48 protein-coding genes (2 of these 48 cut by a window edge) are annotated in these 57,671 nt (G+C 64.3%); 23 read left to right on the top strand and 25 right to left on the bottom strand.

Annotation, left to right across the window (positions count from 1 at the left end; translation table 11 throughout):
- The 3 genes from Q8R61_RS03125 to phoU all read left to right on the top strand — a co-directional run.
- Nucleotides 1-953 carry the 3' portion of a Nudix family hydrolase gene (locus Q8R61_RS03125; RefSeq protein ID WP_305534104.1) on the top strand. The gene continues 64 nt to the left of window position 1, outside the view, so 953 of the gene's 1,017 nt are visible here — the last part of the coding sequence; the start codon falls outside the window, past its left edge; the stop codon is at nt 951-953.
- A complete protein-coding gene (locus tag Q8R61_RS03120) occupies nt 950-1,363 on the top strand; it encodes a hypothetical protein (protein ID WP_305534102.1) in 414 nt (137 codons plus the stop codon). Before Q8R61_RS03125 ends, Q8R61_RS03120 begins: the two co-directional genes overlap by 4 nt.
- Nucleotides 1,364-1,433: 70 nt before the next feature.
- Nucleotides 1,434-2,135: a phosphate signaling complex protein PhoU gene (phoU, locus tag Q8R61_RS03115; RefSeq protein WP_305534100.1), complete on the top strand. Its 702-nt coding sequence runs from the start codon at nt 1,434-1,436 to the stop codon at nt 2,133-2,135.
- A 178-nt stretch (nt 2,136-2,313) separates the two neighbouring features.
- On the opposite strand, the gene Q8R61_RS03110 is transcribed toward phoU, so the two are convergent.
- The 11 genes from Q8R61_RS03110 to def form a co-directional block, all read right to left on the bottom strand.
- Entirely contained in the window at nt 2,314-2,589 is a 276-nt protein-coding gene (locus Q8R61_RS03110; protein WP_305534098.1) for an oxidative damage protection protein, read from the bottom strand.
- Nucleotides 2,590-2,607: 18 nt separating this feature from the next.
- Nucleotides 2,608-2,943, bottom strand: a complete 336-nt coding sequence (locus Q8R61_RS03105) for a tetratricopeptide repeat protein (protein WP_305534096.1) — start codon at nt 2,941-2,943, stop codon at nt 2,608-2,610.
- Between the two features lie 12 nt (nt 2,944-2,955).
- Nucleotides 2,956-4,413, bottom strand: a complete 1,458-nt coding sequence (locus Q8R61_RS03100) for a TrkH family potassium uptake protein (protein ID WP_305534094.1) — start codon at nt 4,411-4,413, stop codon at nt 2,956-2,958.
- Nucleotides 4,414-4,501: 88 nt separating this feature from the next.
- A complete protein-coding gene (locus tag Q8R61_RS03095) occupies nt 4,502-5,923 on the bottom strand; it encodes a TrkH family potassium uptake protein (RefSeq protein ID WP_305534093.1) in 1,422 nt (473 codons plus the stop codon).
- A 147-nt stretch (nt 5,924-6,070) separates the two neighbouring features.
- Entirely contained in the window at nt 6,071-7,444 is a 1,374-nt protein-coding gene (trkA, locus tag Q8R61_RS03090) for a Trk system potassium transporter TrkA (RefSeq protein ID WP_305534092.1), read from the bottom strand.
- Between the two features lie 75 nt (nt 7,445-7,519).
- Entirely contained in the window at nt 7,520-8,794 is a 1,275-nt protein-coding gene (locus tag Q8R61_RS03085; protein ID WP_305534090.1) for a sigma-54 dependent transcriptional regulator, read from the bottom strand.
- Nucleotides 8,791-10,923 carry an ATP-binding protein gene (locus Q8R61_RS03080; RefSeq protein WP_305534088.1) on the bottom strand — a complete coding sequence of 711 codons (2,133 nt, stop codon included), beginning with the start codon at nt 10,921-10,923 and terminating at the stop codon, nt 8,791-8,793. Before Q8R61_RS03080 ends, Q8R61_RS03085 begins: the two co-directional genes overlap by 4 nt.
- Nucleotides 10,923-11,543 carry a DUF4390 domain-containing protein gene (locus tag Q8R61_RS03075; protein WP_305534086.1) on the bottom strand — a complete coding sequence of 207 codons (621 nt, stop codon included), beginning with the start codon at nt 11,541-11,543 and terminating at the stop codon, nt 10,923-10,925. Before Q8R61_RS03075 ends, Q8R61_RS03080 begins: the two co-directional genes overlap by 1 nt.
- The gene (rsmB, locus tag Q8R61_RS03070; protein WP_305534084.1) at nt 11,506-12,762 is read right to left on the bottom strand and encodes a 16S rRNA (cytosine(967)-C(5))-methyltransferase RsmB; all 1,257 of its coding nucleotides are present in this window, start codon (nt 12,760-12,762) and stop codon (nt 11,506-11,508) included. Before rsmB ends, Q8R61_RS03075 begins: the two co-directional genes overlap by 38 nt.
- A gap of 96 nt (nt 12,763-12,858) precedes the next feature.
- Entirely contained in the window at nt 12,859-13,779 is a 921-nt protein-coding gene (gene fmt / locus Q8R61_RS03065) for a methionyl-tRNA formyltransferase (RefSeq protein WP_305534082.1), read from the bottom strand.
- A gap of 8 nt (nt 13,780-13,787) precedes the next feature.
- Complete coding sequence (gene def / locus Q8R61_RS03060; protein ID WP_305534080.1) at nt 13,788-14,321, bottom strand: peptide deformylase; 534 nt, start codon at nt 14,319-14,321, stop codon at nt 13,788-13,790.
- A 161-nt stretch (nt 14,322-14,482) separates the two neighbouring features.
- Between def and Q8R61_RS03055 the strand changes: the two genes are divergently transcribed.
- From Q8R61_RS03055 to Q8R61_RS03025, 7 genes are all read left to right on the top strand, one after another.
- Complete coding sequence (locus tag Q8R61_RS03055) at nt 14,483-15,676, top strand: LysM peptidoglycan-binding domain-containing protein (protein WP_305534078.1); 1,194 nt, start codon at nt 14,483-14,485, stop codon at nt 15,674-15,676.
- A 28-nt stretch (nt 15,677-15,704) separates the two neighbouring features.
- On the top strand, nt 15,705-16,763 hold the full coding sequence (dprA, locus tag Q8R61_RS03050) for a DNA-processing protein DprA (protein ID WP_305534077.1): 1,059 nt from the start codon (nt 15,705-15,707) through the stop codon (nt 16,761-16,763).
- Between the two features lie 4 nt (nt 16,764-16,767).
- A complete protein-coding gene (locus Q8R61_RS03045; RefSeq protein ID WP_305534075.1) occupies nt 16,768-17,214 on the top strand; it encodes a DUF494 family protein in 447 nt (148 codons plus the stop codon).
- Between the two features lie 5 nt (nt 17,215-17,219).
- Nucleotides 17,220-19,808: a type I DNA topoisomerase gene (topA, locus tag Q8R61_RS03040; RefSeq protein ID WP_305534073.1), complete on the top strand. Its 2,589-nt coding sequence runs from the start codon at nt 17,220-17,222 to the stop codon at nt 19,806-19,808.
- Complete coding sequence (locus tag Q8R61_RS03035) at nt 19,805-20,182, top strand: hypothetical protein (RefSeq protein WP_305534071.1); 378 nt, start codon at nt 19,805-19,807, stop codon at nt 20,180-20,182. Before topA ends, Q8R61_RS03035 begins: the two co-directional genes overlap by 4 nt.
- 82 nt (nt 20,183-20,264) lie before the next feature.
- On the top strand, nt 20,265-21,410 hold the full coding sequence (locus Q8R61_RS03030; RefSeq protein WP_305534069.1) for a rhodanese-like domain-containing protein: 1,146 nt from the start codon (nt 20,265-20,267) through the stop codon (nt 21,408-21,410).
- Nucleotides 21,411-21,526: 116 nt separating this feature from the next.
- Nucleotides 21,527-22,114, top strand: coding sequence for an NAD(P)H-dependent oxidoreductase (locus tag Q8R61_RS03025; protein WP_305534067.1), 588 nt, complete (start codon nt 21,527-21,529; stop codon nt 22,112-22,114).
- A gap of 7 nt (nt 22,115-22,121) precedes the next feature.
- Here the strand turns inward: Q8R61_RS03025 and Q8R61_RS03020 are convergent, their stop codons facing one another.
- From Q8R61_RS03020 to Q8R61_RS02995, 6 genes are all read right to left on the bottom strand, one after another.
- On the bottom strand, nt 22,122-22,913 hold the full coding sequence (locus tag Q8R61_RS03020; RefSeq protein WP_305534065.1) for a response regulator transcription factor: 792 nt from the start codon (nt 22,911-22,913) through the stop codon (nt 22,122-22,124).
- Between the two features lie 41 nt (nt 22,914-22,954).
- On the bottom strand, nt 22,955-23,782 hold the full coding sequence (gene pstB, locus Q8R61_RS03015; RefSeq protein ID WP_305534063.1) for a phosphate ABC transporter ATP-binding protein PstB: 828 nt from the start codon (nt 23,780-23,782) through the stop codon (nt 22,955-22,957).
- Nucleotides 23,783-23,824: 42 nt separating this feature from the next.
- Nucleotides 23,825-25,480: a phosphate ABC transporter permease PstA gene (pstA, locus tag Q8R61_RS03010; RefSeq protein ID WP_305534061.1), complete on the bottom strand. Its 1,656-nt coding sequence runs from the start codon at nt 25,478-25,480 to the stop codon at nt 23,825-23,827.
- Nucleotides 25,481-25,492: 12 nt separating this feature from the next.
- Nucleotides 25,493-27,769 carry an ABC transporter permease subunit gene (locus tag Q8R61_RS03005; protein ID WP_305534060.1) on the bottom strand — a complete coding sequence of 759 codons (2,277 nt, stop codon included), beginning with the start codon at nt 27,767-27,769 and terminating at the stop codon, nt 25,493-25,495.
- A gap of 106 nt (nt 27,770-27,875) precedes the next feature.
- A complete protein-coding gene (locus Q8R61_RS03000) occupies nt 27,876-28,523 on the bottom strand; it encodes a hypothetical protein (protein WP_305534058.1) in 648 nt (215 codons plus the stop codon).
- A gap of 82 nt (nt 28,524-28,605) precedes the next feature.
- A complete protein-coding gene (locus Q8R61_RS02995) occupies nt 28,606-29,589 on the bottom strand; it encodes a PstS family phosphate ABC transporter substrate-binding protein (RefSeq protein WP_305534056.1) in 984 nt (327 codons plus the stop codon).
- A 390-nt stretch (nt 29,590-29,979) separates the two neighbouring features.
- Between Q8R61_RS02995 and Q8R61_RS02990 the strand changes: the two genes are divergently transcribed.
- The gene (locus Q8R61_RS02990; protein ID WP_305534054.1) at nt 29,980-31,329 is read left to right on the top strand and encodes a GIY-YIG nuclease family protein; all 1,350 of its coding nucleotides are present in this window, start codon (nt 29,980-29,982) and stop codon (nt 31,327-31,329) included.
- A 154-nt stretch (nt 31,330-31,483) separates the two neighbouring features.
- Here the strand turns inward: Q8R61_RS02990 and gyrB are convergent, their stop codons facing one another.
- The 3 genes from gyrB to dnaA all read right to left on the bottom strand — a co-directional run bounded on the left by gyrB (nt 31,484) and on the right by dnaA (nt 36,660).
- A complete protein-coding gene (gyrB, locus tag Q8R61_RS02985; protein WP_305534052.1) occupies nt 31,484-33,955 on the bottom strand; it encodes a DNA topoisomerase (ATP-hydrolyzing) subunit B in 2,472 nt (823 codons plus the stop codon).
- Between the two features lie 84 nt (nt 33,956-34,039).
- Nucleotides 34,040-35,143 (bottom strand): DNA polymerase III subunit beta, encoded by a 1,104-nt coding sequence (gene dnaN, locus Q8R61_RS02980; RefSeq protein ID WP_305534050.1) that lies wholly within the window; start codon nt 35,141-35,143, stop codon nt 34,040-34,042.
- Nucleotides 35,144-35,322: 179 nt separating this feature from the next.
- A complete protein-coding gene (gene dnaA / locus Q8R61_RS02975) occupies nt 35,323-36,660 on the bottom strand; it encodes a chromosomal replication initiator protein DnaA (protein WP_305534048.1) in 1,338 nt (445 codons plus the stop codon).
- A gap of 231 nt (nt 36,661-36,891) precedes the next feature.
- Between dnaA and rpmH the strand changes: the two genes are divergently transcribed.
- From rpmH to yidC, 3 genes are read left to right on the top strand one after another with little or no spacing between them, the layout of a single operon-like run.
- The gene (rpmH, locus tag Q8R61_RS02970; RefSeq protein ID WP_305534046.1) at nt 36,892-37,026 is read left to right on the top strand and encodes a 50S ribosomal protein L34; all 135 of its coding nucleotides are present in this window, start codon (nt 36,892-36,894) and stop codon (nt 37,024-37,026) included.
- A 30-nt stretch (nt 37,027-37,056) separates the two neighbouring features.
- Nucleotides 37,057-37,443 carry a ribonuclease P protein component gene (gene rnpA, locus Q8R61_RS02965; protein ID WP_305534044.1) on the top strand — a complete coding sequence of 129 codons (387 nt, stop codon included), beginning with the start codon at nt 37,057-37,059 and terminating at the stop codon, nt 37,441-37,443.
- 16 nt (nt 37,444-37,459) lie between these two features.
- Nucleotides 37,460-39,100 (top strand): membrane protein insertase YidC, encoded by a 1,641-nt coding sequence (yidC, locus tag Q8R61_RS02960; protein WP_305534042.1) that lies wholly within the window; start codon nt 37,460-37,462, stop codon nt 39,098-39,100.
- On the opposite strand, the gene Q8R61_RS02955 is transcribed toward yidC, so the two are convergent.
- Nucleotides 39,097-42,309, bottom strand: a complete 3,213-nt coding sequence (locus tag Q8R61_RS02955; RefSeq protein WP_305534040.1) for an EAL domain-containing protein — start codon at nt 42,307-42,309, stop codon at nt 39,097-39,099. The two genes, yidC and Q8R61_RS02955, sit on opposite strands and share 4 nt — an antisense overlap.
- A 202-nt stretch (nt 42,310-42,511) precedes the next feature.
- Between Q8R61_RS02955 and mnmE the strand changes: the two genes are divergently transcribed.
- From mnmE to Q8R61_RS02940, 3 genes are all read left to right on the top strand, one after another.
- Nucleotides 42,512-43,852: a tRNA uridine-5-carboxymethylaminomethyl(34) synthesis GTPase MnmE gene (gene mnmE / locus Q8R61_RS02950; RefSeq protein ID WP_305534038.1), complete on the top strand. Its 1,341-nt coding sequence runs from the start codon at nt 42,512-42,514 to the stop codon at nt 43,850-43,852.
- 5 nt (nt 43,853-43,857) lie between these two features.
- Nucleotides 43,858-45,624, top strand: coding sequence for an ABC transporter ATP-binding protein (locus Q8R61_RS02945; protein ID WP_305534183.1), 1,767 nt, complete (start codon nt 43,858-43,860; stop codon nt 45,622-45,624).
- A 320-nt stretch (nt 45,625-45,944) separates the two neighbouring features.
- Nucleotides 45,945-47,594 carry a DEAD/DEAH box helicase gene (locus Q8R61_RS02940; RefSeq protein WP_305534036.1) on the top strand — a complete coding sequence of 550 codons (1,650 nt, stop codon included), beginning with the start codon at nt 45,945-45,947 and terminating at the stop codon, nt 47,592-47,594.
- Between the two features lie 64 nt (nt 47,595-47,658).
- Here Q8R61_RS02940 and Q8R61_RS02935 read toward each other — a convergent pair whose 3' ends face one another.
- The 4 genes from Q8R61_RS02935 to Q8R61_RS02920 are packed head-to-tail and all read right to left on the bottom strand — an operon-like array spanning nt 47,659 to nt 51,102.
- A complete protein-coding gene (locus Q8R61_RS02935; protein WP_305534034.1) occupies nt 47,659-48,255 on the bottom strand; it encodes a hypothetical protein in 597 nt (198 codons plus the stop codon).
- Nucleotides 48,252-49,271 carry a sensor domain-containing diguanylate cyclase gene (locus Q8R61_RS02930; protein ID WP_305534032.1) on the bottom strand — a complete coding sequence of 340 codons (1,020 nt, stop codon included), beginning with the start codon at nt 49,269-49,271 and terminating at the stop codon, nt 48,252-48,254. Before Q8R61_RS02930 ends, Q8R61_RS02935 begins: the two co-directional genes overlap by 4 nt.
- A gap of 5 nt (nt 49,272-49,276) precedes the next feature.
- The gene (locus Q8R61_RS02925; RefSeq protein ID WP_305534030.1) at nt 49,277-50,437 is read right to left on the bottom strand and encodes a M48 family metalloprotease; all 1,161 of its coding nucleotides are present in this window, start codon (nt 50,435-50,437) and stop codon (nt 49,277-49,279) included.
- Nucleotides 50,434-51,102 carry a hypothetical protein gene (locus Q8R61_RS02920; protein WP_305534028.1) on the bottom strand — a complete coding sequence of 223 codons (669 nt, stop codon included), beginning with the start codon at nt 51,100-51,102 and terminating at the stop codon, nt 50,434-50,436. Before Q8R61_RS02920 ends, Q8R61_RS02925 begins: the two co-directional genes overlap by 4 nt.
- Before the next feature lie 88 nt (nt 51,103-51,190).
- On the opposite strand from Q8R61_RS02920, the gene pxpB reads away from it, so the two are divergent.
- The 6 genes from pxpB to rsmG form a co-directional block, all read left to right on the top strand.
- Entirely contained in the window at nt 51,191-51,823 is a 633-nt protein-coding gene (gene pxpB, locus Q8R61_RS02915; RefSeq protein ID WP_305534026.1) for a 5-oxoprolinase subunit PxpB, read from the top strand.
- Complete coding sequence (locus Q8R61_RS02910; protein WP_305534024.1) at nt 51,820-52,731, top strand: biotin-dependent carboxyltransferase family protein; 912 nt, start codon at nt 51,820-51,822, stop codon at nt 52,729-52,731. The genes pxpB and Q8R61_RS02910 overlap by 4 nt, the downstream gene beginning before the upstream one ends.
- The gene (gene pxpA, locus Q8R61_RS02905) at nt 52,731-53,438 is read left to right on the top strand and encodes a 5-oxoprolinase subunit PxpA (RefSeq protein WP_305534022.1); all 708 of its coding nucleotides are present in this window, start codon (nt 52,731-52,733) and stop codon (nt 53,436-53,438) included. The genes Q8R61_RS02910 and pxpA overlap by 1 nt, the downstream gene beginning before the upstream one ends.
- Before the next feature lie 31 nt (nt 53,439-53,469).
- Entirely contained in the window at nt 53,470-55,371 is a 1,902-nt protein-coding gene (locus tag Q8R61_RS02900) for an ATP-binding cassette domain-containing protein (protein WP_305534020.1), read from the top strand.
- Nucleotides 55,372-55,470: 99 nt separating this feature from the next.
- Nucleotides 55,471-57,369, top strand: coding sequence for a tRNA uridine-5-carboxymethylaminomethyl(34) synthesis enzyme MnmG (mnmG, locus tag Q8R61_RS02895; protein ID WP_305534181.1), 1,899 nt, complete (start codon nt 55,471-55,473; stop codon nt 57,367-57,369).
- Nucleotides 57,366-57,671 carry the 5' portion of a 16S rRNA (guanine(527)-N(7))-methyltransferase RsmG gene (gene rsmG, locus Q8R61_RS02890; protein WP_305534018.1) on the top strand. 333 nt of this gene lie beyond the right edge of the window, so 306 of the gene's 639 nt are visible here — the first part of the coding sequence; the start codon lies at nt 57,366-57,368; its stop codon lies beyond the right edge, outside the window. Before mnmG ends, rsmG begins: the two co-directional genes overlap by 4 nt.

Genomic DNA, 57,671 nt, shown 5'->3' with positions numbered 1-57,671 from the left:
ATGCCCAGAACGAATTAATCGTTGTCGCCGCGGTGCTGACCCAGCCCGACGGCCGCGTGCTGCTGGCGCAGCGGCCGCCGGGCAAGGTGTATGCGGGCCACTGGGAATTCCCCGGCGGCAAGGTGGAGGCGGGAGAATCGCTGGACGCGGCGCTGGCGCGGGAGCTGCACGAGGAACTCGGCATCGTCGTCACCCGCACCTGCCGCTGGATCACCCGCGTTTTCGTCTACCCGCACGCGACCGTACGGCTGAATTTTTTCCGCGTCTTCCAGTGGGAAGGCGTGCCGCATCCGCATGAAGGGCAGCTTTTTTCCTGGCAGCTGCCCGACGCGGTCGAGGTAACGCCGCTGCTGCCGGCGAATTTCCCGATCCTGAAGGCGCTGGCGCTGCCGCCGGTGCTGGGCATTTCGCACGCCGAGTCGCTCGGCGTCGACAGCTTTCTGGCACGGCTGGATGTCGCGCTCGCCCAAGGCCTGCGGCTGATCCAGCTGCGCGACAAGACGCTGCCCGAGGACGTGCGGCTGACGCTGGCGCGCGAGACGGTGCGCCGCGCCCATCTGCACGGCGCGCGCGTACTGGTCAACGGCAACCCGGAGCTGGCGCACGCCGCGGGCGCCGACGGCGTGCATCTCGATTCGTCCGCCGCAGGCCAGCTGGCCGCGCGGCCGGACTACGCCGAGGCGGACGATTTTCTGATCGGGGTGTCTTGCCACGACAGCGCCGAGCTCGCCCATGCCGCTGAAATCGGCGCCGATTTCGCGCTGCTGTCGCCGGTGCTGCCCACACTCACACATCCGGGCGCGGCCACCTTGGGCTGGGAGACGTTTTCCGAGCTTGCCGCTGCCAGCCCGATTCCGGTCTACGGCCTGGGCGGGCTGGAACGCGACGACGTGGCGCTGGCGCAATCGCACGGCGCGCACGGCGTGGCGCTGCTGCGCGGAGCGTGGACATGAAACGGGTGGCCGTGCCGCTGCTGCTGGCGGCGGCGCTGATCGCGATCGCGGTGACCGGCTGGTGGCTGAAACGCCCGGCCGACGCCGTGGCGGTAAGTTGCGCCGATCCGCTGGCCGGCTGCGCGTTCAGCCACCGCGGCGCAGCCGTGGACGTGCGTTTTCTGTCGCAGCCGACGCCGCTGGAAGCGTTCGGCCTGCGCGTTTCGGCGCCCAACGCCCGTCGCATCAGCGCCGAATTCCAGATGGTGGGGATGGACATGGGTTTCAACCGGTATGACCTGCGGCCCGCGGGCGACGGGGCGTTTGCCTCGAACGTGACGCTGCCGGTCTGCATCAGCGGGCGGCACGACTGGACGCTGTTTCTCGATGTCGACGGGACCCGCTACGCGCTGCCCTTCAAGTCGCGCTGAAACCTGCCGTACACCAAATCGTCACAGTCGGCGCATATAATCAGACGATATTTCTTGAGAGATCACCGCCATGCCAACAGAACATACCTATAAACAATTCGACGCCGAACTGGAAGCCGTACGCGCCAGCGTGCTGAAAATGGGTGGTCTGGTCGAGGAGCAGATCACCAATGCGATCGAGGCCCTGATCTCGGGCAACATGGACCTGGCCGAGCGCGTGGACGCCAACGACCACCACGTCAACGCGCTGGAAGTGGCGATCGACGAGGACTGCACCCACATCATCGCGCGCCGGCAGCCGACCGCATCCGACCTGCGCATGGTGATGATGGTGGTGAAGACCATCACCGACCTCGAGCGCATCGGCGACGAGGCCGCCAAGATCGCGCGCATGGCCAAGCTGATTCACCAGGCCGAGCGCATCAGCCTGCCGCGCTTTTCCGAAGTGAAATACATGTCCGACCTCGTGCTCGACATGCTGAGAAAGGCGCTCGACGGCTTCGCCCGCCTGGACGCCACCAAGGCGGTCGAAATCGCGCGCCAGGACCAGGCGGTGGACGAGGAATTCCGCCTCAACCTGCGCCACCTGATCACCTTCATGATGGAAGACCCGCGCACGATCTCGGTCTTCATCGACATCCTGTTCGTCACCAAGGCGATCGAGCGCATGGGCGACCACGCCAAGAACATGTCGGAATACGTGGTCTACATGGTGAAGGGCAAGGACGTGCGCCACACCTCGCTGGAAGAAATCGAAAAAGAAGTGATGTGATTTTTTTGCGCCGCGAAGGCAAACGCGGTTCCTGCGGGAGCCCGTTTTGTTAGGGTGCCTGTCCCGGATTTACCCGCGAGGGGTCGGCCGTGGTTTTAAAGCCGCTGCAGCCCTAAAGGACTCCGATCCACTATGGGCTAAAGCCCATGTGGAAATCGTATGCGTCAACAAGCACGCACTACTTGGCGGGCGGAACGTAGCCCGCTGCGGCGTCGACATTGCCGCCGCCGAAGAAGTAGCGCTCCATCTGTTCCATCAGATAGCTGCGCGCCTGCGGGTCGGCCAGGTTGAGGCGGTTTTCGTTGATCAGCATGGTCTGGTGGCGCTGCCAGCCGCCCCAGGCTTCCTTCGACACATTCTCGAAAATCTTCTTGCCCAGTTCCCCGGGCACCGGCTGGAAGGCCAGGCCTTCGGCTTCGCGCCCGAGCTTCACACAATTCACCATCCGCGTCATTTGCTGCTCCCTCAAAAATCAATCGCCCGATTCTAACCCAAGCTGTTTCATGATGCGGCGGGCAAATACCCCCATTTCCTTGGCGGCCTGCTTGTCGCCGCGCGCCTCGGCCACGGCAATGCCCTGCCGGTAGGCGGCCAGCGCATCCTCCCAGGATTCGGTGTCGGTCAAGGCCTTGCCGAGCAGCTTCCAGGCGGCCGAATACTTGGGGTCGTGCTCGACCGCGCGGCGCAGATGCTCGGCGGCTTTTCCCGCATTGCCCGCCTTCAGATATTCGTTGCCGAGCGAAAAGCGCAGCAGCGCGTTGTCGCGGCCGGCGGCGAGCATGGATTCGAAATCGGCGATCGACGGCATCAAGTTTCCCCTTTATTTTCTCCAGAACACCGGAGTGAGCACCACCAGCAGGGTAAAGAATTCCAGCCGCCCGAGCAGCATGGCAAAGCTGCAGACCCAGGTCTGGAAGTCATTCAGGATGGCGTAGGTACTGGCGGGGCCGACCTGGCCGAGGCCGGGGCCGGTGTTGTTGACCATCGCGACCACGGCGGTGAAAGAGGTGAAGATGTCCAGCCCCGACGCCGACAGCACGAAGGACAGCAGCACGATCGAAGCGACATAGATGAACAGGAAGGCCAGCACCGCATAGGTAATCTTGTTGGGCACCGGCTGGTTGCCGAGCTTGGTATGCACCGTTGCGCTGGGGTGCACCAGCTTGATCATCTCGCGATAGACCTGCTTGTAGAGCAGGATCGCGCGCAGCATCTTGATGCCACCGCCGGTGGAGCCGGAGCCGGCGATGAAGCTCGACAGGAACAGCATCCACAGCGGCGCGAAATAGGGCCAGACGTTGTAGTCCGTGGTGGAGAACCCAAGCGTGGTGGCGACGGAGACCGTGTTGAAGGCCGCATAGCGCAGCGCCTCGGGAAAATCCAGATAAAAGCCCTTGTACAGCAGGTAGAAGGTCAGCCCGAGAATGCTGGCGCCGAGCACGAAAAAGACCCAGCGGATTTCCGTGTCGAAACGGTAGGCCGACAGGTTCTTCATGCGCAGCGCCATGAAGTGCGTAGAAAAGCTGATCGCCGCGATCAGCGCAAACACCATGACGATGATCTCGAGCACCACGGAATCGAAGTAGCCCATGCTGGCGTCGTGCGAGGAAAAGCCGCCGAGGCTCATGACGCTGAAGGCATGCACCAGTGCGTCCACCCAGCTCATGCCGCCCAGCCACAGCGCCAGAATGCAGAACACGGTGAAGATGGCGTACACCAGCCACAACCCCTTGGCGGTTTCCGCCATGCGCGGGGTGAGCTTGCTGTCCTTCATCGGCGTCGGCGTCTCGGCCTTAAACAGCTGGCGGCCGCCGACCCCCAGCATCGGCAGCACCGCGACCACCAGCACGATCACGCCCATGCCCCCGATCCAGTGCATTTCGGTGCGCCACACATTGATCGACGGCGGCAGGGCATCCAGCCCCGACAGCACCGTCGCGCCGGTGGCCGTCAGGCCCGATACCGCCTCGAAATAGGCGTCGGTGAAGCTGAGCTCGGGCATGTAGGACAGCAGCGGGATGGCGGAGTAGAGCGGCAGGATCGTCCAGATCATCACCACCAGCAGAAAACCGTCGCGCGTATGCAGTTCGCGCTTGCCCCGGCGGGAAAAAACCCACAGCACCAGCCCGGACAGGAAGGTGACGGCGATCGCCCAGTCGTACGCTTTGTGCGCGCCATCCTCCAGAACGAGCGAGACCGCCAGCGGCAGCAGGAAAGCTGCCGAAAACAGCATCAGCACTTTCGACAGGATGTGAACGACGGGCAGGATTTGCGACATATGTCGTTTGGGGTGGCGTTTACCCTTCCGCCGCACATGGCAGGGATGGGGCGGGCTTCGATTAACGCGATGTTACCAGCGCCGGCGCCTAGCCGCGCCAGAAGGCGCGGGTGAACAACACGAATACGGTGAACAGTTCGAGCCGCCCGAGCAGCATGGTGAACGCGAGTACCCAGGTCTGAAAGTCGTTGAGGCTGGCGTAGTTCGTTCCAGGGCCGACCTCATTGAGTCCGGGCCCGGCATTGTTGATGCAGGCAATGACGGCGGAAAACGCGCTCACGAAATCGAGCCCGCTGGCCAGCAACACCAGCGTCATGGTCACGATGGTGGCGATATACATCATGACGAAGGCCTGGATCGCGAACACGATCTGGTTCGGCACCGCGTGGCCGCCGATCTTGACCGGCAGGCGCGCTGCGGGATGCAGCTGGTGTTCGAGCTCGCGCACGCCCTGGCGGAACATCAACACCGCGCGGATCATCTTCAGGCCGCCGCCGGTCGAGCCGGCGCTCGCGGTGATGCAGGACAGAAGCAGCATCCACATCGGCGCAAACATCGGCCAAGTGTTGAAGTCGGTGCTGACAAACCCGCAGTCGGTGGCGAGCGACACCAGATTGAAGCTGACGTGGCGCAGCGCGGTGAGAAATTCCGGATACACCCCGGCCTGCCAGACATAGAGGCTGATGCCGAGACAGCTCGCGATCACCAGTCCGAGCACGCCGGCGACTTCAGGGTCGTGTCGGTAGGGCTGCAGGCTCCTCTGGCGGAAGGCAAGGAAATGGGTGACGAAGTTGAGCGCCGCCAGCAACATGAAGACGATCAATACGCCCTCGATCAGCGGCGAGTCGAAATAGCCGACACTGGCGTCGTGAGTCGAGAAGCCGCCCAGGCTCAGCGCGGCGAAGGCGTGGCAGACGGCGTCGAACCAGCTCATGCCGGCCCACTTGAGCGCCACCGCGCACGCCACGGTCAGCGCTGCATACGTCGCCCACAGCAGCTTGGCCGTATCGGCGATGCGCGGCGTGAGCTTGGTGTCCTTGATCGGCCCCGGCAGCTCGGCTTTCAGCAGCTGGCGTCCGCCGACGCCCAACAGCGGCAGGATCGCCACCGCCAGCACGATGATGCCCATGCCGCCCAGCCAGTTGAGCAGGTGTCGCCACAGGTTGAGCGAAGGCGGCAGGGTGTCGAGCCCGCTCATCACGGTGGCGCCAGTCGTCGTGAGTCCCGAGATGGCCTCGAAATAGGCATCGGTGAAACTCATCTCCGGCGAATGGATCAGGAAGGGCAGGGTGGCGAAGGCCGGCAGGCCGGTCCACACCAGCATCACCAGCAGGAAGCCGTCACGCACCTTGAGTTCGCGGCGCCAGCGCCGCGCCCCCAGCCACAGCGCAAAGCCGGCGATGAGCGTCACGGCAAAGGATTCGTCGAACGCGAACTGTGCGGCATCGTGTCCGACCAGGGCCGTCAGCAGCGGCACCAGCATGGTGAAGGAAAAAATCAGAATCACCATCCCGAACACATGCAGGACCGGCGCAAAACGGGAGATCGGGCGACGCATCCGGCTTGAGCTCACGCGGGGGCGAGGCGGCGGGTTACTGGCTTGCGCGTCGTGGGGCACGATCCGGCAACAAGGTGTCCGTGGGTCTTCGGGCGGGTATCAGAAAAAGCCGAAACCGACCTGGAACAGCTTTTCGACCTTGGGAATGATGCGCTTGTTGAGCGCAAACACGATCAGGTGGTCTTCGGCCTGGATCAGGGTGTCGTGGTGGGCGATCAGCACCTCCTCGCCGCGGATGATGGCGGCGATCGAGGCGCCATCCGGCAGCGCGACGTCGCCAATGCGCTTGCCCACCACCTTGGAGGTCTTCGTGTCGCCGTGGACGACGATTTCCAGCACTTCGGCGGCGCCCCGGCGCAGGCTGTGCACCGCCGCCATGTCGCCGCGGCGGATCTTGGACAGCAGCGGGCCCACCGTGGCCTGCGCCGGCGAAATCGCGATGTCGATCTCGCCGCCCTGCACCAGGTTAACGTAGGCCGAGCGGTTGATCAGCGCGATCACCCGCTGCGCCCCCATGCGTTTGGCCAGCAGCGCGGACATGATGTTGTCCTCGTCGTCGTTGGTCAGTGCGCAGAAGACGTCGATGGCCTCGATGTTTTCCTGCTCGAACAGCTCCTCGTCGGTGGCGTCGCCCTGCAGCACCAGGGTGCGGTGCAGTTGCTCGGCCAGCTGAGCGCAGGTGGCCTTGTTGTGGTCGATCAGCTTGACCTCGTAGTTGCGCTCGAGCGCTGCCGCCAGCCGGCGCCCGATGTTGCCGCCGCCGGCGATCATCACCCGCTTGACCGGGCGCTCCATGCGGCGCAGCTCGCGCATGACGACCGGAATGTCCTGCTTGCGGGCGAGAAAGAAGACCTCATCACCCGGCTCGATGACCGTGATGCCCTTCGGCACGATGCCGCGGTCGCGCCGGTAGATGGCCGCCACCCGCGCGTCGATGTCCGGCATGTGGCGACGCAGGTCCTGCAGCTCGTGGCCGATCAGCGGGCCGCCATGGTAGGCGCGCACCGCGACCAGCCGCACCTTGCCGCCGGCAAAGTCCAGCACCTGCAGGGCTTCGGGGTGCTCGATCAGCCGGCGCAGGGTGTCGGTAACTTCCTGCTCGGGGCTGATGATGTGGTCGACGCCGAAATGCTCGGACAGGAATTCGCCCTCGGATTCCAGAAAGTCGTTCGAGCGGATGCGCGCGATGCGGGTGGGAATGTTGAACAGCGTCGCGGCCAGCCGGCAGGCCACCAGATTGGTTTCGTCGCTCTGCGTCACCGCCACCAGCATGTCGGCGTCGCCGGCGCCGGCCGCCTTCAGCGTCGACGGGTGGGCGGCGTGGCCGCGCACGGTGCGCAGGTCGAAGCGGTCCTGCAGCTCGGACAGGCGCGCGGCGTCGAGGTCGACCACGGTGATGTCGTTGTTTTCGGCGACCAGGCTGGCGGCCAGATTGGAGCCGACCTGGCCGGCGCCGAGGATGATGATTTTCATGATGCGGTGCTGGGCAAAGGGGGAAGGGTGAATGCCAGGCGCAGCGCACCCCTCACACCTGACGCTTCACCCAGGTCAGAGGTCTTCGTCAAGTCGGCGGCCATGCTTGATGTTGAGCTGCTTGAGCTTGCGATAGAGGTGGGTGCGCTCCAGTCCGGACTTGTCGGCGACCCGCGTCATGCTGCCGCCTTCCTTCTGGATCAGGTGTTCGAAATACATGCGTTCGAAGGCGTCGCGCGCCTCGCGCAGCGGAATGTCGAGCGGGATGCCGTGGGCCACCGCGGGCGAGGCCTGCTTCATCGGTGCCAGCACGCGGTTGACGTCGATGGCGTCGATTTCGCCGGCCAGTGCGGTGACCGCCAGCGTGCGCACCACATTGTTGAGCTGCGGCAGGTTGCCCGGCCAGTCGAAATTGCGCAGCTGGTTGAGCGCCGGCGTGGTGAGCCGCCGCACCGGGCACACGCCCGCCTCGATCAGCTGCGCCAGCATGAAGTTGGCGACCTCGGGAATGTCCTCGCGGTGCTCGCGCAGGGGCGGCACCTGGATCGCCAGGCTGGACAGACGGTAGAACAGCCGACTGTCGAATTCGCCCGCCGCCACCATGGGGTCGAGGCTGCGGCTGGAGGCGCACACCAGACGTGCGCCGGTGCCTTCGATGCGGTCGAGCAGCAGACCCAGCCCTTTTTGCTCCAGCCGCGCGAGTTCGCACGCATCCGACAGGAACAGGGTGCCGTTGCCGAGCGATTCGACAAAACTCAGCGGATCGGACACCAGGCGCGCGCGGTCCTTGATCTCGACCCAGGGCGTGCCGGTTTGATGCAGGAAATGGGCGCACACCTCGAAGCCGCTGCCGGGTTCGCCCTGCAGCATCACCGGTGCGGTGTTGCCGGCAATCTGGCTGAGGCGCTTTTTCAGGTCGAGGATCAGCGGGCTGCGGCCGAGGGCCGACAGGTCCATGCTGGGGGCGCGCCGCGGCAGGGCGACGCCGCGCTTGATCGCCTTGCTGACGGTGTCGATCAGCTTGGCCAGCGCCACCGGCTTTTCCAGAAAGTCGGCCGCGCCGAGCTTGGTGGCCTCAACCGCGGTATCGATGGTGCCGTGGCCGGACATCATCACCACCGGCATCGTGAGCTGGCCGCCGCCCGCCCATTCCTTCAGCAGGGTGACACCGTCGGTGTCGGGCATCCAGATGTCGAGCAGGACCAGATCGGGCCGGCGCAGTGCGCGGAAGGCGCGCGCCGCCTCGGCGTTTTCCGCTAGGTGCACGTCGTAGCCTTCGTCGGTCAGAATCTCCGACAGCAATTCACGAATGCCCACTTCGTCGTCGACGACGAGAATATGCCCGCTCACGTGTGTTCTCCGGCTGCCGTAAAAACAGGCAGCGCGATGCGTATCGCCGCGCCGCCCGACTTGAGATTCTCGATCTGGATTTTGCCCTGGTGTTCTTCCACGATTTTTTTGACGATGGCCAGCCCCAGACCGGTCCCTTTGGCCTTGGTCGTTGCATAGGGCTCGAACAGCCGCGTCATCAGGTGCTCCGGAAAGCCGGCTCCATTGTCGGTTACGGTCAGGCAAACAGCCTGGTTGTTGAGATGCGTGCTGATCTCAACTTTTGGCGAGGCATGACCCGCCAGCGCATCCTGCGCATTTTGCAACAGATTATGTATCACCTGACGCAATAATGTGGAGTCTCCCGCAACACGCGGCAGACCGGCGTCGAGTTGCAGCTGCAGTCCGAGCGCCCGCGCGTCGTACAGCGCGAGCACTTCGTGCACCAGCGCATTGAGGTCGAGCGCCTCGAGCTTGGCGCGCGGCATCCGCGCATAACCGGCAAACGCGTCGACCATGCTTTTCATCGCGGCGACCTGATTGACGATGGTCTGCGTGGCGCGCGACAGGAACTCGGCATCCGCCACTTCGAGTCGACCGTCGAGTTTCCTCGCGATGCGCTCGGCCGAGAGCTGGATCGGGGTGAGCGGATTCTTGATCTCGTGCGCCAGCCGTCGCGCCACTTCGCTCCATGCGGCGTTGCGCTCGGCGTCGATCAGCTTGGTGACGTCGTCGAACACCAGCACATAGCCGCGCTCGACACCCGGCGGCAACCGGGTGCCGCGCACCAGCAATGTCTGGCTGCCGCCGGGGCCGGCATAATCGATCTGCTCCTGCCACTCGCCTGCATGCTCGCCAAAGCGCGCGACCATCCGCATGCCAAATTCGTTCAGCACCTCGCCCGGCAAGCCCAGCCCGGCAAGCGGCCGCGCATCGAGCACGGAGGCGTCGACACCCAGAATCTGCGCCGCCGCGCTGTTGATCGTGCGCACCTGCAGCGCCTCGTCGAGCACCACCACGCCGGACGACAGGTTGGCCAGCACGCGCTCAAGAAACGCCTTTGCCTGCTCGGTCTGCTGGTGGGTCTGCGCCACCTGCTCGCGCGCCTCGGACAGCTGGCGCGTCATGCGGTTGAACGACTGGATCAGCACGCCGAGTTCGTCGCGGCTCTTCACCATCGGCATCTGCGAAAAATCGCCCTTGGCCACCGCGCGGGTGCCGCGCGCCAGCGAACGCAGCGGAGCACCGAGCCGTTCCGACAGCAGATAGGCGATGACCAGCGTCATCAGCAGTGCGAGCATCAGGGTGAGCGTCAGCGCCACGCCATAGAGGCGCTTCAGTCCCAGCCGCGACACCGCGATCTGCTGGTATTCCTGGTAGGCCAGCTGCACCGCCTGCGCATCACGCGCGAGGCTGGCCGGCACCGGTTGCACCAGCTGCAGCACGCGGGTATCGCTGGTCAGCGCGCTGGTATACACCGGCACGATGACGTGCATGATGAGCCCGCGCTCGGGCACTTCCTCGATGCGGCTGTAGGGCTGCTGCTGTCGTGCCTGCCACAGCACGCTGCGCTCGGGCAGCACCGGCAGCAGGGTGCCGCTTTCGCCGCTGACGTGCGCGATCACGCCGCCGCGTTCGTCGAACAGCGTCAACTCCTGCACCGCGCTCTGTTCGCGCAGGGTGGACAGGCTGGTGATGATCGAACCCATGCCCTCGTCGGACAGAGTCAGTGCCATGCGCTGGGCTTTTTTGTCGAGCTCGCGCAGCAGATCATCGAGCGCGGCATGGCCGAGGTTGACGCCGGAGGCCAGTGCATTGTCGACGCGTACGTCGAACCAGGTTTCAATCGACCGGTTGAGAAAGAACACCGAGGCGCCATACACCACCAGTCCGGGCAGCAGGGCGACGACGCCGAACATGGCCAGCAATTTGAGCGTGAGCTTGGCGCCGAAGACGCCGCGGCGGATGCGTTTTTGCAGCCACCACAAACGCCAGCCCAGCAGCAGCAGCATCGCCACGCCGAGCACACCGCCGACGACGAACAGGGTGGGCAGTGAGTCGGAGAACACGGCGCTGTCGCCGCTGGCGTAGAACAGCAGTCCCAGCAAGGCGATGCCCATGACGAGGGCGGCGGCGATCAGACGGCGCATCAGGGCATGGGCGATTTGACGAGGGGCGCTTCGAACGACCAGTCGTACCAGGGCGTCACCAGCTCCCATTTGTCGCTGGTCACCGCGCCGATGGACAGGGGCTTGGGTAGCTGCGCGGTGTCGAGACGCAACCGCAGGCGGGCATCGTAACGCTGGCCGGGCCTGAGCACGCCGCGGTCCAGCACATGCCAGCTCTCCACCTGCCCCAGCAGGGTGAGCGCCTCGTCGAGGGTGGCAGCCGTGCGGGTGGTATAGCCAGTTTCGACAACGTAACGGCGCAGCAGCAGGTGGTAGTAAATCCGCAGCTTGCGCACCGGCTCGGCGATGCCTTCGTCGAACCACCAGCTGCGCGGGCGGCTCATTTCCAGCTGCAGCTGGAAATGCAGGTGGATGCCCTTGGCGAGCGCATCTTCCAGCGTGGGATTGAGCGCAATGTCGATCAGCGCATCCAGCACATAGCCTTGCGGCGTCGCCTGGATGGCGGCCTGTCGCACCGCGCTTTTATCGCTGGCCAGCGCGCTTCCGGCCAGCGCCAGCCAGCCCGCCAGCACCAGCGCGAACAGCCTGCGCAGCAGGGCAGTGTCAGGTCTTGCGCAGCAGGGCGTAATAAAAACCGTCATGTTCGGCAGCGGGCAGCAGGACTCCGTCGGACAAAGGTTCTGGAAGCGGACAGCGTTCGGCATCCCCGGCATGGCGCGCCAGAAATGCCTGCACTTGCCCGGCGTTTTCTTCATGGAATATCGAACAGGTGGCGTAAAGCAATGTACCACCCGGAGCCAGCAGTCGCCACAGCGTCTCCAGCATAACGGCTTGCTGGGCGGCAAATTGAGCAATGTCTTCGGGGCGGCGCAACCATTTGATGTCGGGGTTGCGGCGCACCACGCCGGAAGCGCTGCACGGCACGTCGGCCAGAATGCGATCGAACGGCCGGCCGTCCCACCAAGCGTCGGGCTGCGCGGCGTCGCCAGCAACGAGCGTGGCCTTCAGCTGCAGTCGATCGAGGTTTTCCTGCACCCGTGCCAGCCGCGCCGCGTCGACGTCGAGCGCGACGAGCTCCACTTCACTGCGCTCGAGGAGATGGCCGGTCTTGCCGCCGGGCGCCGCACACGCGTCCAGTACGCGCTCGCCCGCTTGCGCATCGAGCAGGCGCGCCGCCCACTGCGCACCGGCATCCTGCACCGACACATGGCCTTCGTCGAAGCCGGGCAGGCTGTGCACCGGCACCGCGCGGTCGAGCGTGACCGCATCGGGGCCGGTTTGATGGGCCGGCAGGCCGGCGTCGTTCAGGCGCCGCAAATACGCCGCGACATCGCCATGGCGGCAATTGATGCGCAGCGTGAACGGCGGGTGCAGCAGGCTGGCCTCAAGGATCGCCTGCCAGTGCGCCGGGTGCTCGCTTTGCAGTTTGGCAATCCACCAGTCGGGATGCGACCAGCGCGCGGTCGGTTGTTCATCGGCGAGTTTGTCCAGCTCGGCGCGGCGACGCTGAAAGTTGCGCAGCACCGCGTTGGCGAGACCGCGGCGCCAGCCTTCGCCCGCCGCGCTGACGGCGTTGTGCACCACCGCATGCGCGGGCGCGCGCGTGTAGGCCAGCTGGTAGAGCGCCACGCGCAACAGCCAGCCGAGTTCGGGATCGGTCAGCGGGCGCTCCAGCAGCGCGTCCAGCCAGGCGTCGAGACGCCCCAGCTGGCGCAGGCTGCCGTACACGATGTCCTGCAGCGCGCCGCGTTCGCCCGGTGTTTGCAGCTGCTGCAAACGCCGCGGCAACACCTGGTGCAGCGCCGCGCCGGCGAGCACTTCGTCGAGCGCGCCGGCGGCCAGTTTTTGCAGATTACGCATCGGGGGACACGCTCGGGTTCATTGCTTGATTCATGGGATTCCGGCCGCTGCGACAAGCGCCGGATGATAGCAGGACGCGGGTCGCGTGATCCGGGCTCAGCGGCCGAAAACCGTGCCAGACGCGAGCGGCCGGCCAGCGAGAAAGGCCGCCGCCGGCATCCGCTTGCTGCCCGCGGGCTGCACCTCATGCAGGGCCAATGCGGCACTGCCGCAGGCGACGACCAGCTGCTCGGCGTCGGCGCGCAGCAGCGTGCCGGGCTGGCCGGTGCCGGCAACGGCCCCGGCCGCCCAGATTTTCAGCGGCGCGCCGTCGAGCAGCGTCCACGCGCCGGGCGCCGGATTGTAGGCACGCACCGCGCGCGCCAGCACCTCGGCCGGCTGGCTCCAGTCGAGTTGCGCTTCCTCCTTGCTGAGCTTGGCGGCATAGGTGGCCTGGCGGTCGTCCTGTGCCTCGGGTTCCAGCGTTGAAAGCTTTTCCAGCGCCGCCACGATCGCGCGCGCGCCGGCCGCGGCCAGCGTGTCGTGCAGACTGGCCGCGGTATCGGTGTCGTGGATCGGCACCGGGGTTTTCGTCAGCATCGCCCCGGTGTCGAGGCCGGCGTCCATCTGCATGATGGTGATGCCGGTCTCGGTGTCACCTGCCAGGATCGCACGCTGGATTGGCGCCGCGCCGCGCCAGCGCGGCAACAGCGAGGCATGGATGTTGAGGCAGCCGAAACGCGGCAGGTCGAGCACCGCCTGCGGCAGGATCAGGCCATAGGCGGCGACCACCATGACGTCGGCATTCAGGGCCGCGAGTTCGGCCTGGGCTTCGGGGGTTTTCAGACTGGCGGGCTGCGACAGCGACAACCCGCGCGCCAGCGCCGCCTGCTTGACCGCACTGGGGGTGAGCTTCATGCCGCGCCCGGCCGGGCGGTCGGGCTGGGTCAGCACACGGACGATGTCGTGGCCGGCGTCGGCCAGGGCCTCGAGGGCGGCCGCGGCAAACGGCGGCGTGCCCGCAAACAGAATCCGCACCGGCCGGCTCAGAGCGAGGCGCGCACCGGCGCGGCGTCGGGCCGGTGTTCGCGCGCCTGCTTCAGCAGCCTGGATTTGATGCGGTTGCGCTTGAGGTTGGACAGGTAGTCGACGAAAACCTTGCCCATCAAATGATCCATCTCATGCTGGACGCACACCGCCAGCAGGCCGTCGGCCTCGAGTTCGAACGGCTTGCCGTCACGGTCCAGCGCCTTTACGGTGACGCGTTCGGCGCGGGTCACCTTGTCGAATACGCCGGGCACCGACAGGCAGCCTTCCTCGCTTTCCTCGGTACCCGACTGGGCGACGAGCTCGGGATTGATGAACACCTGCAGCGCATCGTGGGTCTCGGAAATGTCGATCACGATGACGCGCTCATGCACATTGACCTGGGTCGCGGCCAGTCCGATGCCGGGAGCGGCATACATGGTCTCGGCCATGTCGTCGACCAGTTGGCGGATGCGTTCGTCGACCGCTTTCACCGGCTTGGCGACGGTGTGCAGGCGCGCATCAGGGTAATGCAAAATGTCGAGTCTGGCCATAACGAAGCTTTACGAAAGAATGGGATGGGCGCACACTTTGATGCAAAATCTGCATGATTCTGGCGCGCCGCACTAAATATAAGGTGACGGATAGCCGTAAGCTAAGCGCACAGTATATTTTCAACGGAAAATTAGACAAGGTCTAAATGGAGGGTTCCCCCGTGCGTCTACTCGTTGTTTCTCTTGCCCTGCTGTTGGCTGCACCTGCGCTGGCTGACACCCTTAAACTGCAGGACAACGCCCCGGACACCCATGTGGTCGTCAAGGGCGACACCCTGTGGGACATCTCCGGCAAATTCCTCAAGGATCCGTGGCGCTGGCCGCAGATCTGGAATCTGAACCGCGACGAGATCCGCAACCCGCACCTGATTTATCCGGGCGACCTGATCGTGCTCGACCGCAGCGGCAAGGCGCCGCGGCTGTCGCTGGTGCGGGGCGACAAGGGCGGCATGCAGACCGTCCGGCTGTCGCCCGGCGCGCGCGCAAGCGAAATCGGCAGCGACGCGATTCCGGCCATTCCGATCCGCGTGATCCACCCCTTCCTGTCGCAGCCGCGCGTGGTGCCGAAAGGCGCGCTCGACGACGCGCCCTTCATTCTGGGCAGCAATGCCGAGCGGGTGGTGCTGGCCGCGGGTGACGACGCCTTCGCCACCGGCGGCAAGCCCGGCGTCACGCGCTGGAACGTGCTGCGCCCCGGCAAGCAGCTCAAGGACCCGGAAACCGGCGAAGTGCTGGGCTACGAAGTCGAATACCTGGGCGATGCGCGCACCCTGGTCGAGGGCGCGCCGCAGAAAATCCACATCACCCAGTCGGCCCAGGAAATCCTGCCCAAGGACAAGCTGGTGGAAGCCGACGAAAGCACCACCTTCGAATACATCCCGCACGCGCCCGAAACCGCGGTCAGCGGCCGCATCATTTCGGCTTACGGCGGCCTGTCCGACAGCGGCCGCTACCAGACCGTGGTGATCAACCGCGGCAGCCGCGACGGCCTCGAACCCGGTCATGTGCTGTCGGTGTTTCGCGAAGGCCAGGCCGTGATGCTGACGCGCGACGAAAAAGACCGCATGACCTGGGTCAATGAAAAGGCCACCGGCGTCCCCGATGGCGGCGCCTGGCTTTACAGCGACGTGCGCTGCCTGAAGGAAGGCAGCAAGGTCACCTACGACCAGGCGGCCGATGTGCGCAACAGCTTCCGCAGCACCTGCCTCGGCAATCGCAGCGACCGGGCAGTCAAGCTGCCCGACGCCTACAGCGGCCAGGTGATGCTGTACCGCGTGTACGACCGCGTGTCGTATGCGCTGATCATGCAGTCCGACGGGCCGGTCTACCTGCTCGATACGGTCAGGAACCCCTGATCGTGCGCACGCAGAAGATGCCGCGCGCGTGACCGACCCCTGGCTGCGCCTCGTCCTGGCTGACGGGGTGGGCAACACCAGCCTGCTTCGCCTGCTGACGGCCTTCGGTTCTCCGGAGGCCGTTTTGGCATCCGGCCGCAGCGCGTTGATGCTGCATCTGTCGGCCGCCCAGTGCGACGCGCTGCTGGGTGAACCCGATGCCGCCGCGGTGGACGCCGCCCAAGCCTGGCTCGCACAACCCGGCAACAGTCTGATGACGCTGGCGGATGACGACTATCCGAAAACCCTGCTCGAGATCGCCGACCCGCCCGCGGTGCTGTACTGCAAGGGACGGCGCGACCTGCTGAAACAGCCCGGCTTCGGCATCGTCGGCAGCCGCAACGCCACCCCGCAGGGCGTACGCGACGCCGAGGCGTTTGCCCACGCGCTGTCCGACGCCGGGCTCACCATCATCAGCGGACTCGCGCTCGGCATCGACGCGGCGGCACACCGGGGCGGGCTGGCGGGGGCGGGATCGAGCGTGGCCATCGTCGGCACCGGGCTCGACCGCGTCTATCCCGCGCGCAACAAGGCGCTGGCACACCAGCTGGTGGAAAACGGGCTGATCGTGTCGGAGTTCGCGCTCGGCACGCCGCCGCTGCCGGGCCACTTTCCGCGCCGCAACCGGCTCATCAGCGGCTTGAGCCTGGGCGTGCTGGTGGTGGAGGCCGCGCCCGACAGCGGTTCGCTGATCACCGCGCGGGTCGCCACCGAACAGGGGCGCGACGTGTTTGCCATTCCCGGCTCGATCCACTCGCCGCTGGCGCGCGGCTGCCATGCGCTGATCAAGCAGGGCGCCAAGCTGGTCGAGTCGGCCGCCGACATCCTCGACGAACTGGCGTGGCCGCAGCGCCTGACGCCACCGTCTCTGCCGGAGCACTCGACCGACCCCGTTCTGGACGCGCTCGACGGCGCGCCCGTCACGGTGGACACCCTGGCTCAAAGAACCGGGTTGACGCTGGAAGCGCTTTCGGCGAAGCTGTTGGCGCTTGAACTGGACGGGCGAATTGCATCCTTGCCCGGCGGGCGCTACCAAAAAATCCACTGACCCTATGCTCGATATTCTGGTTTATCTCTACGAAAGCTTCCGCATGGCCGAACTCGCGCCAGACCGCAATGCGCTTGAAAAACGCCTGTTTGCCGCCGGTTTCGAAGAGGCCGACATCCACGCCGCGCTCGACTGGTACGCCAACCTGTCCGGCAGCGCAACGCATGACCGGCTGACGCAGGCCTTCGACCGCCATTACGCGCCGGAAGAACTTGAGCGCCTGAACGACGCCTGCCGCGCCGAGCTGTCCTTCCTGGTCGGCGCCGAAATCCTCGATCCCGAATCGCGCGAGTGGGTGATTTCCGGGCTGATGGCACTGGGCGGCGAGGACATCGAACCGGACCACGTGCGCTGGATGACGCTGATCGTGTTGTGGAGCCGCGGGCTGATCGAGCATTTCACCCATCTGGAAGACATGTTGCTGAACCACGAGCCAGGACGTCTGCACTAAACCCTATGTCCAAACTCGTCATCGTCGAGTCGCCGTCAAAATCCAAATCGCTGAAAAAATACCTCGGCGACGACTACGACATCCTGGCCAGCTACGGCCATGTGCGCGACCTGGAGCCGAAAACCGGCGCGGTCGATACCGAAACCTTCGCCATGAAGTACCAGGTGATCGAGCGCAACGCCAAGCACGTCGAGGCCATCGTCAAGGCGGCCAAAAAAGCCGATCTGGTGCTGCTGGCAACCGACCCGGACCGCGAAGGCGAGGCGATTTCCTGGCACATCAGCGAAATCCTCAAGGAACGCAAGGTCAAGACGCCGATGAAGCGCGTGGCCTTCTACGAGATCACCGAATCGGCCATCCAGGACGCGGTGCGCAACCCGCGCGAAATCGCCTCCGACCTGGTCGACGCGCAGCAGGCGCGACGCGCACTGGATTATCTGGTCGGCTTCAACCTGTCGCCGCTCTTGTGGAAGAAGATCAGCCCGGGCCTGTCCGCCGGCCGCGTGCAATCGCCCGCACTCAGGATGATCGTCGAGCGCGAGCTGGAGATCGAGGCGTTCGATCCGCGCGAATACTGGACGCTGCACCTCGACAGCCATAAAGGCAGCCAGGCTTTCACCGCAAAACTCACCCATTTCCGCGGCGAGAAGCTCGAGCAGTTCACGGTCGAACACGAGGCGCGCAGCAAGGAATGGCTGGCGACGCTCGAAGCAAAAGACGCGCGGGTCATGCGCATCGAGAAGAAGCGCCGCTCGCGCAACCCCGCCGCGCCCTTTACCACCTCGACGCTGCAGCAGGCCGGCGTGCGCCAGCTCGGCATGACCACCGACCGCGTGATGCGGACCGCGCAGCAGCTGTACGAAGGCGTCGACCTCGGCGAAGGTCCGGTCGGCCTCATCACCTATATGCGGACCGACTCGGTCAACCTGGCGCAGGAAGCCATCACCGACATCCGCAAGTATGTGAGCACCAACTTCGACAAGGATTTCCTGCCGCCCGCCGCAATCGCCTACAAGGCCAAGACCAAGAACGCGCAGGAAGCGCACGAGGCGGTGCGCCCGACCGCGGTGATGCGCACGCCCGAAGCAGTAAAACCCTTTCTGACGCACGACCAGATCCGCCTCTACGAGCTGATCTGGAAGCGCACCGTCGCCTGCCAGATGACGCCGGCGCAGTTCGACACCGTCGCCGCCGACATCACGGTGGGCGAGGGCACCTTCCGCGCCACCGGGCAGACACTGGCCTTCGCCGGTTTTCTCGCGGTGTATCAGGACGACGAGGAAGAAGAGGGCGAATCCAAATTGCCGGCGCTGGTCGAGGGCGAAACCCTGCCGGTCGACAAGCTCTACGGCGAACAGCACTTCACCCAGCCGCCGCCGCGCTACACCGAGGCCTCCTTGGTCAAGGCGCTGGAAGAACACGGCATCGGCCGCCCGTCCACTTACGCCAGCATCATTTCCACGCTGCAGGACCGCGAGTACGTGGTGCTGGAGAAAAAGCGCTTCCAGCCGACCGACATCGGCCGCCTGGTCAACTGCTTCCTCACCCGTCATTTCAGCCATTACGTCGACTACGACTTCACCGCCAAGCTCGAAGACAAGCTCGACGATGTGTCGAACGGCACTCGCGTGTGGTCGCAGTTGCTGGGCGAGTTCTGGAAAGGGTTTGATGGCGAGCTGAAAGCCAAGCAGGATGTCGAGCGCGGCTGCCCGATCATGGAGCCCTGCCCCAAGTGCAGCAAGCCCTTGTTCATGCAGGCCAGCAAACGTGGCCTCTTCATCGGCTGCTCCGGCTATCCCGAGTGCGATTACACGCGCCCGCTGCACGCCGCCACCGCCGAGGGCGACAACATCCTCGGCAAGGATCCCGCCACCGGGCTCGACGTCAAACTGCTGTCGGGCCGCTTCGGGCCGTATGTGCAGATCGGCGAAATGCCAGAAGACAAGAAGGCGCCGAAGCCGCGCCGCGCCTCGTGGCCGAAGGACATTCCGCTGGACAGCGCGACGCTGGAACTGGCGCTGAAATTCCTCTCGCTGCCGCGCGAAGTCGGGCATCACCCCACCACCGGGCTGCCGATCGTCGCCAACAACGGCCGCTTCGGCCCTTATCTGCTGCACGACGGCAAGTTCAAGTCGATCCCCAAGGCCGACAGCGTCTACGAAATCAATCTGGCGCGCGCGCTCGAAGTGCTGGCGATGGAACGCGAGCCGCGTGGCGATTCGGCCGCCTCGGTACTGAAGAACATGGGCCCGCACCCGGAGGACGGCAAGGACATCACGGTGCGTAGCGGCCGCTACGGCCCGTACGTCAAGCACGGCAGCACCAACGCCACGCTGCCGAAGGACATCACGCCGGAAGAAATCACGCTGGATGAAGCGCTTGGGCTGATCGCCGCGCGCGTGGCCAAGGGCCCGGCCAAGAAGCCGGCGCGCAAGACCGCAGCCAAGCCGGCGGCGGCGAAGAAAGCCAAAACGTCCGACGCCGACGCCAAGGACGCGAAAAAGCCCGCCGCGAAGAAAAAGCCCGCCACCAAAAAAGCCCCGGCCAAGGCTGCAACTGCCAAAAAACCCGCCGGCAAAAAACCGGCCGCATGAGCGCGCCGCGCCTGCTGATGGTCAATGCCTTCATCGGCACAGCCGGTTACAAGACGCTGTTTCAGGAACTGGGCTACGCCGTGGTCACCGAATGGTCGGAGCGCAAGGCCATCAGCGCGCTGCGCAAAGCGTCGCCTGCGGTCATCGTGGCGGACTTTTATCACCAGACCGACTTTCGCGACCGCCTGTCCAACCTGGAATCCCTGCTGGCGGCCGCGCAGGCCACGCCGCAGACCCGCATCCTGGTTTTCTACGAAACCGCCCATCAGGCGGTGCTCGACACCGTTCGCGCCCGCTTGCGCATCGATGCCGCGCTGCCGCTGCCGGTCGACGAAACCGCCCTGCGCACCACCCTGACGAGCTGGCTGGCCTGATTGTTGCTGGACCATCCGTACTGACCGATCCCGGGCTCATCCCGGCCGGCAATTGAACACACCAACACAACAGGAGACTGCCATGTTGCGTTATGCCCTGATTCCCCTGATGCTGCTTGCTGGCACGGCGCAAGCAGCCCCGCTCACCCTTGGCATCGTGCTGGACCAGCATGAATCCCTGGCGGACATGGCCACGACCCAGCGCTATCGCGCATTCGTCAAGGATGTCGAAAAGTCGATTGGCGAGCCGGTCCGCCTGCAGTACTACACCCGGGGCTTTGCCGCCCTCAAGCAGGCGCGCGACGGCAACCTTGACATGGTGTTCGGCCCCGCCCAGGTCATCGCCAACCTGGGCCGCTTCAAGTTCGAGCCCCTGCTCAAGTCCGACGAAACCACCGCCGCCGCGTTCGTCGCCAGCCCCAATTTCAAAGGCACACTGGCCGCGAAATCCGGCGCCCGGCTCGGCGTACCTGACTATGAATCGCTGATGGGCGGCATTGCACGCAGCGAAATCAACAGTCGCGGCCTGAGCAAGGCCGACTTTGCCGAGATGAAGTTTCACCGCATGGCGGAGGCACCGCTGTTTGGCCTGAAAATCGGCCGCTACGACCTCGCGGTCGCGACCGAAGAAGAAGCCAAGACCTGGACCGCCGCCAACGGCGGACGCATCGTGTTCACCAGCACGGCGGTCCCGCTGCGCGCGCTGAGCGTGCTGCCGGAGACCGTGTCGGCCAGCACCCAGAAGAAGCTGTCCACCTCGCTGCAAAACGGTAACAGCCTCAATCTTGCACTCAGCACCGCCACAAAGAACGACTTCAAGATCGTCGGCTCGATGCTGAACACCACCCCGACCGTGCTGCCCGGCGCCAAGGTCATCACCGCCGCCGAAGCCCAGGCCCTGATCGCCAAGGGCATGGCGGTGTACGACGTGCGCGTGGAAGAGGAGTTCGAGAAGGCCCATATCCCGGGCGCGCGTTCGCTCACCTACAAGGAAGGCAGCGCCAAGGAAGTCGGCTTCGATCCGGGCGACGACCAGTGGACACTCAGCCGCCTGCCCAAGGACAAGACCACGCCCTTCATCGTCTACTGCGACGGCACCATCTGCTGGCGCGGCTACAAGTCCGCGGTGATGGCGATCAAGGCCGGTTACAAGAACGTCCACTGGTTCCGCGGCGGTTTCCCGGAATGGCGTGAGGCCGGCCTGCCGACCGCTACCAAGAACAACTAAAGCACCTCTCCTCCTGAATCGGCCCGGCCCTGCCGGGCTTTTTTTCGCGCCGCGTTTCCCCTCCCGGCCCCGCAAAATCCGCTACATTGAAAGCCGGTCTTTGCTTGGAGCGCACTGTGAGCAAACACATCCTGCTGATTCAGGGCCACCCGGACACCCTCCGGCCGCATCTCTGCCACGCGCTGGCGGACGCCTACGCCGACGGTGCCACCACCGCCGGCCACGAAGTCCGGCGCATCGACGTGGCCACGCTCGATTTTCCGCTGCTACGCAGCCCCGCCAACTGGGAGGAGGGCAGCGTGCCGTCCGGTCTCGCCGCCGCGCAGGACGACATTCTCTGGGCCGGGCACCTGGTGCTGTTCTTTCCGCTCTGGCTCGGCGACATGCCGGCGTTGCTGAAGGGTTTTCTGGAGCAGGTCCTGCGTCCCGGCTTCGCCATCGAGCGCAGCGACAGCCAAGCCATGTTCAAGAAGCGCCTGGCCGGCCGCTCCGCCCGCGTCGTCGTCACCATGGGCATGCCGGCAGCACTCTATCGCTGGGTGTTTCGCGCCCACAGCGTGCGTGCGCTGGAACGCAATATCCTCGGCTTCGTGGGCTTCGCCCCGGTGCACGAGACGCTGATCGGCGGGACGGGAAACCTGGATGCGAAGCAGGCTGAAAAGTGGCTGGACGCGTTGAGAAAAGCCGGGGCGAAGGGCGACTGACCCGGCCTTACCCCGCGGCTGCGTCCGCCGGCGAGTCGGTTTTCTCGACGTCGACGTCGAGCCGATAACCAACGCCGACTACCGTTTTGAGCAATACCGGAAAACGCACGTCGTCGCCCAGGTGACGACGCAGCCGCGTGATCGGGCGATCCAGTGTCCTGTTCTCGATGGCTTCGCCCGCCCCCCAGACCATGGCAATCAGGTGCGGGCGCGTCAGCACCTGGCGGGGAAACGTCAGCAGGGCCTTCAATACGTCGCATTCCCGCGGGTCGAGCAGAATCGTCGTGCCATCGCGCGCGGTCAGCTGGCGCGCTTCGGAATCCAGTAGCCAGCCGGCAAAGCGATAGGTGCGCGCGGTCGCTGCATAGCGATCGGCGGATTCGATGCGCGCCAGGCTCAGCGCCTGTCTGATCGTGGCCACCAGCTTGCGCGGCTGGACCGGCAGGCTGAGCCGGGCATCCGGCGCGAAGCTCAGCGGTGCGGTGCGGCCGGGAAACACCTGGGGCCGATCCAGCACGATCAGCGGCGTGGCCGGCTTGGCCGCGAGCCATTCCGGTACGTTTGCACGCGGTCCCAGGCCGGCCAGTGCAACGATCAGCACATCCGCCGGCGGGGGCGCGGCGTTCATGTCCGTCGCCGCGACGACGTCAAAGCCTTTCTCGCGCAAACACGACACCAGCTGCGCGCGTGTCTGCGGATCGGCATCGACCAGATAGAGCCGCGGGGCAAAGATCGCCGAGATGTCAGCCTCGGCATCCGGCCGCAGCACACCAGGCTGGCTCGAAAGGGGCGGGCGCATCGCTGTACCCGGACTATCCACCCGCATCACCCGTGCCGCGATCAGCCGAAGCGGCCGGTGATGTAATCCTCGGTCTGCTTGACGGCGGGCGTCAGGAACACGTCGTTGGTGCGGCCGATCTCGATCAGTTCGCCCATGTACATGAAGGCGGTGTAATCGGATACGCGAGCGGCCTGCTGCATGTTGTGGGTGACGATGATGATGGTGTACTGGCTCTTCATCTCGTTGACCAGCTCCTCGATCTTGGCGGTGGAAATGGGGTCGAGCGCGGAAGCCGGTTCGTCGAGCAAGAGCACGTCTGGCTCCAGCGCGATCGCACGCGCAATCACCAGACGCTGCTGCTGGCCGCCGGACAGGCTGAGGCCGTTCTCGTCAAGACGGTCCTTGACCTCGTTCCACAGCGCGGCGCCACGCAAGGCCTTCTCGACCGCCTCGTCCAGCGTGCTGCGATTGTTGACCCCCATGATGCGCAGGCCGTAGGCCACGTTTTCAAAGATCGACTTGGGAAACGGGTTGGGCTTCTGGAACACCATGCCGACGCGACGGCGCAGCAACGCGACGTTGACGTCACGGTCGTAAATATTCTTGCCTTCCATCAGGATCTTGCCGTCAACGCGACAGATTTCGACCAGGTCGTTCATGCGGTTGAAGCAGCGCAGCAGCGTCGACTTGCCGCAGCCGCTGGGGCCGATGAACGCGGTCACGCGGTTTTTTGGCAGGTTCATGCTGACGTTCTTCAGAGCCTGCGCCTCACCGTAATACAGATCGAGATTCTCGACGCGGATCGCCACTTCATCCGTCTCTTCCGTCTGCGTGCGTCCCAGGTCGGCGAGTTTGATCGCGTGGGTTTTCGGGCTGGCTTCGCTCATTTCTAAATCCTTCGGGTCTATCGTTGTAGGGGTAGGGGGCGATCAAACGCCTTCGAGTCCGCGCATACGCTCGCGCAGGCGGTTGCGCAGCCGGATCGCGAACAGGTTGAGCACGACGATGATGATCACCAGCAGCAGCGACGTGGCATACACCAGCGCGCGCGCCGCCTCGACGTTGGGGCTCTGGAAGCCGACGTCGTAGATATGGAAGCCCAGGTGCATGAACTTCCGCTCCAGGTGCAGGAAGGGGAAGTTGCCGTCGAGCGGCAGGCTGGGGGCGAGCTTCACCACGCCGACCAGCATCAGCGGTGCCACCTCGCCCGCCGCGCGTGCAATCGCCAGGATAAGTCCAGTCATCATGGCCGGGCTGGCGATCGGCAGCACCGTGCGCCACAGCGTTTCGGCCTTGGTGGCACCGAGCGCGAGGCTGCCTTCGCGAATGGTGCGCGGCACCCGCGACAGCCCCTCTTCGGTGGCGACGATCACCACCGGCAGGGTCAGGATCGCCAGCGTCAGCGAAGCCCACAGGATGCCGGGGCTGCCGAAGGTGGGCGCCGGCAGCGCTGCCGCGAAAAACAGTTCGTCGATCGAGCCGCCCAGCACATAGACGAAGAAGCCGAGGCCGAACACGCCGTAGACGATGGAGGGCACCCCCGCCAGGTTGTTGACCGAGATGCGGATGGCGCGGATCACCGGGCCCGGCTTGGCGTATTCACGCATGTAGATCGCCGCCATGATGCCGAGCGGCGTGACCATCACCGACATCAGCAGCACCATCATCACCGTACCGAAAATGGCGGGGAAGATGCCGCCCTCGGTGTTGGCCTCGCGCGGATCATCACTAACGAATTCGGTGAACTTGTGTACATAGAAGCCGATCTTCTGCCACACGCTCATCGCGTTGGGCATGTACATGTCGGCCACCTTGGCCAGCGGAATGTCCACCAACTGGCCGTCGTTCGTTTCAACCGTGACGCTGTCGCGCTCGATGTCGACGCGGAGCTGGTCCATCTTCTGTTGCAAGACCAGATAGTCGGCTTCGCGCGCTTCGCGCTCCCGGGCGAATTCGGCCTTGGCGGCTTCAGTCAGTTTGTCATCGATCTCCAGCCCGCGTTCACGCAGGCGAACTTTTTCCAGCGCATAGTTGATCTTGCCGATGTCGCTTTTTTCGATACGCAGCGCTTCCCTGAACAGGGCGTTGGAGCGTTCCAGCCGTTTCTGCGCCTCTTCCCAGGCCGCGGGCCCTTCGGCCACCACAACGCCGGCTTCCTTAACCGCTTTCAGGTGGCCATAAAAGTTGCCCCATTCGCGACGTTCGATGGCCAGCAGATCCTTGGGATACGTGAACTCACCCAGAAAAGGAGCGGGATACCACTTGAAATCAACGCCGGTGAGGTCCTTGTTGCCCACCTTGAACAGATAACGCTCGGCAAACAGGTCCTGGGTATCGACCTCGTAGCCCTGCTCGCGCAGACGGACGAGCGACACCTCCTGCTTCTCGCGTATCTCGCCGATCAGGCGCGAGCTGGAGCCATCCCGTTCCTGAAAAGTCACCTCGGTGACCGGCTTGGGCCAGAAATGGGTCAGACCGCGCGCCGCCGTGAGCCAGACCACAGTGTAGACCGCCACCAGCGACAGGGCGATCGCGCCGGCCGTCGTCCAGATCCAGGGTTCTCCGCTTTTGTACCAGTTACGCATGGCGATTCTTCCTTAAAGTGAGCTGTATTTTTCGCGCAGGCGATGGCGCACCAGTTCTGCCACCGTATTCACGCAAAACGTGAACACGAACAGGACCAGCGCCGAGAAGAACAGCAGGCGGTAGTGGGTGGTGCCGACGGCCGCCTCGGGCATTTCCACCCCGATGTTGGCGGACAGGGTGCGGAAGCCGGTGAAGATGGACAGGTCCATCACCGCGGTGTTGCCGGTGGCCATCAGCACAATCATGGTCTCGCCCACGGCGCGCCCCATGCCGACCATGATGGCGGAGAAGATGCCGGGGCTGGCGGTCAGCAGCACGACGAAGAACAGGGTCTGCCATGGCGTCGCGCCGAGCGCGAGCGATCCCGACGTGAGGTGCTTGGGCACGCTGAACACCGCGTCCTCGGCAATCGAAAAGATGGTGGGAATCACCGCGAAGCCCATCGCGATGCCCACCACCAGCGAGTTGCGCTGCTCGTAGGTGATGCCGAGTTCGTTGGTCAGCCAGTGCGGCATGTTGCCGCCGAAGAAGGCGGCCTCGATTGGGTGCCCAAGCTGGATCGCCGCATAGATCACCAGGATGATGACGGGAATCAGCAAGGCGGCTTCCCAGCCGGCGCCGATGCCGGCCGTCAGGCGCTGCGGTAGCAGATGCCACACATAGGCCGTGATGACGAAGCTGAACGGCAGCATGAAAATCGCCATCAGCGTGCCGGCGAGGTTGTTGTCGACCCAGGGTGCCAGCCACAGGCCGGCGAGAAAGCCCAGGATCACCGTCGGCAGGGCTTCCATGATCTCGATCGACGGCTTGACCACGCCGCGCATCTTCGGCGACATGAAGTAGGCGGCGAAGATGGCGCCCAGCACCGCCAGCGGGACGGCCACCAGCATCGCGTAGAACGCGGCTTTCAGCGTACCGAAAGTGAGCGGGGCGACGCTCAGCTTGGGTTCGAAATCGGAGGTGGCGGCGGAGGACTGCCAGCTGTATTCTGGTTCCTGGTAGCTCTCGTACCAGACCTTCTGCCACAGCGACGAGAAGGAAATCTCGGGAAAATCATTCTCGACCCGCGCCGCCTGGATCGCGTCGCCCGCGCTCTCGACCATGATCGCGTTGGCGCGCGGTGTGATGCCGACCACGCGCACCGGCTCGCTGCCGGTCGAGCGCTTGAGGATCAGGCGCTCGGAGGTGGCGTAGTAGAGACCGATATTGCCCTGGTCGTCGCCCGCCAGGAAACCCTTGCGGAAATGCTCCGGCGCCATGGTCGTCACCCGGCCCACCATCGGCTTGAACGAGCGGATGTGCGTCAGGTGGTCGACGTTGTCGTCGCCGCGCACCTGGAACCACTGTGCGACCTTGCCCTGGTCGGTGCCGATGATGAGCGAGTAGCCGCCGCTCAGGATCGTCGCCGCGGTGATGGTCTCACCCTCCGGTACCAGCGCGACCGTCTGCATCAGGCGCGGGGCCTGCTTGTTCATGACGTCGTAATGGCTGACGAAACGGCCGCCGTGTACCACGTAGAGGTCGCGTTGCTTCACTTCCAGCAGCAGCTGGCTGATCTCGCCCTCGACCGGCGGCAGATCGACGCTGAAGCGTTCGGTCGAGACTTCGCCGGTGATCATGTTGCTGGTGCTCACGAAGGATGCCAGAACCAGGCGGTTGTCCTCAGTCAGCGCCACGGCAGAGGTGTTTTCTTCGTTGTGCTGGACGGAGAGAAGCATCAGGCCCTTGCCGGATTCGTCGACGACCAGGGGTTCGCTGCCCGCCGGATAGGCGATGCTCGGGGTAATGGTGCGGATGTCCTTTTCGGAGTCTTCCGGGTCCACCTGGAACGTGACCTTGAAATCCTGTTCCAGGATCAGCATGCGGCCATCGGACAATCCATAGGCCACCGCCTGCTGCGAGGGGTCGCCCGCAGCGAAGCTGCGGATTTCGGACCCTTCCGGCAGGGCGACGTTTTCTTCGGCCATCAGGCGGCCGTCACGCAAATCGAAAAAGCTCACGCTGCCACGATCGGTCATGCGCACGCCGATTTCGGCCTGCTCCTCCGAAGTCAGGTGAACGGTGGCTCCCCCGCCGTTTTTCGGCAGGGAAAGTTTCTGCAGATCGTCCATCTGTGCCGGCATGAAAATCGGCGCGACGACGCTCGCGAGATAAAAGAAGATGGCGCTGATGGCGATGATCACGCTCAAGCCGCCAAAGGTCATGACATGCTTGAACAGCCTGTCCCTGGCCATGCGCTGGCCGGTATAGCCGCCGACCTTGCTGATGTTGGTCTCGATCTTTTCCATGATTCACCGCGTTATCTTTTGTCTGCGCCGCAACACCGGAGCCCTTCAGTAAAAGAAGGGGAGGGCACAGGGCCCGCCCCTTCCTGATTCCTGTGCTGTGGTGCCCTTACTTGATGCTGTGGAACTTCTTGAAGGACTCGATCAGCGCAACCGGACGGCCGTCCGCGCTGGTCTTCTTGTTCATCGCATAGATCACCGTTTCACCCTTGGGGCCAGTACCGACTTCGGTGAAGGTGTAGGTGATTTCCTTGTTGACCAGGTAGTCCTTGAAGTCCTGCCAGGTGCCGAACACATGGAAGCGGCCATCCTTCACCACCTCGCCGTAGAACGGACCTGAGACGTCCATCTTGCCGTCGTATAAAAGCTCGGCTTTGGCCGGCTTGTTCAGGTCGTCGGCCTCTTTCTTCTCGATGCCGAACACGAGGGTCTCGCCTGCCGGGCCTTCGCCAACACGGGTGCGGGTGTAGATCAGCTCGTTGACATCGAGAAAGGCCAGGTAATTCTTGGCATCGGCGATCGGATAAATCCGGCCGTTTTCATGGAATACCAGAAAGTAGTGCTGGGTGGAGGCCGTGGCCGGCTGGGCCGCGGCCGCTGGCGCCGGCGCCGCAGCCAGGGCAGCAGGCTGCGCGGCCATCGCTGGCTTGCTCTCGGGCGCCTTGGCCGTGTTCGACTGCGTGGCGCAGCCGCTCAGCACGCCGAGCGCGAGGACGGAAGCCAGGCCGTAAGAAAGGGTTCGTTTGATTTCCTGCATGATTTGAGTCTCCGTGAGTGTGTCGCGCCAGGCCGATCCGCCCGATGCTGGGGGACCGGCCTGGCTTGATTGAGCGGCAGGCTTACTTGATGCCCAGATCAGCCATCGCCTTGGCGGCCAGCGCGGCAGGCAGCGGCACGAAACCATCCTTGATCACGACTTCCTGACCCTGCTTGGAGAGCACCAGCTTGACGAACTCGCGCTCGAGCGGAGCCAGCGGCTGGTTCGGACGCTTGTTGACGTAGAAGTACAGCACGCGGGCGAGCGGGTAGGTGCCGTCGATGGCGTGCGTGGCATCCGGTTCGACGAAGGGCTGGCCATCCTTCTGCGACAGCGGCAGCGCACGCACGCCCGAGGTCTTGTAGCCGATGCCTGAGTAGCCGATGGCGCCGATCTGGCCGGTCACGCTTTGCACCACCGAGGCGGAACCCGGCTGCTCGGCGACGTTGCGCTTGAAGTCACCCTTGCACAGCGCCTTTTCCTTGAAAAAGCCGTAGGTGCCGGATACCGAGTTGCGGCCGTACAGCGCGACGGTGCGGCTGGCCCATTCGCCGGTCATGCCGACCTGACCCCAGGTGGTGACGTCGGCTGCGCCGCCGCACTTGCGGGTGGCGGACATGATCGCATCGACCTGGGTGAGCGACAGACCCTTGATCGGGTTGTCCTTGTTGACGTACACGGCGAGCGCGTCGATCGCGGCGGGCACCGGGGTGGGCTTGTAACCGAACTTCTTCTCGAAAGCCTCGATTTCCTTGGCGGTCATCAGGCGGCTCATCGGGCCGAAGTTGGCAGCGCCTTCGATCAGCGCGGGGGGCGCGGTCGAGGAACCGGCACCCTGGATCTGGATGTTGACGTTGGGGTAGTTGCGCTTGTAGGTCTCGGCCCACAGCGTCATCAGGTTGTTCAGCGTGTCGGAACCGACGCTGGTGAAGTTACCGGACACACCGCTGGCCTTCTGGTACGACGGCAGCGCGGGATCGACCTTGACGGCCTGGGCAAGCGCAGCATGGCTGACCAACGAGCAGGCCACAAAGCCAAGTGCGGCAACGATTTTATTCTGAACCATATGCTTAATCTCCAATGGGGTAACGAGGGCGGGGCGTGTCTCAAAATGCACGAACGAGTCATTCCGTCGTTCAGCGATCGCTACGATAGGGATTGAGTGTTACGGTTTAATGACGCTTCCGCTTTTTGATGCGAGCCGGGGCCGCGGCCCTGCGGACTGGGCGAAGCGGTATTTGGGGAAGGTGTTAAGGACCGACGCGCTGGATGGCAAGCTACGCGTGCGGGTTTGATCGGGCGTTTATTGCGGAACGGGCCCGCCCCGAATCAGCGCTTAAGGCCGCTTGGCGTTTTTTGGGTGTCGAGGGTCAATTCCATGACGGCTATCGACCCAAAGCAGCCAATTAGCTTAAACATGACCGGACATTCAGCGGTTCCAAGATAGCATTAGGAGATGGCAAAAGTCTCGATCACTGTCGCCGGAATTACCTTCTCCTCCATGAGAGAGGCAGCAGCCCATTTCGAGCAGCCCTATGGAAATGTTGCGAGACGCATCAAAAGCGGATGGTCTTATGAAGAGGCGCTTGGATTAGAGCCGCACAAGAAGAAGCCCAGCCGGTGCATAAAGCTCACAACAAGTGCGGGCACTTTTGCCTCAATACGGGATGCTTCGGAGCATTTCAGAATTGAGGAAGGCACCATCCATAAGCGACTAGCGATGGGTTGGACTCCAGATCAGGCGGTTGGGCTGGAAGATCATAAGAAATCTCCAAAGCAGACCAAGGAAATCGCCTGTGCGGGGAGGCGCTACCCCAATAGTTGGGCTATGGCTCAGGTTTATGGAAAGAAGGAGAAACTGGTAGCAAAACGTCTTCTCCTTGGTTGGACACCCGAGCAGGCGGTAGAACTTGAGGCGGCACCCCCACGGTTCAGGAATCAAAACAACGGTGGGACCAACCCTTTTTGGAGGAAGGTCGAGATAGTTGATGAGAAGGAGTACCCGGCTACTGAGCAGGGCGAATATAAGCTCTACCTGGTTACCAATAAGGTCAATGGAAAGCAGTACGTAGGCATTACGATCAACCCTCTATGGCAACGTTTCAGTGGCCACAAGAGGTCAGCAACAAAGGGAACCAATACGAAGCTCTACAACGCCATTCGGCTTCATGGGATAGAGAACTTCTCGATAGAACTGCTTAGATCGGATGCCAGATCATTTACTGAGCTTCAGCAGCAGGAAGTCAGCGAAATCCATAAGAGAGGCACCATCGAAAATGGCTATAACATAAGCCCTGGTGGTTCCATTGGTACACCTACGCACATCACTGTTGGAGGTATGGCATTTCCCTCAAGAGGTGCTGCGGCTGACTATTTCGGGATAGATGTGTCTGTCTTCAATATTCGAGTATCACGCCTCGGCTGGACACCCGAGCAGGCAGCTGAGATCGAACGAAGAGGGAAATTTTCCAGAAACAGAACTGAGGTTGGTGGTGCAACCTTTTCTTCGATCAAGCAAGCAGCAGAGACACATGGCCTTGACTATAAACTTGTGTGGGGCAGGATCAAAACTAACGGCTGGACAATTGAACAAGCCTTGGGCATTTCTAGTGCACCCGAGACAGTAAAATATCAAGGCGTAGATGTAACGGCATTTGGCAATAAATTTCCCTCTCTCACGGCGTGTGCTGCACGCTATGAGATCAGCACTGACGCACTCAGACGACATATGAAGAAAGGCTTGTCTATAGAGGAGGCAGTGCTGGTTATTCAAGCCAATAAGAAGCGGCTAGAAAAACGAAGATAGTCGCAGAGGCCGCTTTGGAGAATGGCCGCAGATGACAGCTTCTGGCCGGTAGCAGACAAGCCACCTGCCCGGGCTCGAAAAAAAGGCCAACCTTCTCTGGTTGGCCTTTCCACTACCCTTTCGCTCATTCCGCTTGCTGGCGGAGGGTGGGTTGTCACACGTCCAGGTTGCGCACGCCCAGCGCATTGGTCTCGATGAAGTTTCTACGCGGCTCGACGTCATCGCCCATCAGCGTGGTGAAAATCTGATCGGCGGCGATCGCGTCGTCGATCTGCACTTTCATCAAGCGGCGCACCTTGGGGTCCATCGTGGTTTCCCACAATTGCGCCGGGTTCATTTCGCCCAGGCCCTTGTAGCGCTGGATGCTCATGCCGCGCTTCACTTCGGCGAGGAACCAGTCCATCGCTTCGCGGAAGCTTTGCACCGGGCTTTCCTTTTCGCCACGCTTGGCGCGGGCGCCAAGGCCGATCAGGTCGCGCAGCAGGTCGCCTACCTTGACCAGTTGGCTGTAGTCGCCGGTTTCGAGCAGGTCGGCTTCGAGGAAGCTGACGTGCTTATTGCCGTGAGCGTGGCGCGTGATGCGCAGGCGGTGGCTGTCGGTTTCGCCGAGGTATTCGGCGGCGACTTCGTATTTTTGCGCGTCGAGCGCGGCGCCCAGGCTGGCTTCGGCCTGCATTGCGGCGCCGCTGTCGGCGAGGCTCAGGCGCGGGATGCGCATCAGGGTTTGCAGCACATCGTCCGGCAGCAGGCGGGCCAGCCGGTCGCATACCGCTTCGGCGAGGAAGTATTCGCGTGCCAGGGTTTCCAGCGCGTCGCCGGCGATCGGCATCGCACCGTCCATCGGCGTCAGCTCGGCATCCTTCATCGCCTCGGCCATCAGATGCTCTTTCAGCGCGTGCTCGTCCTTGATGTAGCGCTCGGAACGGCCATGCTTGACCTTGTACAGCGGCGGCTGCGCGATGTAGATGTGGCCGCGCTCGACCAGCTCGGGCATCTGGCGGTAGAAGAAGGTCAAGAGCAGCGTGCGGATGTGGGCGCCGTCGACGTCGGCGTCGGTCATGATGATGATGCGGTGGTACCTGAGCTTGTCGGGGTTGTAGTCGTCCTTGCCGATGCTGGTGCCGAGCGCGGTGATCAGCGTGGCGATTTCCTGGCTGCCGATGACCTTGTCGAAGCGCGCGCGCTCGACGTTGAGGATCTTGCCTTTCAGCGGCAGGATCGCCTGGAACTTGCGGTCGCGGCCCTGCTTGGCGGAGCCGCCGGCAGAATCACCCTCGACCAGGTAGATTTCGCACAGCGCGGGGTCTTTTTCCTGGCAGTCGGCCAGCTTGCCGGGCAGGCCCAAGCCATCCATCACGCCCTTGCGGCGAGTGATTTCACGCGCCTTGCGCGCGGCTTCGCGAGCGCGGGCGGCGTCGACGATCTTGGCGCACAGCAGCTTGGCGTCGTTGGGGTTTTCGAGCAGGAATTCGGTGAGCTTCTGGCCGACGACTTCCTGCACCACCGGCTGCACTTCGCTTGAAACCAGCTTGTCCTTGGTCTGGCTGGAAAACTTGGGCTCGGGCACTTTCACCGACAGCACGCAGGTGAGGCCTTCGCGCATGTCGTCGCCGGTGGTTTCGACCTTGGCCTTCTTGGCCACTTCGTTTTCCTCGATGTACTTGTTCAGCACCCGAGTCATCGCCATCCGCAGGCCGGTGAGGTGAGAGCCGCCATCGCGCTGCGGGATGTTGTTGGTGAAGCATTGCACGGTTTCGGAGTAGCTGTCGTTCCACTGCATCGCGACTTCGACCGTCATGCCGTCCTTTTCGCCGATCGCGGTGAAAATCTTCGGGTGCAGCGGATTCTTCAGCCGGCTCATGTATTCGACGAAGCCCTTGACGCCGCCCGAGTGCGCGAAGTTTTCGGTCTTGCCGTCGCGATGGTCGATCAGCTCGATCTTGACGCCGTTGTTGAGGAAAGACAGTTCGCGGATGCGCTTGGCGAGGATGTCGAAATGGAATTCGACGTTGCCGAAGATTTCCACGTCGGCCAGGAAATGCACTTCGGTGCCGCGCCCTTCGGTCTCGCCGACGATCTGCATCGGGGAGACTTCGACGCCGTTCTGGATCTCGATCGGGCGGTCAAGCACCTTGCCCTGGTTGAAGGTCATTGCGTATTTCTTGCCATCGCGGCGCACGATCAGCTTGAGCCACTGCGACAGGCCGTTGACGCACGACACGCCGACGCCGTGCAGGCCGCCCGACACCTTGTAGCTGTTCTGGTTGAACTTGCCGCCGGCGTGCAGCACGGTCATCACGATTTCGGCGGCGCTGCGCTTGGGCTCGTGCTTGTCGTCGAACTTGACGCCGACCGGAATGCCACGGCCGTTGTCGCTGACCGAAATCGAATTGTCGGGATGGATGATGACCTTGATGTCGTCGCACCAGCCGGCCAGCGCTTCGTCGATGGCGTTGTCCAGCACCTCGAACACCATGTGATGCAGGCCGGTGCCGTCGGAGGTGTCGCCGATGTACATGCCGGGGCGCTTGCGCACCGCCTCCAGGCCTTCCAGCTGCTGGATGCTGTCTTCGTCGTAGCCGCCGTTGACGTTATCGGCTGTTGCGTTGTCCGGTTTCTTGCTCATGGTGTGTACGCCCCTAACGGGGCTTTCCTTCGGTGGGTGCTAGGAGGCATGCATCACGCAATGCCGGCTTCCATGCCGGCACGCTCAAATCCGCATCGGCATCACGACGTACTTGAAGCCCGGCTCGCCTTCGCTGGTAAGCAGCATGCTACTGTTGGCGTCGCCCAGCGACAGCGTGATTTCTTCGGTATTGACAGCGCCCAGGCCGTCGAGCAAATAGGTCACGTTGAAGCCGACATCCAGCGGATCGCCGTTGTAGCTGACTTCGATTTCGTCGGCCGCTTCTTCCTGTTCGTTGTTGTTGCAGACGATGCCGAGCGTGTTCTCGCTCATCACCAGACGCACGCCGCGGAATTTTTCGTTCGACAGGATAGCCGCGCGCTGCAGCGCCTGCATCACGTTCTGACGCCTGGCCTTGAGGTGACGCGGCTGGTTGGCCGGAATGACGCGCTGGTAGTCAGGAAACTTGCCGTCGACCACCTTGGTGACGAGTTCGGTACCAGGCAGGGTGAAGGTGACCTGGTTGGCGCCGATGCGCAGCTCGACCGCGTCGTCGACGTCGCCCAGCAGCTTGGACAATTCCATCACGGTCTTGCGCGGAATGATGATTTCGCGCGCCTCGACTTCGGCGTCCAGCGCGGTTTCGGCATAGCTCAGGCGATGGCCGTCGGTCGCCACCACGCGCAGCTGCTTGCCTTCCAGCACCAGCAGCATGCCGTTGAGGTAATAGCGGATGTCCTGGCTCGCCATCGCGAATTGCACCAGCTGCAGCAGGCGCTTCAGCGTTTTTTGCGGCAGCTGGATCGCAGCACCCAGGCCGGCGCCGGTTTCGACCCGCGGAAAATCGGCGGCCGGCAAGGTTTGCAGCGTGAAGCGCGACTTGCCGGCACTGACCACGACCTGGCTGTCCTTGCTGTCCAGCTTGAGCTTGGCGTCGTCCGGCAACGCCCGCACGATGTCGAACAGTTTGCGTGCTGCGATGGTGATCGCGAAGTCCTCGCCCCCCGGCGCATCGATCTGGGTGCTGACCTGCAATTCCAGGTCGGTTGCCAGCAGCGTCAACTTGCCGGCTTTTTTCTCCAGCAGCAGGTTGGACAGGATGGGCAGGGTGTGGCGGCGTTCCACCACGCCCACAACTGCCGACAGGGCAGCCAGCAGGGCATTGCGTTCGCTTTGTACTAATAGCATTTATATATTCCTGAAAGTCGTAATAAAGGCGGCCTAAATCTGGGGATAAGCTTCTTTACTCAATCGAATCATGTCATTGTCGTCATTATTGGGTGTGGGCAAAAGCGGTACGATACGGGAGAGCTGGGGAGCGTTTTCGCTTGCCGGCCGATCGAGCCTGTCTTATCCACATTTCATCCTCAGCCTGTCAGGCTTTGTAGCAACACCAGATAATCGCGCCCGATATCCGCTTCGGTCTCACGCAGCTCGGCCACTTTACGGCAGGCGTGGATCACCGTGGTGTGGTCGCGCCCGCCGAAGGACTCGCCGATTTCCGGCAGGCTCTGGTTGGTCAGTTCCTTGGACAGCGCCATCGCAATCTGGCGGGGACGCGCCAGGTTGCGCGTGCGCTTCTTCGAAAACATGTCGGCGACCTTGATCTTGTAGAAGTCGGCGACGGTCTTCTGGATGTTCTCAATCGAGACGATGCGCGAAGTCGAGGCGATCAGGTCGCGCAGCGCCTCCTTCACCAGCTCCAGCGAGATCGGCTTTTCGTGGAAGCGCGAGAAGGCGATTACTCTTTTGAGCGCGCCCTCGAGTTCGCGCACGTTGGAACGCACCTGCTTGGCAATGAAGAAGGCGACGTTCTCGTCGAGCTTGATGTTTTCGGCTTGTGCCTTGGCCAGCAGGATGGCGACCCGCATTTCCAGCTCGGGCGGCTCCACCGCCACGGTCAGACCCCAGGCGAAACGCGATTTCAGGCGATCGTCGAGCCCGGTGATTTCCTTGGGGAAGGTGTCGCAGGTGATGACGATCTGCTTCTTGTTCTCGATCAGCGAGTTGAACACATAGAAGAACTCTTCCTGGGTGCGGTCCTTCTTGGCCAGGAACTGGATGTCGTCGACCAGCAGCAGGTCGAGCGACATGTAGCGTCGCTTGAGGTCGTCGAACTGCTTGTTCAAATAGGCCTTGACCACGTCGTCGACATAATCGTTGGCGTGGATATAGCTGATGCGCGCGTCGGGGTTGGCCTGGCGCACGGTGTTGCCGATGGCCTGCAGCAGGTGGGTCTTGCCGAGGCCAACGCCGCCATAGACAAACAGCGGGTTGTAGGCGGTACCGGGGTTGTCGGCAATCTGCAGGGCCGCGGCCCGCGCCAGCTGGTTGGCCCGGCCGGAAACGAAGTTGTCGAACGAAAAGGCCGGATTGATGCGCATGCCGCCGACCGCAGGCGGCGCCGGGGCGGCCGGCACCCGCGCAACGCCGGCAGGCGCCGGCGCCGCAGTCCGCGGGGCGGTCGCCTTTTTGCCCAGCGCATAATGGATCGAGACCGGACGGGCGTAGAATTCCTGGGCCCAGCCGTCGATGTGTTCAGCGAATTTTTCGCGCACCCAGTCCATCACGAAGTGGTTGGGCGCGAGGATCCGCACCTCACCGCCCGCGTCTTCAAACACCAGGGGCTTGATCCACGTGCTGAATTGCTGCTGGGTCAAACTGGCGCGAAAGCGCTCTTGGCAAAGGTCCCAGAAGGAATCCATAGTCGATGGGCGGGAAGGGGTAAGCGGCATGAGATTCAAGCGACGAATCTTACTCCCCTTCGGCGAGGTTATCCACAGGCGGAAGAACCCCGGCGCGCAGGCCGCCTGGCTGCACGCGCTTGACAGCACCGGGGTCGGGAATGTCTAATATGCGGTTTTTCAACAGATTTTTTAGTGCTGGCCGGCTCTTGCCCGTGCGGAACCGGCCAGCAGCCTTAGAAAGGACTCGACATGAAACGCACTTACCAGCCGTCTACCGTTCGCCGCAAGCGCACCCATGGTTTTCGCGCCCGCATGAAAACCAAGGCCGGCCGCGCCGTGATCAACGCGCGCCGCGCCAAGGGCCGCACCCGCCTGGCTGTCTAAATCGACACGCATCCCGGCAAAACCGGAGGCGTGCGCCTGCACGACGCGCGCCTCGTCCGCCCGGCCGATTTCGCCCGGGTGTTTGCCCGCAATCAGCGTGCGCGCACTGACAGCATCGTGGTCATGGCCTGTCCCAACCAGGTGGGCTATCCCCGATTGGGCATGGTGATCGCCAAGCGCCTGCTCGCACGCGCGGTTGACCGCAACCGCGTCAAGCGCTGCGTGCGCGAAAGTTTCCGGGAGATGCTGCCGACGTTGCCCGCCTGCGATTTCGTCGTTCGACTGATCGCCAAACCGGTCGCCGGCGACGAGGCGCGCGATCTGTCACGCACCTTTAAACGTGCGGGTGAGCGCGCCATGGCAAAATGGCCTACCGCACCGGCGGCCGATGTCGTGCCGGATCCCTCCTCCAACTAAAACGCGTCCCGTCTCAATGGATAACCAGCGGCTGATTCTTTTCATCGTCTTTTCCTTCACGCTGCTTTTGCTGTGGGAGGCCTGGCAGGACCAGAATGCGCCGGTGCCTGAAACGCCCACCACCGCCAGCGCACCCGCCACCGGGGCGCCGACGCCAACCCAGGCGCTGAATGCGCCGCCCGCCCCGGCAGCGGCGCCGACCAGTGGCTTTGCCAAGGGCCAGCGGGCCGTAGTGGAAACCGATGTGCTGCGCGCCAGCATCGACGCCAATGGCGGCGACCTGCGCGAGCTGAAGCTGCTGACCTATCGTGAGACGGAAGACAAAAACCAGATCCTGACCCTGTTCGAAGACAGCGCGACGCGGCCCTATCTGGCGCAAAGCGGTCTGGTCGGCGAAGGCCTGCCGACGCACCGCAGCGTGTTCGAACTCAACCCGGGCACCTATCGTCTGGCTGGCGGTGCGGCGCAGTTGCAGGTGCCGCTGGTATGGAGCGACCCCGCCACGGGTGTGCGGGTCGAAAAAACCTATATTTTCAAGCGCGGCAGCTATCAGGTCAGTGTGCAGACCCGCGTCATCAACGGCGGTGACAAGCCGATCGACCTGACGCCCTACTACCAGTTCACGCGTCACGGCGAAGCGCCGCGCGGCGAATCCTTCTTCCTCTATACCTACACCGGCCCGGCGTTCTATACGGATGCGCGCAAGTTCCAGAAAGTCGCGTTCAAGGACATCCAGGAAGGCAAGGCCGATTTCGAGAAAAGTGCCGACAATGGCTGGGTCGGTCTGGTGCAGCATCACTTCGTGTCGGCTTGGCTGCCCCAGGGCAACGTCAAGCGTGAGTACTACACCCGCTCGCTGGGCGAAGGTCTGTATGCCGCCGGCGTGATTCTCGCCGAAGGCACGCTCGAACCCGGCCAGCAGAAGACCTTTACGGTCCCCCTGTATGCCGGTCCGCAAACCCAGACCGCGCTGGAAAAGATTGCGCCAGGCCTCGAGCTGTCACGCGACTATGGCTGGCTGACGCCGCTTGCCTACCCGATTTTCTGGGCGCTGGAAAAGATCGAGCGCATCGTTGGCAACTGGGGCTGGGCCATCATTATCCTGACCATCCTGATCAAGCTGGCGCTGTATCCGCTGTCGGCCGCGGGCTACAAGTCGATGGCCAAGATGAAGAAGCTGACCCCGCGGCTGAAGCTGTTGAAGGACACCTACGGCGACGACCGCGCCAAGCTGCATCAGGCGATGGCGGAGATGTACAAGACCGAGAAGATCAATCCGCTCGGCGGCTGTCTGCCGATCCTGATCCAGATCCCGGTGTTCATCGCGCTGTACTGGGTGCTGCTGGCCGCGGTGGAAATGCGCGGCGCGCCCTGGCTGGGCTGGATCACCGACCTGACCGCGCCGGATCCCTGGTTCATCCTGCCGATCCTGATGGGCATCACCTCGATCCTGCAGGTCAAGCTGAACCCACAGCCGATGGACCCGATGCAGGCCAAGATCATGATGATCATGCCGGTTGCGTTCACCGTGATGTTTGTGTTCTTCCCGGCCGGCCTGGTGCTGTACTGGGTGGTCAACAACATCCTGTCCATTGCGCAGCAATGGGCGATCAACCGGCAGGTCGAGGGCGCCCCGGCCCACAAGGCGAAGGACTAGTTCAGGACCAGGGTGTTGAGCGGCTCCGGTTTGTGCACCCAGTAGCCCTGGACGTAATCCACGCCGAGCTCTTTTAGCCAGGCGTAGGTGGCCTCGCTGTCGACGTATTCGGCGATGACCTTGAGCCCGAGGGCATGGGCGACATCCACCATGGATGCGGTCAGTGCCTGGTCGGTCTTGTCGGTGAGGATGTTGCGGATATAGGTGCCGTCGATCTTCAGGTAGTCCAGCGGCAGGCTGCGCACATAGCTATAGGAACTGTAGCCGCTGCCAAAATCATCCAGTGCGATCCGGCATCCCAGCGCGCGCAGTTTGCGCAGCGAACGCACGGCTACGTCCATGTTGTCGATGGCAGCCGTCTCGGTGACCTCGATGATGAGCTTGCTGGTCAGATGGGGGTGGTCGGAGAGCAGGCTGATCATGGCGTCGACATGATGCGTCAGCGTTAGGCTGTTGCCAGATACATTGACCGACAGGCCGCTTAGTTTGTCCAGCCCGGCTGCGTTGCTACCCATCCATTCAAGAACGGTTTTCAGCACCCATGTGTCCAGAGCATGGATGCGGTCTGTCTGCTCAGCCATGACAACAAAGCTCTGGGTGGTGTGGGAGGGGACCAGAGCCTCGTCGACGCCCAGCAAAATTTCATAATGTGACGGTGCGCTTTTGTCGCAGGAAGCTATTTTCTGGCAGCGCAAATAAAGCGAGGAAAACGGCAGCGGATCAATCTGGTTGGACACCGGAGGTACGTTGCTCAGGCAAGAGAGATCGAATCCGGCATGCTGGCGTAGCGGAGTGCAAGCCTGGTTGGCCCGGCGCAAAACGCTTGATGGCGCGAGCGAAGCCTCCTCGCCAAGCAGCGGTACGACCGCCCCGATCATCTTCCATTCTGCATGCAGGCTTTCCATATCGATCTTGAGCTGCGAAAGCCGGGTTGCTAGTCCCTCCGGATCCTGGGGAGCAAACACCAGCATGAAAGAGACATCGCTCAGGCGACCGCAGCGTTCGCCGTTTTCCAGCGCGTTCAAAATGATTTCCCCGGTGCGCTTTTGCATGACCGCGAGCTCGTCGCCGGGCAAGGAAGACAGGCTGGGCCGCATGGTGGGGATTTCAATCAGCGCACAAAACGTGGGGGGCTCGGTGACCGGATGAGCGAGGCGCCGCTCCAGTTCATCCATCAGGGCATTGCGCTTGAGACAGCCGCTGGCGGGATCCTGCCATGTAAAGGCATGGACGGCATTCAGGCTGGCCGTGAGCGTTGCATCTGCAATACGCTCCAGAAAGGGTTCGTCGAAACTTTCAGCTTCCTCGATCTGACCGCTGTCCAGTTGCTGGAGGAAGCGCTCAACCGGAATGTCCAGCAGCACGGTGGCGGATCGGTTGAGCAGGTACAAGGTGTCTTCATGCGTGCCCAGCACTTCATAGGGGATCGCTACATCGCCCTGCTTGACGACGCACCATGCGGTGCCGATGAGGGAAGAGTCCAGTATCAGGGACCCCAGCGTTTTTAGATGCTGTTCCCGCCGAGATTGCCGCGCTTCCTGCAGTTGCGTGTTGATCTTCAGCAGCAGTCGGTCGATTTGCTCGAGCGCGGCATCGACGTTCTCCTGCCCCAGCAGCCACTGCATGGATAGGCTGATCCCATGGTGAAGCGCGGGATCAAGAAATTGGCCGCGGTCGTCGGCACCCTGGTGCAGGGCGTCGAGCGCGTTGATCAGTGTCCAGGCGGGATGGTCCGGCTGTGATTCATAGGTAAGGCCGTTGAGCGTGTATTCCAGCAGCAAACCCTGGGCTTGCAGCATCAGGGCCCGAACCTGGGACGCCTGGCCAAGCTTTTCAGGACCGGGATCGATCGGGGGGGGTTGCCGCATCAAGGCATGCAGGCCCTGCAATGCAGCATTGTCTAGATCGGTCAGACCACCGAGCACCTTCCCGACGGCGCTCATGCCCGAACCTGCAGCAAGGCGCGCCGGGTCGAGCAGCAGCAGGTTGCCTGCATCGAGGAGCCCCGTCGTGGCCGGCAGAAAACGCCCGAATATACGGTCGCGGGCCAGCATGGCAGGGACCAGCATGCCGGAGGGTACTACGCCGCCAGTCTCGGAAGACGGGGGTATGGGCAGGTGCAGGTTCAGTTCACCGAGGGTGTTCGTGAGCCTGCCCAGCAAGGCTGACAGTTCATTGATACGGCTCGATGCGTTGGCGTCCGCGTTTTCGCTCTCGGCTCCCGGGGCCGCACCTGCTGCGAAGAGCTTTAGCCATTCTTCCAGGCTGGTGATTTGTTGTGGGTGATGAATGAGCTCGGGTGGGGCATCGCCGACGATATCGAGCAGGGACTGGTAGAGGGAAACCGCATGCTTTGTAAACGCCCGCGCCATCAGCTCGTAGCAGACAATCTGCTTGTCCGGGGCAATTTTCAGCGGTTCGAGCAGGTCTGCCAGAACGCTGAGTAAGGCATCCAGTTGGAAGGGATGGCTTGCGCGCTTTCCGCCGCTGTTCAGCAGGTTGCTGTAGTGGAGGTCGAATGCCTCCAGCAGTGTGCCGAGGGATTCGACCGCTTTTTGTGCAATGGTAGTGCGCCGAATCCAGTCATCCACCCGTGCCATGTCGATCGGGTCTGTGGCGTTGGCTGGCGACGCGGCCGGGACGCTGCCCCGCAATTCGGGGTGCATCGGGTAAGCTTGGGTGAACCACCGGGTGAACTGCGGCCGCAGTCGGACCAGGTCTTTCTGCAGTTGGCTCATCCCGGCTGGGTCGTTCGCCTCCTCAGGCTGAACGCTTAGCTGGATCTGCTCCGGTAACAAAGCATAAAAATCGTCTACCACCGCTTTCATGTTTTCCATGAATGACGCATGGCACCCCTGCTGAACCTGCAGGCTGGAAAGACGTGCGGTCAGGGTTGAACCGCCGTGACGAGGGGCGGATTGCAGTGCGGCTACGATAGCCGAGGGCATGCTTCGCAATGAGAGCAGCGCCCGCCCGCCTTGAATATTGACGATCAGGCCCTTGCAGGAATGGTGCTTGTCCTGCAGGTCGAAGTCCAGTTGGGCAGTCAGGCCGACTGAACGCTGCGAAAGGGGCTCACCCCGGAAATCGAAAGACAGACCCTGTTCCGACAGGCTGGCGATAGTTCCAAAGCAAGGCGCCTGGTCCTCCACTTGCAGGACGGCAGGCAGCAAAATGGATCGCAACGCGAAAGGGGACTGTTCAGACACGGGCGAGGTCGAGGGTGGATGAACTGAGATTTACCGAAGCGTGACACATCGTCAGAAAATAACGACATAAATAACCGTAAATTAAGCCATTCGGGCAAATAGGCCCGGGCGCTTTCGGTTATGACGGGCGCAGCCAGGCTCACGTTACAATTACAATGACCGTCGAGGCTTTTGGGCTTCTGCGCCTTCCTTCCCGCAGCCGATGACGATCCTTTCCAGAATCCCCGCCGACCTGATCGCCGCCATCGCCACCGCGCCCGGTCGCGGTGGGGTGGGGGTGGTGCGGGTGTCGGGCGCGGACATCGCGCCGTTGGCGACAGCCATCCTCGGGCGCATCCCGGCGCCGCGCCACGCCACGCTCTGTCCTTTCCTCGATGCCGACGGCCAGCCGATCGACGAGGGCATCGCGCTTTATTTCACTGCGCCGCATTCATTCACCGGCGAGCAGGTGCTCGAACTGCAGGGTCACGGCGGCCCGGTGGTGATGAATCTCATCCTTGAGCGCTGCATCGAACTTGGCGCACGCCTGGCCGAGCCGGGCGAGTTTTCCCGCCGTGCCTTTCTCAATGGCAAGCTCGATCTGGCGCAGGCCGAGGCGGTGGCCGACCTGATCGACGCCGCGTCGACCGAGGCGGCGCGCTCGGCGGTGCGCTCGCTGTCCGGCGCGTTTTCGGCGCGCATCGCCGAACTGGTCGAGGCGCTGACCCGCCTGCGCACGCTGGTGGAAGCCACGCTGGACTTTCCCGAAGAAGAAATCGATTTTCTGCAGCAGGCCAATGCCTTCGGCCGGCTCGATGCGATCGACGCCAGCCTGCAGGCCGTGCGGGCGCAGGCCCGGCAGGGGGCGCTGCTGCGCGAAGGCCTGACGGTGGTGCTGGTCGGCCAGCCGAACGTCGGCAAGTCGAGCCTGATGAACCAGCTGGCCGGGTTCGAGGCGGCGATCGTCACCGAGATCGCCGGCACCACGCGCGACACCGTGCGCGAGGCGATCCAGATCGAGGGCGTGCCGCTGCATATCATCGACACTGCAGGCCTGCGTGACACGGACGACCCGGTCGAGAAGATCGGCATTGCGCGCACCTGGGCGGCAGTGGATAAGGCCGACGTGGCACTGCTGCTGGTGGATGCCGCGCATGGCGTCAGCGAACGCGAAGCGGCGATCCTGACACGTCTGCCGCAAGTGGCGCGCCTCACCATCCACAACAAGATCGACGTCGGCGGCGAGCCGCCGCGTGCGGTGGGTGACGAGATCTGGCTGTCCGCCAGGACCGGTGCCGGGATGGCGCTGCTGCGCAGCAAGCTGCTCGAGACAGCCGGCTGGCAGGCGGCGGGCGAGGGCGCCTTCATGGCGCGTGCGCGGCATCTCGATGCCCTTTCCCGCGCCGCCGGGCATCTGGCCGCCGCCCGGACGACGGCAGCGCAACTCGAGCTGTTTGCCGAGGAGCTGCGGTTGGCGCAATCCGCCCTGTCCGAGATCAGCGGCGAATTCACCGCCGACGATCTGCTGGGCGAGATCTTCAGCACATTCTGCATCGGCAAGTGAGCGTCATGCTGAGCTGGCGCGGCATCGCCGACGAACTCAAGACCCACCGCCGGCGCCTGCTGCTGGCCAATATCATTGCCTTGTTGGCGGTGGTGGCCTCGGTGCCGATCCCGCTCTTGCTGCCGCTGATGGTCGACGAGGTGCTGCTGCACCATCCGGGCAGGATGGTCGCCGCTATCGGCGCGTGGTTTCCGGTTGCCTGGCACGGACCGGTGCTGTTCATCGGCGCGGCATTGCTGCTGTCGGTGGTGCTGCGGCTGGCGGCCATCCTGCTCAACGTGTGGCAGGGGCGCAGCTTCTCGCTGCTGGCGAAGGACGTGGTGTATCGAATCCGTGTGCGCATGCTGAACCGGCTTTCCAGAATCGCGCTGTCGCAGTTCGAGACCGTGGGGGCGGGGCGGGTGACCTCGCATTTCGTCACCGATCTGAATGCCATCGACAGCTTCCTCGGCGCGTCGGTTTCCGGCTTTGTGGTGTCGGTGCTGACGCTGGTTGGCGTCGCCGGCGTGCTGTTCTGGATGCACTGGCAGCTGGCGCTGTTTATCCTGCTCCTGAACCCCGTCGTGATTCTGTTCTCCACCCGGCTCGGCAAGCGGGTAAAGGATCTGAAAAAGCACGAGAACCGCGCTTTCGAAGTGTTCCAGGACGCCCTTGCCGAAACGCTCGATGCGCTGACCCAGATCCGCGCGATGAATCGCGAGAAGCATTACCTGGCGCGGGTAACCGACAAGGCCGCCGATATCCGCCGGCACGCGGCGGCCTTCGCCTGGAAGTCGGATGCGATGAGCCGGTTTTCCTTCTTCATCTTCCTCGTCGGCTTCGACGCCTTCCGCGCCGGCGCGATGCTGATGGTGGTGTTTTCCGATCTCTCCATCGGCGAGATGCTGGCGGTGTTCGGCTACCTCTGGTTCATGATGACGCCGGTGCAGGAACTGGTGAACATGCAGTACGCCTGGTATGCCGCCAACGCCGCGCTGGGGCGCATCAATGCGCTGCTCGGTCTTGCCGGCGAGCCGCAGCACCCGGCATTGCGCGACCCCTTTGCCGGCGAGCCCACGGTTGGGATTACGCTTGATCACGTCAGCTTTGCCTACGATGCGGGCGAGACGGTACTCGACGACGTCAGCCTGGTGGTGGCGCCGGGCGAGAAAGTGGCGCTGGTGGGTGCTTCCGGCGGCGGCAAGTCGACCCTGGTGCAGGCGCTGCTGGGACTGTACCCGGTGAAGGCGGGGCGGATCCTGTACGGCGACGTCCCGGTGACCGAAATCGGCTGGGAGACGGTGCGCGAGCATGTCGGCGTAGTGCTGCAGCACCCGGTGCTGTTCAACGACAGCGTGCGCGCCAACCTCACCCTGGGGCGCGAGGTTGACGACGCCACGCTGTGGCAGGCGCTGGATATCGCCCAGTTGAAGGACACCATCGCCGACCTGCCGCACGCGCTCGATACGGTGGTGGGGCGCCAGGGCGTGCGCATGTCGGGCGGCCAGCGGCAGCGCTTGGCGATCGCGCGCATGATCGTCGCCCGACCCAGCATTGTTATCCTCGACGAGGCCACCTCGGCGCTCGACAGCGACACTGAACGCCGACTGCATCTTGCCATGCACACCTTCCTCGCCGGTCGCACAACGCTGATCATTGCGCACCGCCTGTCCGCGGTGAAGCAGGCCGACCGCATCCTGGTTTTCGAGAACGGCCGCGTGGTGGAAGCCGGCGGACACGACGAACTGATCGGCCGTGGCGGGCTGTATCACAAGCTGTATCATCCGGCCTGAAAATAAAACTCGGGAAAATCAGCGTTTCCTGATAAACTCCGTCGAGTTGTGCATACAGCAGTGGGCAGGCCAGATTTTTTGCCGCCGTGCCTCGGGACTGTTCTCACAGCCCCATCGTCTTCGACCTCTCTTTTGTACCGCCGGTGTTTTATCGCAACCGGCCGTGACAAGTCTTGTGGTTGGCGCCGATGTGATCGACGCGACCCGTTGGGCGTTTTCTGAACGCCGCATCAATCCGGTTCGTATTTTGTGACCTGTCTGGTTTTGAACCGGGCGCAGGTTTGTTATGCGCGTTTGTGCGCACAGAAAAAAGGTTTGCCATGAGCTTTTCCGAATTGGGGCTTGATCCCCTCATCCTTAAATCCGTTGTCAGCGCCGGCTACGAAAACGCCACGCCGGTCCAGACGCTGGCGATTCCCGCCGCGCTGACCGGGCGCGATCTGCTGGTGTCCTCGCACACCGGCAGCGGCAAGACCGCAGCGTTCATCCTGCCGTCGATCCAGCGCATGCTGGCCGAGCCGACCGTCAAGAGCATGGGCCCGCGCGTGCTGGTGCTGACCCCGACGCGCGAACTCGCGCTGCAGGTCGAAAAAGCCGCCATCACGTACGGCAAGGACATGCGTCGTTTCCGCACCGCCTGCCTGGTCGGCGGCTCGCCGTATGGCCTGCAGCTCAAGCGTTTGAGCCAACCGGTGGACATCGTGGTGGCCACGCCCGGCCGCCTGATCGATCACCTTGAGCGCGGCAAGATCGACTTCTCGCGTCTGGAAGTGCTGGTGCTCGACGAAGCCGACCGCATGCTGGACATGGGCTTTGTCGACGACATCAAGGCGATCGCCGCGCGCTGCCCGAAAGAGCGCCAGACGCTGTTGTTCTCGGCCACGCTCGACGGCGTGGTGGGCAACCTGGCGCGCGAACTCACCCGCGACGCGCAGCGCATCGAAATCGAGGCGGTGCCGCACACCGAATCGAAGATCGAGCAGCGCCTGCTGTTTGCCGACAACATGGACCACAAGAACCGTCTGCTCGACGCGCTGTTGCGCGACGTGGACATGACGCAGGCCATCGTGTTTGCATCGACCAAGCGCAGCACCGAGGAAATTTCCGACCTGCTGTCCGAGAGCGGCTTTGCCTCCGACGCGCTGCATGGCGACATGCAGCAGGGTCAGCGCAACCGCGCGCTGCAGCGTCTGCGCGAAGGCCGCACCAAGGTGCTGGTCGCCACCGACGTGGCCGCGCGCGGCATCGACGTGGCCGGCATCAGCCATGTGATCAACTTCGATCTGCCGCGGCAGGCCGAGGACTACGTTCACCGCATCGGCCGCACCGGCCGCGCCGGCCGCACCGGCATTGCGGTGAGCTTTGCCGGCATGCGCGAAAGCGGGCTGGTGAAGAATATCGAACGCTACACCGGCAACCGCATCGAGGTGCACACGCTGCCGGGCCTGGAGCCGACCCAGAAGCCGTCTTCCGGCCGCCCGGCGTCGACGGGGCGTCCGCGCAGCAATGCGGGTCCGCGCGGCGGCTTTGGCGACAAGCGCAGCGAACCGCGCAGCTATGGCGACCGTCCGCCGCGTGGTGACAGTCGCGACAACCGTGACCGTGGCTACCGTGCCGATGCGCGTCCCGCCGCGGCGGACCGTCCGCGCAGTGGCGCGCCGCGCGGCAACCGCTTCGAGCAGGCGGCCCGCGGCCCGTCCGACGTGCCGCGCATGAACCAGGAGCAACGCCCGCCGCAGCACAATGACGCGTATCGCGGCGCCGCGGCCGCGCCCAAGCCCGAAGTCAACGGTAACAGCGTGGAATACTGGGAAAAGCGTGAGCGCGAGGCGAAGGCCGCCAAGGCATCGACCGGCCGCAGCTACGGCGACCGTGGTAACAGCGCGCGCCCCGGCCAGCCGCGCAGCGGCGGCCCGGAAAACCGGGGCGGTGGCAACCGCGTCGGGGTGCGGGGCCGCTTCAAGGACTGATCGCCCGCACGATCTGCAGCAATGAAAGGGGGGGTTTCACGTGAAACCCCCCTTTTTTCGTCTGTTATTTCTGCTGAAAGCGCACGCTGGCCAGCAGGGATTCAAAATCCGCCAGTCCGCGCTGAAAATAGACGATCGTCGGCGCTTCATACAGGAGCGACAGCCGGCCCCGGGTGTCGACAAGGCTGACCAGCACGCGCTCGATCGGCAGCCCGCGCTCGTTGCGGTAGCGGATGTGCACACGGGCGGCGGGCCTGCCCCCGAGCATGATCGGCGTGCTGGCGAGCAGCTCGAGGTTGGCGGTGGCCGCGGTGTTTTTCCATTCGGCGAGGGCGAGCTCGGCAAGCTCGTGCGGCAGCATGTCGGCACGCGTCTCGCGTTGGGTGCGCGGCAGCTTGCGGTCGTGCGGCTGGCGGTTGACGACGATGTAATTGAGTGCCGGGCCGTCGCGGGTGACGAAGTAATCGTTGGCGTCGGCGGTGCGCCTGACCCAGCCGAGCGGCAGTTCGAGGCTGTAGTCGTTGCGTTTGCTTTCGTGGCGGCTGCCGGGGTCGACGCGGGCCCAGGGGGTGCAGGCCGCCAGACTGGCGAGCAGGAGGCCGATGGTGAGGCCGCGCCCTGCGCGCCGCGCAAGGCAGGAGCCGCGGGGCGGTGCCCTCATGCGGCGGGAGTCTGATGGGCCTGCGCCGGCGGGCCGAGCGGATCGTAGTGCCAGACCTGGTTGCGGCCGTTGTTCTTGGCGACATAGAGTGCCTGATCGGCCTGGTCGAGCAGCTCGGCAAGCGCACGCGGGTCGACATGCTTGTTCGGTTGCGGCGGCAGGGTGGCGACGCCGACGCTGACCGTGATGGGGCGCTTCAGGTTTTCGATCGCGGCAACGGCGGCGCGCAGACGCTCCGCCGCGACCAGGCCTTCCTCCGCGCTGAGCCCGAGCGCGGCCACGACGAATTCTTCGCCGCCGTGGCGCGCCACGATATCGTTGTCGCGTGCGGTTTCCCGCAGCGCCGCGGCGACCGCTTGCAGCACACGGTCGCCTTCGGGATGGCCGAAGCGGTCATTGATCGACTTGAAATGGTCGAGGTCGAGCAGCAGCAGGGTCACGTTTTCCCGGCGCCGGTGGGCGATCTTGAGCATCTGCCCAGTGTGCTCGTAGAACGCGCGCCAGTTGAATAGCCCGGTGAGGCCGTCGTGGTTGGCCAGCAGTTCCAGTTCGGCATGCAGGCGGCGGAGTTCCTCCGTCTGCCGCTCGAGCGCGTCCTGCGCGGCCTTGCGCTCGGTGATGTCGCGCACAACGCACAGGGTGAGCCCCTGGCCGTCGGCCTGCATCGGGCTCAGCATGATGTCGACCGGGAACTCATGGCCGCTCTTGTGCAGCGCGCACAGTTCGGTGGCCGCCCCCATCTGCCGACTGTGGGCAGAGGTTTTGAAGTGGGCGCGGTGCTGAGCGTGGTGCGTGGCGAAGCGTGCGGGCACCAGTTTTTCGATGGCCTGGCCGAGGAGTTCGCTGCGCGTGTAGCCGAACAGGGTTTCGCTATGGGCGTTGGCCAGGGTGATGTGTCCTTCCGCATCGACCACCAGGAGGGCATCCGGGGCGAACTCGAAAATGCGTTGATAGAGGCCCTCACCCGCCGCGGCGGCGAGGGGGTCGGACTCGGAGGGGTTGAGGGGGGCGCTCATGGGGTTTATTCGGCTTTGGGCAAATTATTGCCCGCGGGCGCCGGGCTGTCCATGAGCGTGATGTAGTACTCGACGTAGGTACGGTCGGCAGCGCCGGGGTCGAGCGTGAGGTAATGACGCAGGCGCGTGGCGGCCTCACCGCTGTCGCCGCGCTTGAAATGGAGCAGGCCGAGCGCCCGGTGCGGTGGCGCGTAATGCGGGGCGGTCTCGATCGCGAGCTTGAATTCGCGCTCGGCGGCAGCTTCGTCGCCGGCCTCGTTGCGCAGCCGGTAGGCTTCGCCGAGGAAATACGAGGCTTCGGGCGGATATTCGCGGCGGGTGGCGGGGTTGCTCAGCATCAGGATAATCTGCTTGTAGCGGTAAGCGGCCAGGTCGCCCGCCAACGAGGCCAGGCGCAGCCCCGCGGTGGTTTCGGTGAAGCGTTCACGTGCGGTTTCGCCGTTGTCACTGTCGCGGATCAGCGTATTGAAGCTGTCGATGCGCTCTTGCAGTCGGGGATGGCTGGCAAAGAAGTAGGGCTCGTTGATGTCGGCCGCCTTGATCTCGGCCTGCAGGTGCTCGAAGGTGCGGATCGTCTCGCGCGCGGCGTAGCCGGCAGCGACCAGACGCTGGTAGCCGATGACGTCGGCCTCGCGCTCATGCTCACGCGAATAGCCGAACATCGACGACAGCGCGACGAGGTCACCGACCAGCGGCACCCCCAGCATGGCCACCACCAGCGCGAAGGCGGCGGCGTTGCGCAAGCGCTCGACCTGCTGCAGCGAGTGGCGGTGAGTGAAATGGGCACCTTCGTGCGCCAGCACCGTGGCGAGCTGGGCCTCGTTCTCGAAGCGGGCAATCAGGCCGGCGTTGACGTAGATGCTGCCATTGGGCAGTGCAAAGGCGTTGATCTGCTGGGCGTTCAGCAGGCGCACCCGCAGGCGATCCTTGAATTCGGGATAGAGCCGATCCATGATCCCCTGCAGATACGCGGTCAGCGCGGGATCGGTGTTGACGCGGCCGGCCCGTACCAGTGCGCGGTCGAATTCGTCCGCCTCCTGCCACAGGCCTTTCTCGTCGGATGCCAGTTCGCGGGTTTCGGCAGCATCGGCCCAGGGCAGCACCGTGTCGGCCTGGGCTGGCAGGGCCAGGGCGCACGCCAGCGCCAGGCTCAGCCCGCGCCTCATCGCGGCCCGGGCCAGGTCTGGTAGAGGTCGCGCATCAGCGCGTCGACGTCGGCCGGCTTGCGCGTATCCTTGCTGCTGCTGGAATCGAAGCTCATCCACTGCACGTCGCCGGTTTTCAGGTCCACCACACCGGCCGTGATGAAGGCCTGGCCCAGCGGCATCACGATGCCGAGCGCGAGACCGGCGATGAAGGCCGCGCGGCGGCCGCCGGAGGAGATGAAATCGGATCCCAGCACGATCAGCGCGGCATCGGCGCCGGTCTGCTCGCGCAGGAAGGCGAGACCTGGACCGACGGTATAGTCGAATTCGTGCTTCTTGTGCGCCCAGGCGGCCTGTTCGCCGCGGCCATAGACGAACACCGACTGCGCGACGCGGTCATACAGGCCGATGTGGGCGTCGAGGTGGTCGAGCTCGGCGGCGGCCAGTGCCGGCGCCGGAATCAGCTCGAACAGGCCGTCGTCGCGTGCCAGCCGGACGGCGGTGGCGCGGATGTTGTCGCGGGCCTCGGCTTCCCAGTCGGCCATGCGGGTGGGCACGCCGCCGGCGGACAGTTCGAACACGAACATCTGCGGCGGCAACAGCACGACTTTTTTGGGGCGGGTGTCGAGGTTTTGCAGCAGGGCCGGATTGACCGCGCTCATGGCTGCCTGTGCCGGGCTTGCCATTACACTTGTCGCCAGCAGGACAACACAGACGAAACGCCGCATCATGCGAAACTCCGAAAAGGGACTTAACCCTATGGGAAAGCAGGCTATGGGTCAATCGAACTCCGACACCGGCTGGCGCTGGATCAGCGAGCGCGGCTTGCGGGTGGCGACGGGCGGCACCACGCTGACACGTTATCTATCGCTTGTTTCGCAGAACTTGCCGGAAATTGAAGACTTGATTCCGTCCGATGACAGCATTTTACTGATATTGCATCGCGGTGCGCCGGTGTCGGCGGCACTACGGGCCGCGCTGGCGGCGCCACTGGCGGACGCGGCGACGCAGACCGGCCGGCTGCACGAAATCGCGGTCGAATACGGCGGCGCGGCCGGGCCCGACCTGCCGGGCCTGGCGCGGCGGGCCGGCATCAGTGTGGCGGACTGCATCGAACGTCATGCGGCGACGGACTACACCGTCACCTTTCTGGGCTTCCAGCCGGGTTTCCCCTATCTGCGCGGCCTGCCCGAGGCCTTGTGCGCGCCGCGGCGCGCCACGCCGCGCGTGCGGGTGGCAACGGGCAGCGTGGCGATCGGCGGCGCCTACTGCGGGATCTATCCCGCCGACGGTCCGGGCGGCTGGCATCTGATCGGCCGCGCCGCCGTCACCACCCTGTTCGATCCCGCGCGGCCCGCGCCCGCCCTGCTGATGCCGGGCGACCGTGTGCGTTTCGTACCCGCATGATCGAGGTTGTGCGCGCCGGCCTGTGCGACCTGGTGATGGACCCGGGTCGGCCCGGCTGGGGCGCATTGGGCGTGCCCGCGGGCGGCGCGGCCGACCCGGCGGCGCTGGCGGCAGCCAACCGTCTGGTCGGCAATGACGCGGCAGCGGCAGGCCTGGAAATCACCCTGTCAGGCCCCCTGCTGCGGTTTCCCGCGGGCGGCGTGGTGGCGCTGACCGGCGCGCGCTTTGCCGCCGCGCGCAGCAGTGGCGTGACAGTGGCCTGGAACGAAACCCTGGTGCTGGCTGCGGGCGAGACCCTGAGCCTGGGGCCGGCCCAGGCGGGTTGCCGCTGCTGGCTGGCGCTGCGCGGCGGGGTGGCAGTGACGCCGGTGATGGACAGCCGCAGCACGCTGCTGCCGGCAGGTTTTGGCGGTCATCTGGGTCGCGCGCTGCAGGCGGGGGATGCACTGCCGTGGATGCCGGCCGCCGGCGAGATCCGACTGCTGCGTGCGCATCCTCCGGTCGCGCCGCGCAATGGTACCCTGCGGGTGGTTGCAGGGCCGCAGGCCGCTTGCTTTGATGATGCCGGGCTGGCGGCGTTTTTCAACAGCCCCTATCGGGTCGATCCGGCGTCGGACCGGCGCGGCGTGCGATTGAAGGGTCCGGCAGCAACGCATGAGCCGATCGAGCTGGCCTCCCAGGGCGTGCTGCCCGGTGCGGTGCAGGTGCCGCCCGACGGCCAGCCGATCATTCTGGGCTGGGACGGCCCGGTGACCGGCGGTTACCCGGTGATTGCCGGCGTCATCAGCGCGGATCTGCCGATGCTGGCCCAGCTGCGGCCGGGCAACACGGTGCGCTTCGGGACGATCGAACTGGAGGCCGCCCGTGCGCTGGCCGCCGGGCAATGGGACATCGAGGACATCGCGTGATGGAACTGAATGCCGACATCGGCGAGGGCTGCGACGACGCCGGTTTGATGCCGTATCTGACGCGGGTGTCGATCGCCTGCGGGGGGCATGTCGGCGACGCCGCCAGCATGGCGACGGCGCTGCGCTTGGCCGCCGACCATGGCGTGGTGGCCGGCGCGCACCCGAGCTACCCGGATCGCCGCCAGTTCGGGCGTCGGGCGCTGGCGGCGTCGGCCGATGAGATTGCCGCCTGGGTGACGCAGCAGATCGTAGCGCTGGCCGAACAGGCGGCGCGCCTGGATCTGCGGCTGGCGCATGTCAAGCCGCACGGCGCGCTCTACAACGTGGCGGCGCGCGATGCGGGCGTGGCGCGGGCGATCGCGCGCGCAGTGGCGGCAGTGGATCCGGCGCTGGCGCTGGTCGGGCTGGCCGGCTCGCAGCTGATTGTGGCGGGGCAGGCGGCCGGACTGCCGGTGCTGAACGAGGCGTTTGCCGACCGCCGCTACTTGCCCAGCGGCCGGCTTGTTTCACGTGAAACCGCGGGCGCGCTGATTGTCGACCCGGCGGACGCCGCCGAGCAGGCCCGCGTGCTGGCCGCGGGCAGGGCGGTGGCCACGCTGGGCGGGGGCGCGGTGCGCATCCGCGCCGACACGATCTGCCTGCACAGCGACACCCCGGGCGCATTAAATATTGCGCGGGCCGTCCACGCGGCGCTGAATCACGGATAATTTCGCCCCTGTGTTTTTGAACTGATGACCCATGCCGCTGCTGACCTTTGACCGACTCGAACTGGCCTACGGCCACTGGCCGTTGCTCGACGGTGCCTCGCTGGTGATCGAACCGGGCGAGCGCATCGGCCTGATCGGGCGCAACGGCACCGGCAAGTCGAGCCTCTTGAAGACCATCGCCGGCATCAACCCGCCGGATGCAGGCGAAATGTGGCGCAAGCCGGCGCTGAAGCTGGCCTATGTGCCGCAGGAGCCGCAATTCGAGCCCGGACATACGGTGTTCGAGGCGGTGGCCGAGGGCGTCGGCACGGCGCAGACGCTGCTGGCCCAATACCATGCGGTGGCGCATGCGATGGCGGAAGGCGACGAGACCGTGTACGCCGATTTCGAGCGGCTGTCGCATGAACTGGAAGTGGCCGATGCCTGGCGGCTCAACAGCCGGGTGGAGGAGGCCTTGCAGCGCCTGAGCCTGGACGCCGACCGCGCGGTCGACACCCTGTCCGGCGGGCTCAAGAAGCGCGTCGCGCTGGCACGCGCGCTGGTCACCGATCCCGAGTTGCTGTTGCTCGACGAACCTACCAACCACCTCGACTTCGCGGCGATCGAGTGGCTGGAAGGCCTGCTCAACGATTTCAAGGGCGCGCTGTTGTTCATCACCCACGACCGGCGCTTCCTGGACAACGTCGCCAACCGCATAGTTGAGCTCGATCGCGGCCAGTTGCGCGAATATCAGGGCAATTTCACTGCATATCAGGCCAAAAAGGCCGAACAGCTCGAAATCGAGGCGGTCCATAACCGCAAGTTCGACAAGTTCTGGAAGCAGGAGGAAATCTGGATTCGCAAGGGCGTGCAGGCGCGGCGCTGCCGCGATGAAGGCCGGGTGCGCCGGCTCGAAGCGCTGCGTCTTACGCGCGAGGCGCGCATCAACCAGACCGGGCAGGTCGGTTTCCAGCTCGACGCGGGCGACCGCTCCGGCAAGGTGGTGGCCGAGCTCGAGCACGTCACCTACGGCTACGACGACCATGTTCTCATCCGCGACTTTTCGTCCACCATCCTGCGCGGCGACAAGCTGGGCCTGCTGGGTCCCAACGGCGCCGGCAAGACCACGCTGATCAGGCTGATCCTGGGCGACCTGCAACCGCAGTCCGGCAAGATCAAGCAGGGCACCAAGCTGGAGGTCGCCTACTTCGACCAGTTCCGCAACCAGCTGAACGACGAGGCGACGCTGATCGACACGATTTCCCCCGGTTCCGACTTTGTCGAAATCGCCGGCCAGCGGAAACACGTCATCAGCTATCTGGAAGACTTCCTGTTCCCCCCCGAGCGGGCGCGCGCCAAGGTGTCGGCGCTGTCTGGCGGCGAGCGCAACCGGCTGCTGCTGGCGCGGCTGTTTGCGCGCCCGGCCAACCTGCTGGTGCTGGACGAGCCGACCAACGACCTCGACATCGATACGCTGGAACTGCTGGAGCAGCTGTTGCAGGAATACAGCGGCACCGTGCTCATCGTCTCGCACGACCGCACCTTTCTGGACAACGTCGTCACCCAGTCCATCGTGTTCGAAGGCGACGGCAAGCTGACCGAGATCGTCGGCGGCTATGCCGACTGGCTGGCTTGGCGGCAACGGCAGCAGCGCGCCCAGGTGGAGAGCGCGCAGGCAGCAGCCAAAGCCGCGGCGCCACAATCGGCGAAGGCGGCGCCGAGAAGCAAGCTCAGCTACAAGGAAGCCCGCGAGCTCGAAACCCTGCCGGCGCAGCTTGGAGCGCTGGAAGCCGAGCAGGCGCAGATCGCCGAACGGTTGGCCGATCCTGCGCTCTACCAGGCCGGTTCGCAGGAAGCCGCCGCACTGCAGGCCCGCAGCGACGCCATCGAGTCCGAACTGCTGGACGCGCTGGCGCGCTGGGAGACGCTGGAAGCCAAGGCCGCAGCGGCTTGAGAGCGGGGCAGTGTTCGCGTGACCAAGTTCCACGCGACGACGTTTCACGTGAAACGGATGCCGTCAGCAGGTAGAATGGCGGCCACCATGCGTTCCTCCATGACTTTTCCAGAATCCTTCGACGTCATCGTCATCGGCGGCGGCCATGCCGGCACCGAGGCTGCGCTGGCGGCCGCGCGCATGGGCGTAAAGACGCTCTTGCTGACGCACAACATCGAGACGCTGGGCGCGATGTCGTGCAATCCGTCGATCGGCGGTATCGGCAAGGGGCATCTGGTCAAGGAAGTCGACGCGCTCGGCGGCGCGATGGCCATCGCCACCGACGAGGCGGGGATCCAGTTTCGTACGCTCAATTCCTCCAAGGGCCCGGCGGTGCGCGCCACCCGCGCGCAGGCCGACCGAGTGCTGTACAAAGCTGCGATCCGCCAGCGCCTGGAAAACCAGCCGAATCTCACGATCTTCCAGCAGGCGGTCGACGACCTGCTGCTCGAAGGCGACCGCGTCGTCGGCGTGAAGACCCAGCTCGGCATCGTGTTCGGTGGCCGCGCGGTGGTGCTGACCGCCGGCACTTTCCTTGCCGGCCTGGTACACGTCGGGCTGGAAAACTTCGAGGCCGGGCGCATGGGTGACCCGCCCGCAGTCTCGCTCGCCGCGCGGCTGCGCGAACTGAACCTGCCAGTGGGCCGGCTCAAAACCGGCACGCCGCCGCGCATCGACGGCCGCAGCATCGATTTCAGCCAGACTCAAATCCAACCCGGCGACGATCCGGCGCCGGTGTTCTCGTTCATGGGCAATGCCGCGATGCACCCCGCGCAACGCCCGTGCTGGATCACCCACACCACGGCGGAAACGCACGAAATCATCCGCGGCGGCCTCGACCGCTCGCCGATGTACACCGGCGTGATCGAAGGGGTGGGGCCGCGCTACTGCCCGTCGATCGAAGACAAGATCACCCGCTTTGCCGACAAGGCCAGCCACCAGATCTTCCTCGAACCCGAGGGGCTGACCACCCACGAGATTTACCCCAACGGCATCTCTACCTCGCTGCCGTTCGACGTGCAACTGGCCATCGTGCGCTCGATCCCCGGCCTGGAACACGCGCACATCCTGCGCCCCGGCTACGCGATCGAATACGACTACTACGACCCGCGCAATCTCAAGGCCTCGCTCGAAACCAAGTCGATTGCCGGCCTCTTTTTCGCTGGCCAGATCAACGGCACCACCGGTTACGAAGAGGCCGCCGCGCAGGGCCTGTTGGCCGGCATCAATGCGGGTTTGCAGGTGCAGGGCAAAGACGCCTGGAGCCCGGGCCGGCACGAAGCCTATCTGGGCGTGCTGGTCGATGACCTCATCACACGCGGCGTCTCCGAGCCCTACCGCATGTTCACCAGCCGCGCCGAATACCGCCTGCAACTGCGCGAGGACAACGCCGACATGCGGCTGACCGCAGCCGGGCGCGACCTCGGCGTGGTCGACGACGCGCGTTGGGATGCCTTCAATCGCAAGCGCGACGCGGTCGCGCGCGAAACCGAACGGCTCAAGGCGACCTGGGTTAACCCGGCCATCCTGCCGGCCGACGAAGCGACCCGCCTGATCGGCCAACCGATCGATCACGAATACAACCTGTTCGAACTGCTACGCCGGCCCAACCTGAGCTATGCCCAGGTGCTGAGCTTGCCCGGCGGCGGAGCAGGAGAGGCCGATCCACGCGTTGCCGAGCAGGTCGAAATCGCCGCCAAATACCAAGGCTACATCGACCGCCAGAACGACGAAGTCGATCGCCAGCGCGAACAGGAAAGCCTGCGCCTGCCGGCCGACCTCGACTACAGCCTACTGACCGGGCTGTCGATGGAAGTGCGCCAGCGCCTGCAGAAGGCCCGTCCGGAAACGCTGGGCCAGGCGGCGCGCTTGCAAGGCATCACCCCGGCAGCGATTTCGGTGTTGATGGTGTATGCCAAGCGCGGGTTCAGACCCGACCAGGAAAAGAAAAGCGCATGAACGTCGAGCAACCGCTTGCGGCGGGTGTCGCCGCCTTGGGGCTCGCATTGCCCCAGGGCGCCGAGGCGAAACTGCTGGCCTATCTGGCGCTGCTCGACAAATGGAACCGCGTGTACAACCTGACCGCGGTACGCGACGCCGAGCGCATGGTGAGCCATCACCTGCTCGATTCGCTGGCGGCGGTGCCGTATTTCCAGGGCGGCTGTCCTGACTTGATTCGTGTGCTCGACGTCGGCAGCGGCGGCGGCCTGCCGGGGATTCCGCTGGCGATCGCGCGACCGGAACTGCAGGTGACGCTGATC

It is taken from the genome of Thiobacillus sp., from assembly GCF_030696885.1.
Classification (GTDB): Bacteria; Pseudomonadota; Gammaproteobacteria; order Burkholderiales; family Thiobacillaceae; genus Thiobacillus.
This window is presented reverse-complemented; position numbering and strand designations above follow the sequence as displayed.

Excerpts from the sequence above, each read along its gene's own strand:
- Q8R61_RS03120 (WP_305534102.1), top strand. The coding sequence starts at position 950 with ATGAAACGGGTGGCCGTGCCGCTGCTGCTGGCGGCGGCGCTGATCGCG.
- phoU (WP_305534100.1), top strand. The coding sequence starts at position 1,434 with ATGCCAACAGAACATACCTATAAACAATTCGACGCCGAACTGGAAGCC.
- Q8R61_RS03110 (WP_305534098.1), bottom strand. The coding sequence starts at position 2,589 with ATGACGCGGATGGTGAATTGTGTGAAGCTCGGGCGCGAAGCCGAAGGC.
- Q8R61_RS03105 (WP_305534096.1), bottom strand. The coding sequence starts at position 2,943 with ATGCCGTCGATCGCCGATTTCGAATCCATGCTCGCCGCCGGCCGCGAC.
- Q8R61_RS03100 (WP_305534094.1), bottom strand. The coding sequence starts at position 4,413 with ATGTCGCAAATCCTGCCCGTCGTTCACATCCTGTCGAAAGTGCTGATG.
- Q8R61_RS03095 (WP_305534093.1), bottom strand. The coding sequence starts at position 5,923 with ATGGTGATTCTGATTTTTTCCTTCACCATGCTGGTGCCGCTGCTGACG.
- trkA (WP_305534092.1), bottom strand. The coding sequence starts at position 7,444 with ATGAAAATCATCATCCTCGGCGCCGGCCAGGTCGGCTCCAATCTGGCC.
- Q8R61_RS03080 (WP_305534088.1), bottom strand. The coding sequence starts at position 10,923 with ATGCGCCGTCTGATCGCCGCCGCCCTCGTCATGGGCATCGCCTTGCTG.
- Q8R61_RS03075 (WP_305534086.1), bottom strand. The coding sequence starts at position 11,543 with ATGACGGTTTTTATTACGCCCTGCTGCGCAAGACCTGACACTGCCCTG.
- rsmB (WP_305534084.1), bottom strand. The coding sequence starts at position 12,762 with ATGCGTAATCTGCAAAAACTGGCCGCCGGCGCGCTCGACGAAGTGCTC.
- def (WP_305534080.1), bottom strand. The coding sequence starts at position 14,321 with ATGGCCAGACTCGACATTTTGCATTACCCTGATGCGCGCCTGCACACC.
- Q8R61_RS03045 (WP_305534075.1), top strand. The coding sequence starts at position 16,768 with ATGCTCGATATTCTGGTTTATCTCTACGAAAGCTTCCGCATGGCCGAA.
- topA (WP_305534073.1), top strand. The coding sequence starts at position 17,220 with ATGTCCAAACTCGTCATCGTCGAGTCGCCGTCAAAATCCAAATCGCTG.
- Q8R61_RS03035 (WP_305534071.1), top strand. The coding sequence starts at position 19,805 with ATGAGCGCGCCGCGCCTGCTGATGGTCAATGCCTTCATCGGCACAGCC.
- Q8R61_RS03030 (WP_305534069.1), top strand. The coding sequence starts at position 20,265 with ATGTTGCGTTATGCCCTGATTCCCCTGATGCTGCTTGCTGGCACGGCG.
- Q8R61_RS03020 (WP_305534065.1), bottom strand. The coding sequence starts at position 22,913 with ATGCGCCCGCCCCTTTCGAGCCAGCCTGGTGTGCTGCGGCCGGATGCC.
- pstB (WP_305534063.1), bottom strand. The coding sequence starts at position 23,782 with ATGAGCGAAGCCAGCCCGAAAACCCACGCGATCAAACTCGCCGACCTG.
- pstA (WP_305534061.1), bottom strand. The coding sequence starts at position 25,480 with ATGCGTAACTGGTACAAAAGCGGAGAACCCTGGATCTGGACGACGGCC.
- Q8R61_RS03005 (WP_305534060.1), bottom strand. The coding sequence starts at position 27,769 with ATGGAAAAGATCGAGACCAACATCAGCAAGGTCGGCGGCTATACCGGC.
- Q8R61_RS03000 (WP_305534058.1), bottom strand. The coding sequence starts at position 28,523 with ATGCAGGAAATCAAACGAACCCTTTCTTACGGCCTGGCTTCCGTCCTC.
- Q8R61_RS02995 (WP_305534056.1), bottom strand. The coding sequence starts at position 29,589 with ATGGTTCAGAATAAAATCGTTGCCGCACTTGGCTTTGTGGCCTGCTCG.
- Q8R61_RS02990 (WP_305534054.1), top strand. The coding sequence starts at position 29,980 with ATGGCAAAAGTCTCGATCACTGTCGCCGGAATTACCTTCTCCTCCATG.
- gyrB (WP_305534052.1), bottom strand. The coding sequence starts at position 33,955 with ATGAGCAAGAAACCGGACAACGCAACAGCCGATAACGTCAACGGCGGC.
- dnaN (WP_305534050.1), bottom strand. The coding sequence starts at position 35,143 with ATGCTATTAGTACAAAGCGAACGCAATGCCCTGCTGGCTGCCCTGTCG.
- dnaA (WP_305534048.1), bottom strand. The coding sequence starts at position 36,660 with ATGGATTCCTTCTGGGACCTTTGCCAAGAGCGCTTTCGCGCCAGTTTG.
- rpmH (WP_305534046.1), top strand. The coding sequence starts at position 36,892 with ATGAAACGCACTTACCAGCCGTCTACCGTTCGCCGCAAGCGCACCCAT.
- yidC (WP_305534042.1), top strand. The coding sequence starts at position 37,460 with ATGGATAACCAGCGGCTGATTCTTTTCATCGTCTTTTCCTTCACGCTG.
- mnmE (WP_305534038.1), top strand. The coding sequence starts at position 42,512 with ATGACGATCCTTTCCAGAATCCCCGCCGACCTGATCGCCGCCATCGCC.
- Q8R61_RS02945 (WP_305534183.1), top strand. The coding sequence starts at position 43,858 with ATGCTGAGCTGGCGCGGCATCGCCGACGAACTCAAGACCCACCGCCGG.
- Q8R61_RS02940 (WP_305534036.1), top strand. The coding sequence starts at position 45,945 with ATGAGCTTTTCCGAATTGGGGCTTGATCCCCTCATCCTTAAATCCGTT.
- Q8R61_RS02935 (WP_305534034.1), bottom strand. The coding sequence starts at position 48,255 with ATGAGGGCACCGCCCCGCGGCTCCTGCCTTGCGCGGCGCGCAGGGCGC.
- Q8R61_RS02930 (WP_305534032.1), bottom strand. The coding sequence starts at position 49,271 with ATGAGCGCCCCCCTCAACCCCTCCGAGTCCGACCCCCTCGCCGCCGCG.
- Q8R61_RS02925 (WP_305534030.1), bottom strand. The coding sequence starts at position 50,437 with ATGAGGCGCGGGCTGAGCCTGGCGCTGGCGTGCGCCCTGGCCCTGCCA.
- Q8R61_RS02920 (WP_305534028.1), bottom strand. The coding sequence starts at position 51,102 with ATGGCAAGCCCGGCACAGGCAGCCATGAGCGCGGTCAATCCGGCCCTG.
- pxpB (WP_305534026.1), top strand. The coding sequence starts at position 51,191 with ATGGGTCAATCGAACTCCGACACCGGCTGGCGCTGGATCAGCGAGCGC.
- Q8R61_RS02910 (WP_305534024.1), top strand. The coding sequence starts at position 51,820 with ATGATCGAGGTTGTGCGCGCCGGCCTGTGCGACCTGGTGATGGACCCG.
- pxpA (WP_305534022.1), top strand. The coding sequence starts at position 52,731 with ATGGAACTGAATGCCGACATCGGCGAGGGCTGCGACGACGCCGGTTTG.
- Q8R61_RS02900 (WP_305534020.1), top strand. The coding sequence starts at position 53,470 with ATGCCGCTGCTGACCTTTGACCGACTCGAACTGGCCTACGGCCACTGG.
- mnmG (WP_305534181.1), top strand. The coding sequence starts at position 55,471 with ATGACTTTTCCAGAATCCTTCGACGTCATCGTCATCGGCGGCGGCCAT.